This window comes from Rhizobium sp. RM (genome assembly GCF_013390595.1).
Taxonomy (GTDB): domain Bacteria; phylum Pseudomonadota; class Alphaproteobacteria; order Rhizobiales; family Rhizobiaceae; genus Agrobacterium.
Genome location: NZ_JACAWV010000022.1, coordinates 674538 through 731194 on the forward strand (window position 1 = coordinate 674538; position 56657 = coordinate 731194).

Here is a 56657-nt window from a genome sequence, read left to right on the forward strand (position 1 = left end):
GAGAGAATTCACCGAACTTGTGGCCGACCATGTCTTCGTTGACAGAGACGGGCACATGCTTGCTGCCGTTGTATACGCCGAAAGTCAGACCGACGAACTGCGGCAGGATCGTGGAGCGACGGCTCCAGATCTTGATTACTTCGTTACGTCCGCCTTCGCGCACCTTCTCAGCTTTCTTGAGAAGATAGCCGTCAACAAACGGACCTTTCCATACTGAACGAGCCATTAGTGACTTCCTCTCTTACTTCTTACGCTGATGGCGCGAGCGCATGATGAACTTGTCGGTCGACTTGTTCGAACGGGTGCGCTTGCCCTTCGTGGGCTTACCCCACGGAGTCACCGGGTGACGACCACCCGACGTGCGACCTTCACCACCACCGTGCGGGTGGTCGACCGGGTTCATGACGACGCCGCGAACATGCGGACGCTTGCCGCGCCAACGAGAACGACCGGCCTTGCCGTCGTTGATGTTGCCGTGATCGGCGTTCGAAACAGCACCGATCGATGCGAGGCAGGAGCCGTGCACCAGACGCTGTTCGCCAGAGTTGAGACGCAGGATCGCCATACCGGCGTCGCGACCAACGAGCTGAACGTACGTGCCGGCGGAGCGAGCGATCTGACCGCCCTTGCCTGGCTTCATCTCGACGTTGTGGATGATCGAACCGACCGGGATGTACTGAAGCGGCATGGTGTTGCCTGGCTTCACGTCCACTGCCTTGTCGGAGGCGATCACCTTGTCACCAGCAGCAAGACGCTGTGGCGCGAGAATGTAAGCCTGTTCGCCGTCTGCGTACGTAACCAGCGCGATGAACGCGGTGCGGTTAGGGTCGTATTCCAGACGTTCAACGGTGCCTTCAACGTCGAACTTACGACGCTTGAAGTCTACCAGACGGTAGGTCCGCTTGTGACCGCCACCCTGGAACCGGACGGTGATCCGGCCCTGGTTGTTACGGCCACCCTTGGAGCTGAGGCCCTCGGTAAGAGCCTTTACCGGCTTGCCCTTGTAGAGCGAAGCGCGGTCCACGATAACCAGCTGGCGCTGGCTTGGCGTGGTCGGATTGAAACTTTTCAATGCCATTTTATTGTTCCCTTTTGGGTCTTTGCCCGCTTGGGCCTAACCTTTAGAGTCCGGTGGACACGTCGATGGATTGACCTTCGGCGAGCGTAACGACGGCTTTCTTGACGTCCTTAAGCTTACCGGCGAACCCACGGAAACGACGGGTCTTACCCTTGCGGATAAGCGTGTTCACAGCCGTGACTTTGACGCCGAAGAGAGCTTCAACAGCAGCCTTGATTTCAGGCTTAGAAGCGTCCTTGGCGACATTGAATACGACCTGGTTCTGTTCGGATACCAGCGTCGACTTTTCCGTGATCGAAGGAGATACGATCACATCGTAGTGGCGAAGATCCGTCATTTGAACCGCTCCTCCAGAGCCTCTACAGCAGCCTTGGAAAGCACCAGCTTGCCACGGCGCAGGATGTCGTAAACATTGATGCCCTGTACCGGCAGAACGTCCACATTCGGGATGTTCTGAGCTGCGAGCTTGAAGTTGCCATCAAGTTCTGCGCCGCCGATAACGAGAGCGTTGGTCAGGCCAAGCGTAGCGAAGCTGCCGAGCAGGGCCTTGGTCTTTGCTTCAGATGCAACGAGCTGATCGATGATGATCAGTTCTTCTGCCTTCAGCTTTGCAGACAGGGCGTGACGCAGAGCAAGCGCACGAACCTTCTTCGGAAGGTCATGAGCGTGGCTACGAACGACCGGGCCGTGGGCCTTGCCGCCGCCGCGGAACTGCGGAGCGCGAGCCGAATGGTGACGAGCGCGGCCCGTACCCTTCTGCTTGTACATCTTCGCACCGGTGCGGGAAACTTCTGCACGGGTCTTGGACTTGTGGGTTCCCTGCTGCTTCTTAGCAAGCTGCCAGCGAACCATACGGGCCAGAATGTCCTGGCGTGGGTCGAGGCCGAAAATCTCGTCCGACAGGGAAACCTTGCCGGCGTCTTTTCCCTCGAGGGTTTTGACGTTCAATTCCATTGATAAGGCTCCCTTACTTCGCAGCCGACTTGACGGCGTCGCGGACGATGATCCAGGAACCCTTGGAACCGGGAACTGCACCCTTTACGAGGATGAGACCACGGTCTTCGTCGGTGGAAACGACTTCGAGGTTCTGGGTCGTAACGCGCGTCTGGCCCATGTGACCAGCCATGCGCTTGCCCTTCCAGACGCGGCCCGGATCCTGGTTGGAACCGGTCGAACCGTGTGCACGGTGCGAGATCGAGTTACCGTGCGAAGCGCGGCCACCACCGAAGTTGTGGCGCTTCATCGCACCGGCGAAACCCTTACCGATCGTCGTACCAGTGACGTCGACCAGCTGGCCGGCCTGAAAATGATTTGCGGTCAGTGATGCACCGATGTCGATCAGGTTCTCGGGGGAAACCCGGAACTCGACGAGCTTTGCTTTCGGCTCAACGTTGGCAGCAGCGAAATGGCCGCGGAGCGCCTTCGTTGTATTTTTGACCTTGGACTGGCCTGCACCGAGCTGAACTGCGGTATAGCCATTCTTGTCTTCCGTGCGCTGGGCAACGACTTGTACGTTATCCAGACGCAGAACTGTTACGGGAATATGCTCACCAGCGTCGTTATAGACGCGGGTCATTCCCACTTTCTGTGCAATCACACCTGAACGCATTGGTTCATCCTCTTGCGAGCCTTGAAGGGAAAACCCTCTCTGGCCTTTGTTAAGGAGTTCCCTTCGACATCTCACGACGTTTCCGGTCTCCGGTTTGGAAGCCGTTGGATTGCTCCACGTACCTTCCTTGTTATTTCGGCCCTCACTCGAGTGAGGTCAGGCCGGGTCTTAGAGCTTGATTTCCACGTCAACGCCAGCAGCGAGGTCGAGCTTCATCAAAGCATCAACAGTCTGCGGGGTGGGGTCAACGATATCGAGAAGACGCTTGTGCGTCCGCATTTCGAACTGTTCACGGCTCTTCTTATCAACGTGAGGAGAGCGGTTGACGGTAAACTTTTCGATGCGGGTTGGAAGCGGAACCGGGCCGCGAACGCTGGCGCCGGTGCGCTTTGCGGTCGACACGATTTCACGGGTAGAGGCATCGAGGATCCGGTGATCGAACGCCTTGAGGCGGATACGGATATTCTGGCCGTTCATTCGTCTTGTCCTTGTTCTTTGTTATTCGTTTCTGCACGCAGAAACACATGAACTTCTATTAATCGTGGCGCCGCAGATTTTCAAAAATCGAGAGGACTGCCCCAGGGGCCAGCCAATCATTTCGGTAGTCTGTATTGCTAAAATCACCGCGCTTCGCAATCGCTTGCGAATCCAGCGGTGAGTGTGAGTGCGCGTTTACGCGCTTTCACCGAATTTTTCAAGCACTAAAAGTGCTACGCCGTCACGCTTTTTACCAAAAGCCCGACGGCGGTGCTTATCGCACCGCCGTCGGCCAGTATTTTCAGATCGAGAAATTACTCGATGATCGAGGCAACGATGCCGGCGCCGACGGTACGGCCGCCTTCGCGGATAGCGAAGCGCAGCTTTTCTTCCATCGCGATCGGAACGATCAGCTCAACTTCAACCGTGACGTTGTCGCCAGGCATAACCATTTCCGTGCCTTCTGGAAGCGAAACGATACCGGTAACGTCAGTCGTACGGAAGTAGAACTGCGGACGGTAGTTCGTGAAGAACGGCGTATGACGGCCGCCTTCTTCCTTCGTCAGGATGTAGGCTTCAGCCATGAACTTCTTGTGCGGCTTGACAGAGCCCGGCTTGCACAGGATCTGACCACGCTCAACGCCATCACGCTGTACGCCGCGAACCAGTGCACCGATGTTGTCGCCAGCCTGGCCCTGATCGAGCAGCTTGCGGAACATTTCAACGCCGGTAACAGTCGTCTTCGACGTCGCGCGGATGCCGACGATCTCAACTTCTTCACCAACCTTGACGATACCACGCTCAACGCGGCCCGTAACAACCGTACCACGACCAGAGATCGAGAACACGTCTTCGATCGGCATCAGGAACGGCTGGTCGATCGGACGCTCAGGCGTCGGGATGTACGCGTCAACTTCGTCCATCAGCTTGCGGATTGCGTTCTCGCCGATTTCCTTGTTGGAATCTTCGAGAGCTGCAAGTGCAGAACCCTTGACGATCGGAATGTCGTCGCCCGGGAAGTCGTAGGACGACAGCAGTTCGCGAACTTCAAGCTCGACGAGCTCGAGAAGTTCTGCGTCGTCAACCTGGTCAACCTTGTTGAGGAACACAACGATCGCCGGAACGCCAACCTGACGAGCAAGCAGGATGTGCTCGCGGGTCTGCGGCATCGGGCCGTCAGCAGCCGAGCAAACCAGGATCGCGCCGTCCATCTGGGCAGCACCGGTGATCATGTTCTTCACGTAGTCGGCGTGGCCGGGGCAGTCAACGTGGGCGTAGTGACGGTTAGCCGTCTCGTACTCAACGTGCGCCGTCGAAATCGTGATACCACGAGCCTTTTCTTCAGGAGCTGCGTCGATCTGGTCGTACGCCTTGAACTCGCCGAAGAACTTCGTGATTGCTGCCGTCAGCGACGTCTTGCCATGGTCAACGTGACCGATCGTGCCAATGTTGACGTGCGGCTTATTGCGCTCAAACTTGCTCTTTGCCATTAGTGGCTCTCCATACTTATCCCTGAGGGGGAATAAACTTCAAATCTCGTTTGGGGAGTACCCCGGTCACTTCTGACCGGAGTACTTTGCCTGGATTTCAGCAGCAACGTTGCTTGGAACCGGCGAATAGTGATCGAACGTCATCGAGTACTGTGCACGACCCTGAGACATGGAACGCAGGTTGTCGACGTACTTGAACATGTTGGCCAGCGGAACGTGCGCGTTGATAACAACGGCAATACCACGGCTTTCCTGACCCTGGATCTGACCGCGACGCGAGTTCAGATCGCCGATCACGTCACCGACGTAATCTTCAGGGGTAACGACTTCAACCTTCATCATCGGCTCGAGAAGCTGTGCACCAGCCTTCTTTGCTGCTTCACGGAAGCAGGCACGCGATGCGATTTCGAACGCCAGAACCGACGAGTCGACATCGTGGAACGCGCCGTCGAACAGGGTTGCCTTGACGCCGAGCATCGGGAAGCCAGCCAGAGGACCGGAAGACAGAACGCTTTCGATACCCTTCTGAACGCCCGGGATGTATTCCTTCGGAACAGCACCACCAACGATCTTCGACTCGAACTTGAAGTCTTCGCCTTCTGGGTTCGGTTCGAACAGGATCTTCACGCGAGCGAACTGACCGGTACCACCGGACTGCTTCTTGTGCGTGTAGTCTTCTTCGTGCGCCTTGGTGATGGTTTCGCGGTAAGCGACCTGCGGAGCACCAACGGTAGCTTCAACCTTGAACTCGCGACGCATACGGTCAACGAGAATGTCGAGGTGAAGTTCGCCCATGCCGGCAATGATCGTCTGACCGGATTCATCGTCTGTCTTGACGCGGAACGAAGGATCTTCAGCAGCCAGGCGGTTAAGCGCGAGGCCCATCTTTTCCTGGTCGCCCTTGGTCTTCGGCTCGATAGCGATCTGGATGACCGGCTCAGGGAATTCCATGCGCTCGAGGATAACCGGCTTCAGCGGATCGCAGAGCGTATCGCCAGTGGTGGTTTCCTTGAGGCCGGCCAGAGCAACGATGTCGCCAGCGAAGGCTTCTTCGATGTCTTCACGCGAGTTGGAGTGCATCTGCAGCATGCGGCCGACGCGCTCGCGCTTGTCCTTGACCGTGTTGATGACAGACGTACCCTTTTCGAGCTTGCCTGAGTAGATACGTGCGAAGGTCAGCGAACCGACGAAGGGGTCGTTCATGATCTTGAACGCGAGCATGGAAAGCGGCTCGGAATCGTCAGCGTGACGCTCGATTTCGGCTTCCGTCTTGAAGTCGATACCCTTGATCGCCGGAATGTCCAGCGGAGAAGGCAGGTAGTCGACAACAGCGTCGAGAAGCGGCTGAACGCCCTTGTTCTTGAATGCGGTGCCGCAGAACATCGGGTGGAACTTCACGTCGATGGTACCGCGACGAACGAGTTCGCGAATCTTGTCGTTGTCCGGCATGTCGCCGTTCAGGTAGGCTTCCATCGCTTCTTCGTCGATCTCGACAACAGTCTCGATCAGCTTTTCGCGATATTCTTCAGCCTTGGCCTTCATGTCTTCCGGGATTTCAACGACATCCCACTGAGCGCCGAGCGATTCGTCGCGCCAGATGAGTGCGTTCATCTCGATCAGATCGATGACGCCCTTGAATTCAGATTCTGCACCGATCGGGAGCTGCATGACAACTGCAATAGCGCCGAGACGGGTCTTGATCATTTCTACCGAGCGGTAGAAATCAGCACCGGTCTTGTCCATCTTGTTGCAGAAGATCATACGCGGAACGTTGTACTTCTCAGCCTGACGCCAGACGGTTTCCGTCTGCGGCTCAACACCGGCGTTGGCGTCGAGAAGAGCGATCGCACCGTCGAGAACGCGCAGCGAACGTTCGACTTCAATCGTGAAGTCAACGTGGCCGGGGGTGTCGATGATGTTGAAACGGCGCATCTTGCCATCGCGACCCTTCCAGAAGGTCGTCGTAGCAGCGGAGGTGATGGTGATACCACGCTCCTGCTCCTGCTCCATCCAGTCCATCGTGGCTGCGCCATCGTGAACTTCGCCGATCTTGTGCGACTTACCGGTGTAATAAAGAATACGCTCGGTGGTCGTCGTCTTGCCGGCGTCGATATGCGCCATGATACCGAAATTGCGGTAGTCTTCGATTTTATATTCGCGAGCCATAAGGGACTGCCTTTCGATATTCGACCGGTGAGATTACCAGCGGTAATGCGAGAATGCGCGGTTGGCGTCAGCCATCTTGTGCGTGTCTTCGCGCTTCTTGACAGCGGAACCGCGGTTGTTCGCAGCGTCCATGAGTTCGCCGGAAAGGCGATCGACCATGGTCGTTTCGTTGCGCTTGCGCGCAGCAGCGATCAGCCAGCGGATAGCAAGAGCCTGGCGGCGCTCAGGACGAACGTCGACCGGAACCTGGTACGTTGCACCACCAACGCGGCGCGAACGGACTTCAACGTGCGGAGCAACGTTATCGAGCGCGGAGTGGAACACGCCAAGCGGCTCCTGCTTCGTCTTGCCCTGAACGACGTCGAACGCGCCGTAAACGATGCTTTCAGCAACGGACTTCTTGCCATGAAGCATGATGGCATTCATGAACTTGGTGACGACCAGATCGCCGAACTTCGGGTCCGGGTTGATCTCACGCTTTTCTGCACTATGGCGACGGGACATATTCTTTGTCTCTCAACTGTTATGGCGCTTTACCACGCGGAGAACCTCGCGCAGCGCCGGAATCTGTTTAAACCGAATTACTTCGGACGCTTCGCACCGTACTTCGAACGGCGCTGCTTGCGGTTCTTGACGCCCTGGGTATCGAGAACACCACGGATGATGTGGTAACGAACACCTGGCAAGTCCTTTACGCGGCCGCCGCGGATCATGACGACAGAGTGTTCCTGAAGGTTGTGACCTTCTCCAGGAATGTAGCCGATGACTTCGAAGCCGTTGGTGAGGCGGATCTTGGCAACCTTACGCAGAGCCGAGTTCGGCTTCTTCGGGGTCGTCGTGTAAACGCGGGTGCAAACGCCACGCTTCTGTGGGTTTTCCTGAAGAGCAGGAACCTTGTTGCGCTTTACCTGTGCCTGGCGAGGCTTGCGGATAAGCTGGTTTACGGTAGGCATATAACCATCCCTTGCAAAAACTACTTTAGCCACCCTTGCGGGTGGCGGTTATGCCGTTGCCGGCGACGAAGCACGCATATATCCTCATGCGCAAAACGTGGCCCGATCCGCTTTCACGGATGGACCACCAAGAGCAGAGGACAACCTCAAAGGTGTCGTGCGTGCAACATTCGTGTCTTCTACGTGCGATGAAGACCTGTTTGAGATGAACTTCAGGGAAAATATTCCCTGACGGCCAGCACAGACAGAGGCTCCGATGGCGGGCGTACTACTGTTTTAGCCAGCTTTCGTCAAGGGTGAATCCGCACATTGCCCTTTGGCATCGGGGCTTAACGCCAGCCATCAGGCCATTTCATCCCCGTTTTAACACATGTCGCCGCCGCTTGCTGTGAATTTCGCACGCGGCCTTTGGCTTTTCATAAAATCGGTCTATTGATTCCCCGTGCTCCGCTGGAAAAGCGGCAGCACGACAAGGGACCGATTCCCGATCGGTCGCACCATTTTACAACTTGAGATCAAGGAATCGCGTCATGAATACTTCTCCAGACAACGACAACGGACGCGATGAGCCCATGGTCTTCATCGTCATTGGCAAAGCCTACGAACAGGAAGGTTCCGAAGGGATCGACATCCATGTCATCCTGAAGGCTCCTGACGACGATACCGCCGTGCGCGAGACACTGAACGCGCTCTCCGAAGAAGGCTTCATCGAGGCTGACCTCGACCAGATCGGCATGCTGACCGAGATCCCGGACGAGGAGCCGCACGCCTCCGCCTATCAGGGCGCGCTGGAAGGCGAAGTTGCGATCATCCGCTTCGCGTGACCTTCCGCGGCGGCATCGCCGCAGCGATGACCGCTTGGCGCAACGCAAAGACCACTTGAGATCACCAGTCCAATAAAAAACGCCCGGATCGCTCCGGGCGTTTTTTGTATCTGAGATGACTAGGGCCTCTTTCGAGGCCCCCGCCCGGCTGCCTTATTCGGCTGCCGGAGCCTGATCGGTCATGTCCTGCAGCATCTGCGTCGCAGATCCTGCACCGGTACCCTTGCGGCGCTCCTCGAGAATGAGGTCGTCGCGCGAAGTCGCGATGCGGCGGATCTGCGTCATGGTGCCGCCGGTACCGGCCGGGATAAGGCGACCGACGATGACGTTTTCCTTGAGACCCTGCAACGTGTCCGTCTTGCCGGCGATCGCAGCTTCCGTGAGAACCTTTGTGGTCTCCTGGAACGATGCGGCCGAGATGAAGGACGGCGTCTGCAGCGATGCCTTGGTGATACCGAGAAGAACAGGATCGCCGTAAGCCGGCTTCTTGCCCTCTTCGATCAGACGATCGTTCATGTCGTCGAGCTCGATACGGTCGACATTGTCGCCAACGATGTACTGGCTGTCGCCAGCGTCGGTGATTTCCACCTTCTGCAGCATCTGGCGAACGATCACCTCGATGTGCTTGTCGTTGATGATAACGCCCTGCAGACGGTAGACTTCCTGGATTTCGTTCACGAGGTAGGAAGCGAGTGCTTCCACGCCCTTGATCGCCAGAATGTCGTGCGGCGCAGGATTGCCGTCGAGGATGTACTCACCCTTTTCGATGTAGTCGCCTTCCTGAAGATGGAAGGGCTTGCCCTTCGGGATCAGGTATTCAACGGCTTCAACACCGTCTTCAGCAGGCTCGATCATCACGCGGCGCTTGTTCTTGTAGTCGCGGCCGAGGCGGATCGTACCATCGATTTCAGCGATGATAGCGTGATCCTTCGGACGACGCGCTTCGAAGAGTTCGGCAACGCGCGGCAGACCACCGGTGATGTCCTTCGTCTTCGCGCTTTCGAGCGGCGAACGTGCAAGCACGTCACCCTGCGAAACCTTCGCACCCGGCTCGACCGACAGGATGGCGTCAACCGAGAGCTGGAAGCGGGCTTCACCACCACGGGAGAGCTTCGCAACAGCACCGGAAGCGTCCTTGATGACGATCGCAGGCTTGAGGTCCGAACCGCGCGGTGTCGAACGCCAGTCGATAACCTGACGCTTGGTGATACCGGTGGACTCGTCGGTCGCTTCCAGAACGGAAAGGCCGTCGACCAGGTCTTCGAAGTGAACAGTACCTTCCACTTCCGTCATCATTGGACGGGTGTAGGGGTCCCACTCTGCAAGACGCTGACCGCGCTTAACCTTGTCGCCGTCGTCAACGAAGATCTTCGAACCGTAGGCAACGCGCTGCGAGGAGCGCTCCTGACCACGCTCATCGAGAATGGTGACCGCCATGTTACGGCCCATTGCAATGAGGGTGCCTTCGGAGTTGCGCAGGATGTTGCGGTTCTTGATCGCAATCGTGCCCTCGTAAGAGGCTTCGAGGAATGACTGGTCAACAACGTTTGCCGTACCGCCAAGGTGGAAGGTACGCATGGTAAGCTGCGTGCCCGGTTCACCGATCGACTGTGCGGCGATAACGCCAACGGCTTCACCCATGTTGACAGGCGTACCACGTGCAAGGTCACGACCGTAGCAGACGCCGCAAACGCCAACCTGCACTTCGCAGGTCAGAGCCGAACGGATGCGAACGGACTGGATGCCCGCCTTCTCGATAACGGCCACATCGGCTTCATCGATAAGCGTACCCGCCTTGACGAGGTTTTCGCCGGAAACCGGATGATCGATATCGTCCAGAGCCGTACGGCCGAGGATACGTGCGCCAAGCGAAGCAACAACCTGACCAGCATCGACGATGGCAGTCATGGTGAGGCCCGTTTCGGTACCGCAATCCCTGGAGTTGACGATGCAGTCCTGTGCCACGTCGACGAGACGACGGGTCAGGTAACCGGAGTTCGCGGTCTTCAAGGCGGTGTCTGCCAGACCCTTACGGGCACCGTGAGTCGAGTTGAAGTACTCGTTAACGGTCAGGCCTTCCTTGAAGTTCGAGATGATCGGCGTCTCGATGATTTCACCCGACGGCTTGGCCATCAGGCCGCGCATACCGCCGAGCTGACGCATCTGGTTCGGAGAACCACGGGCACCCGAGTGGCTCATCATGTAGATGGCGTTCATCGGCTTCTGGCGACCGGTCTCGGCATCGAACTCGACAGCCTTAATACGGGCCATCATGTCTTCCGCGACCTTTTCGGTAGCCTTACCCCAGGCGTCAACGACCTTGTTGTACTTCTCGCCCTGAGTGATCAGGCCGTCGTTGTACTGCTGTTCGTATTCCTTCACCAGGGTTTCGGTATCACCGACGATCTTCGCCTTGGTTTCAGGAATGATCATGTCGTCCTTGCCGAACGAAATGCCGGCGCGGCAAGCATGAGCAAAACCGAGCTGCATGATACGGTCGCAGAAGATGACCGTGTCTTTCTGGCCGCAATGACGGTAGACCGTGTCGATCATCTTGGAGATGTTCTTCTTGGTCATTTCCTGGTTGCAGATGTCGAACGGAATGTTGCCGTTCTTCGGCAGCAGTTCGCCGATGATCATGCGACCTGGCGTCGTTTCGTAGATCTTCGAAACCGGGTTGCCGTCGAGATCGACAGACTTGAAGCGGCCGCGGATCTTGGCATGCAGCGTGACGACCTTGTTTTCCAGAGCATGGTGCAGTTCGCCCATGTCGGAGAAGGCCATGCCTTCGCCCGGCTCGTTCTGGTTCAGGATCGACAGGTAGTACAGGCCGAGAACCATGTCCTGCGAAGGAACGATGATCGGCTGACCGTTTGCCGGATGCAGAATGTTGTTGGTCGACATCATCAGCACGCGCGCTTCAAGCTGGGCTTCCAGCGAGAGCGGGACGTGAACAGCCATCTGGTCACCGTCGAAGTCGGCGTTGAAGGCCGTGCAGACGAGCGGGTGCAACTGGATTGCCTTGCCTTCGACCAGCGTGGGTTCGAAAGCCTGGATACCCAGACGGTGCAGCGTCGGTGCGCGGTTCAGAAGGACCGGATGCTCGCGGATAACCTCGTCGAGGATATCCCACACTTCCGGCTTTTCCTTTTCAACCAGCTTCTTGGCCTGCTTGACGGTCGAGGAGTAACCCTTCGCGTCGAGGCGGGCATAGATGAACGGCTTGAACAGCTCGAGCGCCATCTTCTTCGGCAGGCCGCACTGGTGCAGCTTCAGTTCCGGACCCGTCACGATAACCGAACGACCGGAATAGTCGACGCGCTTACCGAGAAGGTTCTGACGGAAGCGGCCCTGCTTGCCCTTGAGCATGTCGGAGAGCGACTTAAGCGGACGCTTGTTGGCACCCGTGATGACGCGACCGCGACGGCCGTTGTCAAACAGCGCGTCAACGGATTCCTGCAACATACGCTTTTCGTTGCGGATGATGATGCCAGGCGCGCGAAGCTCGATCAGACGCTTCAGACGGTTGTTACGGTTGATCACACGGCGGTACAGATCGTTCAGATCCGACGTCGCGAAACGGCCGCCGTCGAGCGGAACCAGCGGACGCAGGTCCGGAGGAATGACCGGAACGACCTTCATGATCATCCACTCGGGACGATTGCCCGATTCCATGAAGTTCTCGACGATCTTCAGGCGCTTCATCAGCTTCTTCTGCTTGAGGTCCGAGGTGGTCTCGGCAAGCTCGGAACGCAGATCGCCAGCGATCTTTTCGAGGTTCATCGACGCAAGCATTTCGTAGACAGCTTCAGCGCCGATCATGGCGGTGAACTGGTCTTCGCCGAACTCGTCAACGGCGATCATGTACTCTTCTTCAGACAGAAGCTGGTTCTGCTTGAGTGAGGTCAGGCCCGGTTCGGTGACGATGTAGTTTTCGAAATACAGAACGCGTTCGACATCCTTCAGCGTCATGTCGAGCAACGTCGAGATACGCGAAGGAAGCGACTTCAGGAACCAGATGTGGGCAACCGGCGCTGCGAGCTCGATATGGCCCATGCGCTCACGGCGAACGCGCGACAGCGTAACTTCAACGCCGCACTTTTCGCAGATGATGCCCTTGTACTTCATGCGCTTGTACTTGCCGCACAGGCACTCGTAGTCCTTGATCGGTCCGAAGATGCGTGCGCAGAACAAACCGTCACGTTCCGGCTTGAACGTACGGTAGTTGATGGTCTCCGGCTTTTTGATTTCGCCGTAGGACCAGGAGAGAATCTTCTCCGGGCTAGCGATCGAAATCCGAATGGAATCGAAATGCTGCGCGGGCATCTGAGGATTGAAAAGATTCATGACCTCTTGGTTCATGCCTTGTCTCCTTGAGAGGCTAGCTGCTGCCCCTGTTTGCATCTGGACCGGTATTTCCCGGTAACACCGTCCAGAGCCATAAATACGGTTTAACCGCAGAATGCGGCGAAAGTTTCCCATCGCGGTTCGGCCCCGCGGGGAAAACCGGCAGGCGCCATTTTCAGGCGCCCGCCGCTGTCATCTTTATTCCGCCGCGTCGGGGAGCTGATCGCCTGCCTGAGCCGCGTCGATCTTGGAGTTCTCCAATTCGACCGAAAGACCGAGCGAGCGCATTTCCTTGACGAGAACGTTGAAGCTCTCTGGAATACCGGCCTCGAAGGTGTCGTCGCCACGGACGATTGCTTCATAAACCTTGGTGCGGCCCGCCACGTCGTCCGACTTGACAGTGAGCATTTCCTGAAGCGTGTAGGCTGCGCCGTAAGCTTCCAGTGCCCAGACTTCCATTTCCCCGAAACGCTGTCCGCCGAACTGCGCCTTGCCGCCCAGCGGCTGCTGGGTAACGAGCGAGTAAGGACCGATCGAGCGAGCATGGATCTTGTCGTCGACAAGGTGGTTCAGCTTGATCATGTACATGTAGCCAACAGTGACCTTGCGGTCGAAGGGCTCACCCGTACGTCCGTCGTAAAGAACGGACTGACCAGACTCGTGCAGACCAGCCTTCTTCAGCATCGCAGCAACGTCAGGCTCATGCGCACCGTCGAAAACAGGCGTAGCGATCGAAACGCCACGCTTGGCTTCTTCGGCAAGCTTCACCAGGGACTCGTCGTCGAAACGCTGTACCTCATCATGCGATTCACTCGCATAGATCTCGGTCAGTTCCGAACGAAGTTCGCTGATGTCCATCGTCTTGCGATACTCTTCGAGCATCTCGCCGATCTTCTTGCCCATACCGGCGCAAGCCCATGCGAGGTGCGTCTCGAGAATCTGGCCGACGTTCATACGCGAAGGCACGCCGAGCGGGTTCAAGCAGATGTCGACGTGCGTACCGTCTTCGAGGAACGGCATGTCCTCGACCGGAACGATGCGCGATACGACACCCTTGTTACCGTGACGGCCGGCCATCTTGTCGCCTGGCTGGATCTTGCGCTTAACAGCAACGAAGACTTTGACCATCTTCATGACGCCCGGAGGCATTTCGTCGCCGCGCTGGACCTTCTCGACCTTGTCCATGAAGCGCTGTTCAAGGCGCGACTTGGATTCGTCGTACTGACCACGCAGAGCTTCGATCTCGGACTGAACCTTCTCGTCTTCGACTGCGAACATCCACCACTGCGAGCGGGGGTATTCGGAGACGACGGCGTTGGAAAGCTCAACACCCTTCTTGAAGCCCTTCGGACCGGCAATCGACACCTGACCACGCAGCATGTCGATCAGGCGACCGTAGACGTTGCGGTCCAGAATGGCCTGCTCGTCATCGCGGTCCTTTGCCAGACGTTCGATTTCCTCGCGCTCGATTGCCATCGCACGTTCGTCTTTTTCGACGCCGTGACGGTTGAACACGCGGACTTCAACGACCGTACCGAACGTGCCCGGAGGCATGCGCATGGACGTGTCGCGAACGTCGGAAGCCTTTTCACCGAAGATGGCACGCAGAAGCTTTTCTTCCGGCGTCATCGGGCTTTCGCCCTTCGGCGTGATCTTGCCGACGAGAATGTCGCCCGGCTGAACTTCCGCACCGATGTAAACGATACCGGCTTCGTCGAGGTTCTTCAGCGCTTCTTCCGAAACGTTCGGGATGTCGCGCGTGATTTCTTCTGGACCAAGCTTCGTGTCACGTGCCATCACTTCGAATTCTTCGATGTGGATGGAGGTGAACACGTCGTCGGAAACGATACGCTCCGACATCAGGATCGAGTCTTCGTAGTTGTAACCATTCCAGGGCATGAACGCGACGAGCGCGTTACGGCCGAGAGCCAGGTCACCGAGGTCGGTCGACGGACCGTCTGCGATGATATCACCCTTGGAGATGATGTCGCCGACGGACACCAGCGGACGCTGGTTGACGCAGGTGTTCTGGTTCGAACGCTGGAACTTCTGCAGACGGTAGATGTCAACGCCAGACTTGCCGGCATCAAGGTCTTCCGTCGCGCGGATAACGATACGGGTCGCATCCACCTGATCGACAACGCCGCCACGACGAGCTGCAATGGCAGCACCGGAGTCGCGGGCAACGATCGGCTCCATGCCGGTACCGACGAACGGTGCCTCGGCGCGAAGAAGCGGAACGGCCTGACGCTGCATGTTCGAGCCCATGAGAGCGCGGTTGGCGTCGTCGTTTTCCAGGAACGGAATGAGAGCCGCCGCGACCGAAACGAGCTGCTTCGGCGAAACGTCCATCAGGTTGATGTTGTCGCGCGGTGCGAGCATAACTTCGCCCGAGTGACGGCAAACAACGAACTCTTCCGAGAAGGAGCCATCTTCGTTAAGCGGCGCGTTAGCCTGCGCAACGTAATACTTCGCCTCTTCCATAGCGGAGAGGTAGATCACGTCGTTGGTGACCTTGCCGTCAACGATCTTGCGGTACGGGGATTCGATGAAGCCGTACTTATTGACGCGGGCAAAGGTTGCAAGGCTGTTGATCAGACCGATGTTCGGGCCTTCCGGCGTTTCGATCGGGCAAATACGGCCGTAGTGGGTCGGGTGAACGTCGCGGACTTCGAAGCCGGCGCGCTCGCGGGTCAGACCGCCCGGTCCAAGAGCCGAAAGACGACGCTTGTGGGTGATTTCCGAAAGCGGGTTCACCTGGTCCATGAACTGCGAAAGCTGCGAGGAACCGAAGAATTCGCGAACAGCGGCAGCAGCCGGCTTCGCGTTGATCAGGTCCTGCGGCATCACGGTGTCGATTTCGATCGAGGACATGCGTTCCTTGATCGCACGCTCCATGCGCAGAAGGCCGAGGCGGTACTGGTTTTCCATCAGCTCGCCGACAGAACGAACACGGCGGTTGCCGAGGTTGTCGATGTCGTCGATTTCGCCCTTGCCGTCACGCAGTTCGACCAGCATCTTGACGACAGCGAGGATGTCTTCCTTGCGCAGCGTGCGCACGGTGTCTTCCGCGTCGAGGTCGAGACGCATGTTCATCTTCACGCGGCCAACGGCCGACAGATCGTAACGCTCTGCGTCGAAGAACAGCGAGTTGAACATCGCTTCAGCCGAATCCATGGTCGGCGGTTCACCCGGACGCATGACGCGATAGATGTCGAACAGAGCTTCCTGGCGGTTCTCGTTCTTGTCTGCAGACAACGTGTTGCGGATGTACGCACCAACGTTGACGTGGTCGATGTTGAGAACAGGAATCTCGTCGAAGCCAGCAGCAAGAATGATGCCGAGCGTCTTCTCGTCGATTTCGTCGCCTGCTTCGAGATAGATCTCGCCCGTCGAGTAGTTGACGATGTCTTCGGCGAGGTAGTTGCCGTACAGATCGTCATCCGTCGCCTTCAGAGCCTTGAGGCCCTTTTCGGTGAGCTGGCGGATAAGGCGCGGGGTAAGCTTCTTGCCACCTTCGACAACGACTTCGCCGGTGTCGGCGTCGATCATGTCGGTGATGACCTTGGCGTTCTTCAGTGCTTCAGGCTGGAACGGAATGCGCCAGCCGTCACCGTCACGCTCGTAAGAAGCCTTGGTGTAGAAGGTCGACAGAATTTCTTCGCCGTCCATTCCAAGCGCCATCAGAAGCGACGTCGCAGGAATCTTGCGGCGGCGGTCGATACGCGCATAGACGATGTCCTTCGCGTCGAACTCGATGTCGAGCCACGAACCGCGGTAAGGAATGACGCGTGCAGCGAACAACAGCTTGCCGGACGAATGGCTCTTGCCCTTGTCGTGGTCGAAGAATACGCCCGGCGAACGGTGCATCTGCGAAACGATGACGCGCTCGGTGCCGTTGACGATGAACGTACCGTTGTTGGTCATGAGCGGCATATCGCCCATGTAAACGGACTGTTCCTTGATGTCCTTGATGGACTTCGCGCCTGTATCTTCATCGATATCGAATACGATGAGACGCAGCGTCACCTTGAGCGGCGCTGCATAGGTCAGGTCGCGCTGACGGCATTCCTCGACGTCGAACTTCGGCGCTTCGAATTCGTAGGATACGAATTCGAGCATCGAAGCACCGGAAAAGTCGGTGATCGGGAATACGGATTTGAAAACGGCATTCAATCCCTCGTCGGGACGGCCACCCTTGGGCTCGTCAACCATGAGAAACTGGTCGTACGAAGCCTTCTGAACCTCGATGAGGTTCGGCATTTCCGCTACTTCTGGAATTTTGCCGAAAAACTTGCGTACGCGCCTGCGACCGTTAAACGAAAGGGTCTGAGCCATCGTCGCTCCTTTAAAATTGCATCCGGGCCTGCAACGGACGGGAACCGATGGCCAGTCGACCCCGTCGATCAATGGGTATCATCAATCTCGTTCCACATCCCGGATCGATCAGGCCGGATTGCCTAGATGAGCCGGTTCGGAACCATTCTCTTGAAGAACCCATTACCCAAAAGCCGTTTTCACGCGGCTTTTGGGTAATCGGTTTTATTCTCAATGACGTACGGGAGAAGGCTTTCGCCCTCCCCCGCAGCAATCGCAAGATTACTTAACGTCGACCTTAGCGCCGGCGTCTTCAAGCTTCTTCTTGAGGTCAGCAGCTTCAGCCTTGGAAACAGCTTCCTTGACAGGCTTCGGAGCGCCTTCAACGAGGTCCTTAGCTTCCTTCAGGCCGAGGCCGGTGATGCCGCGAACTTCCTTGATGACGTTGATCTTGTTGGCGCCAGCGTCAACCAGGATAACGTCGAACTCGGTCTTTTCTTCTTCAGCAGCAGCAGCAGCGCCTGCACCGCCAGCAACAGCAGCAACAGCTACCGGAGCAGCAGCGGAAACGCCCCACTTTTCTTCGAGAAGCTTGGAAAGTTCTGCAGCTTCCAGAACGGTCAGCGAGGAGAGGTCTTCTACGATCTTTGCGAGATCAGCCATTTTTCAGTTCCTTTAATTCGGTTCGAACCGGTTTGAATATTTACAGCGAAAAACCGCCTTAAGCGGCTTCGTCCTTCTTGGAGTAAGCCGAGAACACGCGGGCAAGCTGGCTTGCCGGTGCTGCGACAACCGTAGCGACGCGAGTTGCCGGGGCATTGAGAAGGCCCAGCAGCTTTGCGCGCAGCTCGTCCAGCGAAGGCAGGGTCGCAAGCGACTTGACTGCTTCCGCGTTGAGCGCGGTTGCCCCCATGGCACCACCGAGAACAACGAGCTTGTCGTTGGTCTTGGCGAAATCCATGACGACTTTCGGAGCGGTCATCGGGTCAGTGCTGTATGCAATCAGCGTCTGTCCCTTGAAGAGATTGGTGATCTCTTCCGACTCCGTACCCTGAAGAGCGATCTTGGCCAGACGGTTCTTCGCGACTTTAACTGTGCCGCCCGCAGCGCGCATTTTCGAACGGAAGTCGTTCATCTGCGCAACGGTGACGCCAGCATAGTGGGCCACGACAACCGAACCAGAAGCCTTAAAGACTTCGTTCAGCTCCGTGACGAATTCGCGTTTTTCCGCTCTTTCCACTGTCTGTCTCCAGTAGACGGGACCGCAATCCTGCAGGCCCCATCGGGTTTGCCTTTGCCCCAAGGAACCTTGAAACCAAGGTCCCGAGTGACGCTCGAGGATCCTGTCCCCCTGCTCTCTCACCCGAAGGCTGAAGGCACAAGGCACACCAGGTTCGAACCGGATTATTAAGCACCACAAGTGATGCGAAAATCCGGGTCTTACCCGTCTCATGCAGGCAAAAAGTGATTAAGGATCAACCACCTGCAATCTCGGACAGGAATTCCGGGTTTCCCCGGAAACTTCCGGCCGGTGAGGGCCGGAAATCTGTTTTGCCGCGCCTTGCGAAAAGGCGCTGCGAATTCATTAGGCGGTGACCGACGACGGGTCGATGCGAACGCCCGGACCCATGGTCGAGGAGATCGCTACGCGCTTGACGTAGTTACCCTTGGCGCCTGCCGGCTTTGCCTTGATAACGGCGTCAGCAAAAGCCTTGATGTTCTCTTCAAGAGCCTTGGCGTCGAACGAAGCCTTGCCGATGCCAGCGTGAACGATACCAGCCTTTTCAACACGGAACTCGACAGCGCCGCCCTTGGAAGCCTTGACGGCACCAGCGACGTCCATCGTAACCGTACCGACCTTCGGGTTCGGCATCATGCCACGCGGGCCGAGAACCTTACCGAGACGGCCGACGAGCGGCATCATGTCCGGAGTGGCGATAACGCGGTCGAAATCGATCTTGCCGCCCTGAACCGTTTCCAGCAGGTCTTCGGCACCAACGATGTCTGCACCGGCAGCCTTGGCTTCGTCAGCCTTGGCGCCACGAGCGAACACAGCAACGCGAACATCGCGGCCCGTGCCGTTCGGCAGGTTAACAACGCCGCGAACCATCTGGTCAGCGTGACGCGGGTCAACACCGAGGTTCATAGCAACTTCAACGGTTTCGTCGAACTTGGCGACTGCACGTTCCTTAACCATGGAAATGGCATCGGTGAGAACGTAGAGCTTGTTCGGGTCAACGCCTTCGCGAGTCTTCTGTACGCGCTTTGCAAGCTTAGCCATGATCAACCTACCACTTCCAGGCCCATGGCGCGGGCAGAGCCCTCAACCATTGCCATTGCGCCTTCGATATCGGCGGCGTTCAGATCCTTCATCTTGGCTTCGGCGATCGTCTTGACCTGAGCCTTGGTGATGGAACCAGCCTTCGCGCCCTTGCCCGGAGTCTTCGAACCGGACTGGATCTTTGCTTCCTTCTTGAGGAAGTAAGTCACCGGAGGCTGCTTCATCACGAATGTGAAGGACTTGTCCTGGTAGTAGGTGATGACGACCGGAATCGGCATACCCTTTTCCATTTCCTGCGTGGCGGCATTGAACGCCTTGCAGAATTCCATGATGTTAATACCACGCTGACCAAGCGCAGGACCGATCGGCGGGGACGGGTTTGCCGATCCTGCCTTCACCTGCAGCTTGAGCTGGCCTGCAACTTTCTTAGCCATTTCTCTCTGCCTTTCAATTCGAACCAGTCACCCGGCTCATCTAATGCCGGAATATCCGGCGGCTGCGGTTGCGTGGTGCGGCGCCCTGCCCCGGCTTAAAGAGCCAGATTGCCTTCCACGCGGTTTGGAGCTTACTGCCCCAGCACTCAGACCTTTTCGACCTGAGCGTATTCCAGCTCGACCGGCGTAGCGCGGCCGAAAATCGAAACCTCCACCTTCAGGCGCGAACGCTCTTCATCGACATCCTGAACAACGCCGTTGAACGACGCGAACGGACCATCGGAGACGCGAACCTGCTCGCCGATCTCGAACGAAACCGAAGACTTCGGACGCTCGACACCTTCCTGAACCTGACCAAGGATACGCTCGGCCTCATAGTCCGGGATCGGAACAGGCTTGCTGTCCGAACCAAGGAAACCGGTAACCTTCGGCGTGTTCTTGATGAGGTGATACGCCTCATCCGTCAGGTTAGCGCGGACAAGCACGTAACCCGGGAAAAACTTGCGTTCGCTATCGACCTTGCGACCACGACGCACCTCGACGACCTTTTCGGTCGGCACGAGAATCTTTTCGAAAAGGTGATCAAGACCCTTCTGACGAGCCTTTTCTTCGATCGACTCAGCGACCTTCTTTTCGAAATTCGAATATGCGTGAACGATATACCAGCGCGCTGCCATCTTTACTCTCCGTTCAATCCGTTACCGGCCGACGTTCAGCACAAGGCTGAGAACCCAGCCGATGAGCTGGTCGGCAGCAAAGAAGAACAGCGCCGCGAAAATAACCATCACCAGCACCATTGCCGTGGAAATCATGGTCTCGCGGCGCGACGGCCATGTGATCTTCGACGCTTCGGCGCGAACCTGCTGCAGAAACGTAAACGGATTGGTTTTAGATGCCATTGACTGCCCACGCAATTACGGCGCGTAAAGCCGAACTAATCAGCCCCACGCACCGCGTGTCTGTTTTGACCCTACATAAACATCGATTCCCCTTTTAACAAGAGGAAATCGACATTCCGCGAAATTCACCGGATAACCGGCACCCCATCCGCCATGCAGCGAAGTTGCGCGCTTGCGATTGAGGAAGTGGCAGGGGCAGAGGGGCTCGAACCCCCGACCTGCGGTTTTGGAGACCGCCGCTCTACCAACTGAGCTATACCCCTTTAGTTCCGAATCCGGCTGCGCAATTCGCTTGGCCAATTCGGTATGGCGCTCCTTTAAGGTGATGCGGAAAGAATGGCAAGTGCGTTTTTCTTTTTTTCACACCAGCGCACGAAATACATCATATTGTCTCCCTCCCCTGAGACGATCTAGGGTCACCCTTAAACCCCGCAAGCGGTAGCCTTTCATGGAACACCTATGAGCATCTATCTGATCCGCCACGGCCAGACAGAATTCAATGCGGTCCAACGCTGGCAAGGCCAGGTCGATTCGCCGCTGACAGAACTGGGCCGCGCGCAAGCGCTCCGCATGGGACGGAAACTGGCTGAGCTCACCCGCAAGGACCAATTACACGTTTTCTGCAGCCCACTGGGACGTGCGCGACAGACCTGCGAAATCGTTGTGCGCGAACTTGGCATGATCGACGGCGTGACTCTCGATCCTGGCCTGATGGAGATCAGCATGGGCGCCTGGGACGGTATGACGGACTATGAGATCGATCAGGAATATCCGGGCGCTCGTAACGGCCATGACCGCTACGAATGGTTCTTTCATGCCCCGGGCGGCGAAACATTCGATCGGATGCGCTCACGCATCGCACACAGCCTGGAGGGCATCAGGAGAAGACAGGCGCGTGACGCCCTCATCATTTGTCATGGCATCACCAGCCGACTGTTACGGGGCGTCTACGCCGACCTGCCGAAAGATCAGGCGCTGCGTCTCGACGTACCGCAGGACGCGTTTTTTCGGCTCAACGAAGGCGCAATCGAGCGGATCGACTGCTAAGCCTTGAGGCGCCAGCACACCCGTACCTCACCGTGAGAGAAACGCAGGCAACAAAAAACCCCGCTGTCTCCAGCGGGGTTTTCTCAAATCCCTTGCGGGAAATGATTACTCGATGATCGAGGCAACGATGCCGGCGCCGACGGTACGGCCGCCTTCGCGGATAGCGAAGCGCAGCTTTTCTTCCATCGCGATCGGAACGATCAACTCGACTTCAACCGTGACGTTGTCGCCAGGCATAACCATTTCCGTGCCTTCTGGAAGCGAAACGATACCGGTAACGTCAGTCGTACGGAAGTAGAACTGCGGACGGTAGTTCGTGAAGAACGGCGTATGACGGCCGCCTTCTTCCTTCGTCAGGATGTAGGCTTCAGCCATGAACTTCTTGTGCGGCTTGACAGAGCCCGGCTTGCACAGGATCTGACCACGCTCAACGCCATCGCGCTGTACGCCACGAACCAGTGCACCGATGTTGTCGCCAGCCTGGCCCTGATCGAGCAGCTTGCGGAACATTTCAACGCCGGTAACAGTCGTCTTCGACGTCGCGCGGATGCCGACGATCTCAACTTCTTCACCAACCTTGACGATACCACGCTCAACGCGGCCCGTAACAACCGTACCACGACCAGAGATCGAGAACACGTCTTCGATCGGCATCAGGAACGGCTGGTCGATCGGACGCTCAGGCGTCGGGATGTACGCGTCAACTTCGTCCATCAGCTTGCGGATTGCGTTCTCGCCGATTTCCTTGTTGGAATCTTCGAGAGCTGCAAGTGCAGAACCCTTGACGATCGGAATGTCGTCGCCCGGGAAGTCGTAGGACGACAGCAGTTCGCGAACTTCAAGCTCGACGAGCTCGAGAAGTTCTGCGTCGTCAACCTGGTCAACCTTGTTGAGGAACACAACGATCGCCGGAACGCCAACCTGACGAGCAAGCAGGATGTGCTCGCGGGTCTGCGGCATCGGGCCGTCAGCAGCCGAGCAAACCAGGATCGCGCCGTCCATCTGGGCAGCACCGGTGATCATGTTCTTCACGTAGTCGGCGTGGCCGGGGCAGTCAACGTGGGCGTAGTGACGGTTAGCCGTCTCGTACTCAACGTGCGCCGTCGAAATCGTGATACCACGAGCCTTTTCTTCAGGAGCTGCGTCGATCTGGTCGTACGCCTTGAACTCGCCGAAGAACTTCGTGATTGCTGCCGTCAGCGACGTCTTGCCATGGTCAACGTGACCGATCGTGCCAATGTTGACGTGCGGCTTATTGCGCTCAAACTTGCTCTTTGCCATGTGAATTTTCTTCCTGTGAACATGAAGTAGTTTCCCCGGCGAACCGGTTTGGTGTCGCCGTTTAAGGCTTTGTAAGCGAATGCGCAAGACTTAATTGTTAAAGCGCCCTCGCACGCGCATGAAGCGCGGCATTGAAGCCCTCATATGGGGCCGCCGCTGCGAAAGTCAAACCCAATTGGGCAACCCGGCGTGCCAACCCCGCGTTGAATCAGCGTGTGTTTGTCATGCCCGTTGAACGCACGTCGGCGATAACGAACTCTTTACCGTTGATAACGAACTCTTTACCACGGCACAGTTCTTGGCTTATGGAAGCGAATACGTCCGGGGAGAGACGCCAACCGCCTTGTACCGAACGACATCACGACCGGCCGCGTCCTGCGGCCAGCTCTTTTCTATCCGTTTCAGGGCATCCACATGGAAATCTTCACCGCTGCCGGGTTTACGGCATTTCTACAGGTCATCGCGATCGATCTCGTTCTGGCGGGGGACAACGCCATTGTCATCGGCCTCGCCGCCGCCGGTCTCCCGGCCCACCTGCGCCGCAAGGCAATCCTCGTCGGCATCATCGCAGCGACGGTGCTGCGCATCGGCTTTGCAGCCATCACCGTCCAACTTCTGTCTGTGGTCGGCCTGCAGCTCTTCGGCGGCCTGCTTCTGGCCTGGGTCTGCTGGAAAATGTGGGCGGAACTTCGCGAACAGAACGGCTCGATGGAAGATGAGGTAACCGACGAAGAAGCTGACCTTACCAAAGGCCACAAGACATTCTTCCAGGCGGCAATCCAGATCGTCATCGCCGATGTATCGATGTCGCTGGACAACGTTTTGGCTGTCGCCGGCGCGGCTCAGGAACACGTCACCGTTCTGGTAATCGGCCTCATCGTTTCTATCGCCCTGATGGGCCTTGCCGCAAACTTCGTCGCGAAGCTGCTGCACCGCTACCGCTGGATTTCCTACCTAGGCCTGATGGTCATCATCTATGTGGCACTGAACATGCTCTATCACGGCACACTTGAAGTCCTGCCGCACATCCAGCCTTATTTCGGCTGATCACGCCGGACACTTACGCAAAACACAGGCCCGAAAACGCGATGTTTCCGGGCCTTTTTTGTTGCCTGCGTGGCAACGTGAATCACGCTTGCGTTGCGCTGCAACATTTTACTGCAATCGGAAAATCACCAATTTTCGCCCCTCCGTTTTGACAGTTGAGGTCAGCCCCGGGCAAGCATAGGGAGCTAAATATCAGGTTAAGAAAAACAAGAAGAAAGGCATAACGAACAATGGCTTATGACTGGGGTGGAGGCCGTACGCGCCGTCTTCGCTGGATGAAGCTCGGTTGCGTCGGAAGCTCGCTTGTCCTCGTTACCCTGCTGGTGATGTTCTTTCTCCATTAGGACACGCCAACTGGATTTTTTGACACTGACCGGCGGTACGAGATGGGCCTTAAACCCATATCATGCCGCCGGTTTCATTTGGGCGACACATGTGTGGCTCAGGGTTTGATCGCTGTGCAATGCACCGGCTTTTTCATCTCGGCATCCGCCATCAGATCGTAAAGATCGGCTTCATCGCCCTTTGACCACCAGACATAGACACCGCCCTGATATTTCGCACCCGAAGCAGCCATGACGCTCGAGGCGACAATGATTCTGTCTGCAAATGCGATTCGCACGAGACTGATATTTCCGGCATTCAGATAGGTCGCCCCCACCTTTTCCTGCCCACACTGATAAGCCGATTCTGTTTTTTCAACGCTCGTCGTTTCGGGCAACGGAATAATAATGTCCTCCGCCATCACGCTGGTGACAACGAGTGGAGACAGCATTGTCGTGATGAGAGCAATTGCAGCGGATCTTTTCATGACATGTCCTTCCCTTACCTGCGCACATAAACGCATCGCATAAGGGCAGGAATCAGGCGGACTGGCATCAGGTGAACAGCCAGTACCCGCCACCCAGAATGAAAGCCCACATCACCAGGGAAATGGCCAGCACGACGAGATAATTTCTAAGTCGCTTTGTCATTCGCATCCATTCGCTCGGCAGCGCGCAACACGTGCGATATGCCGCCTGGCTGGTGAAAGCGGCACTGCCGCCCATTCAAGTCCTGTATCAAGAGGGAAAAAAGCAAACTATTCGTATATTTTACCCGATGGAATGCGCAGTTGCACCCCTCTGAGCAAGGAAATGCACAGCGATGCAGTCGACTAAAAGACCAACAGGATTTGAAAAGTCGGGTTACCTCACCTTGATCCCGAGGCGCGTAGAGCACGGCAAGGTCGCGTCGCGCGCTAGACTCCCGGCATGAGAGCAGACATCTTCCCGCCATTGAAAATGGGAAGACATATTTCATGAAAATCAATAGCTTTATCGCTTTATTCTCATCTGCATTCATCCTTCTGGGATGCGCAACAGACGCAGACTACAATCGATTTCAGGAAGTGATGCACGGAAGCCCTGCGGCAAAGCAAGATGTCATTAACATGTGCTACAAAAATACGAGCCGGGCCTCGCAAAGCGAAGCCGTGCGCATGGCTAAAATCATGAATGTCAGCCCTAACAGCAACGTGCCCCGGACATTCTGCACGCGTGTACTTAATGCTTATGCCAGCAAACGCATAACACACCGTGACATCCGTGACGAAACCCCCGCTTTCATCCGCGTTATCCAAGGGCGGTGACATCCGGCCGCATGCTGCAGCGAACCCGAATCTACTACTGGCGGGCAAATCATTACGATTTCCGGCCAGTCTGCCATGCAAAACACGAAGTTTGTGCGCGGAAATAACAGCAAGGCGAATCGCAATACCGGAGCTATGGATGCTCTACGCGAGAGTTATGCAAACTGTGAGATGATTGGAGCGGGTAGCGGGAATCGAACCCGCGTATTCAGCTTGGAAGGCTGCTGCTCTACCATTGAGCTATACCCGCGGTGGTGATTTCGATCCGTGCAGAATGGTGGAGGGAGTTGGATTTGAACCAACGTAGGCTGAGCCAACGGATTTACAGTCCGTCCCCTTTAACCACTCGGGCATCCCTCCAGTATTCTGCGAGGATCAAGCGACCAAGCTTTGTCCAGATGTCCGTTCGGCGCTGCGCCGTTCGTCGTCTGTGGGGGCGTATATGACGGCCTCGTTCGCTTCTGTCAACACGGTGTCATACGAATTTTTTCGAAAAATTTCGTGCGCCTTCAAAGCCCTGTGGATAGTTTGTCGTGACCGGAGATAATTAGGCCCGACGTTGTAAGGGCTGGTGCGGGACACACGCCGGAGATATAAGGCGACATGAGCAACGACGCACCCAAAGACAAATCCACCCGCGATACGCACTACGCCAACCTTCGCCGCGCCGTGCGCGATGCAAAGCGTGAGCGTGGCGAAATCCCGACCCCTCCCCAACAGAAGCGCAAGCATAAAGGCGCGGATGACTGGAAGCCGCCGCAACTCGCAGCGGATCAGGTCTATCTTTATGGACTGCATACGGTGCGTGCCGCCCTTTCCAATAAAGAGCGGCAGATCATCAAGCTGTCGGTCACGCAGAACGCTTTTGCCCGTCTCGACATCGGCGAAGCGGAAGGTCAGTCCTTTCCAGTCGAGTTCGTTTCCCCCCAGGATATCGACAAGGTGCTTGGCCCCGAAGCAATCCACCAAGGTGTGATGCTGGAAACCAAGCCCCTGCCGGTAAAAAGACTGGGTGCGCTGAAAGACAGCCCCTTGATCCTCGTTCTGGATCAGGTCACCGATCCGCACAATGTCGGCGCCATCATGCGCTCGGCCGTCGCATTCAATGCTGGCGCGCTGATCACCACGATGCGCCACAGCCCGACCGAATCCGGCGTGCTGGCGAAATCGGCGTCCGGCGCACTGGAACTCATTCCCTATATCCAGATCACCAATCTCGCCGACGCGCTGGGTGAACTGCACAAGCTGGGTTTCACATCCATCGGACTGGATTCGGAAGGCCCTGCCCCGATCGAGCAGACATTCAGTGGTGACAAGATTGCCCTGGTGCTTGGCGCCGAAGGCAAGGGTCTGCGCCAGAAGACGCGCGAAACCGTTTCGGCACTGGCACGTCTCGACATGCCGGGCGAAATCAAATCGCTGAACGTTTCGAATGCGGCGGCGATCGCCCTCTACGCAACACAGCAATTCCTGGGAAAAGCCTCGTCGTAAGGCACGTCTTTCTTGCGAAAAAATAAGGCGCGACGCATGCTGCGCCTTATTTGCACGCATGGAGACCAGGATACGATGCCCGATATGATCAAACCGACCGGCGAACTGACGCTTAGAACGCTCGCCATGCCCGCAGACGCAAATCCGGCGGGCGACATTTTCGGTGGCTGGGTCATGTCGCAGATGGACTTGGCCAGCGGCATCCGCGCCGCCGAACGTGCTCGCTGTCGCGTCGTGACGGCAGCGGTAAAGGAAATGGCCTTCGAACTGCCGGTCAAGATCGGTGACACGCTGTCCATCTACACAGAGATCGTTCGCGTCGGCCGGACTTCCATCACCCTTTCCGTGGAAGCATGGGCGCAGCGCTCACGCTTCGACAAGCTGGAAAAGGTCACCGCCGGAACCTTCATCATGGTGGCGATGGACGAAGAAGGTAAGCCCACCCCCATTCCACCTGCGGAGTAAGACCATGGAGGCCGCCGTCAATGCTGCGGAAGCTTATTCGCACATTCGTGCCGTCATGGGCATGGTCGTCGGCCTCAGTCTCGCCCGCCTTCTGACTGGTCTCGCCGGTTTCGTACAGCATCCGAAGAAGGAACGTATCTATCTCGTCCATCTTGGCTGGGTGGCGTTTCTGTTTCTCATGCTCGTGCATTTCTGGTGGTGGGAACACCGCCTGGCGGCATCCGGCCACGTGCTGGGCTTCGGAGCATTCCTTTTTCTCATCCTGTTCTGCTCGCTGTTTTATTTTCTCTGCGTGCTCCTATTCCCGACGGAAATGAAGGAATACACCGGATACGAAGATTATTTCTTCTCGCGCAAAGGCTGGTTTTTTGCGTTTCTGGCCGCGCTCTTCGTCACCGATATTGCCGACACGCTGCTGAAAGGCCGCGATTATTTCGCCGCTCTTGGTCTGGAATATATCCTCCGCAACATCGTGTTCGTGGCTTTGTTCACGACAGCGGCTTTCGTTGCCAATCGCCGCTTCCACCAGGGCCTCGTCGCCTTCGCACTGATCTATCAAGTCGTCTGGATTTTCCGCACTTACGACCTGCTGACCTGAGCAGTCGTCAGAAATTATGGCCCGGCAGGGCCGCGGCCTGTTTCACCCAGTCCGCGAGCTGGGCTTCATCCAGAATATCGTCCTCGTAGATATTGAAGTATCGCACATTGGCCTGTTTCGAGGCCACCGGTGGAACGGGCATCAGCGCACTTCCTCGCATGAAAGCAAGCTGAACGTATTTTTTGTAGCAGTACATCGAGCAGAACCAGCCATCCTCTTTACCGTAAAGCGGCGTATTCCATTTCACGGCTTTTCGGACAGCCGGAAACACGTCCTCCACGATCCGGTCGACACGGCGGCCAATCCCGGATTTCCAGCCCGGCATCGCAGCAATGTAAGCCTGAACCGGCTCGTTGCCATGGCCCAAAGGGATCTGCGGGTTGCCGCTGGAGAGCAGCTTCGGTTGGCTTTTCTCGATCATGGGCACCCTTATAGCACGAATGCAGGGTGCCGACGATTGCGCCGCTTTGCGCCGGCATCCCGGTAGCACCTTTGTCGCAGTGACATCGGAAGAAGAATATGGCACCTCACAAGCCATGAGGTTTATTCGCAAGATCATGCAGGATCGCAGTTCGGCTGGCGCCATCGCCACGCTGGCGCTTTTGCTGTTCTTGTTGCAAGGCCTTGTAAATGGCGCTGCTAACGGCAGCATGGCGGCAGCGGCCCTCGCAGCGGGCGACGTTATCTGCTCCACCCATTCGCCTGATGGTGCGACTGGCAAGGAAAATCCAGCCTCCAAACTGGCCAACAATTGCTGCGGCGCGCTTTGCCGCCTTGCTTCCCTCTCTACGGCCGCCCTTCCCGTCACCCCTGATGACCTGCCCGCCGACATTATCCCGAAGGTGCAGATCGCCGTCCTGCCAGCCGACGCGGCCCTGCCGCCCTCTCCGCCCAACAGGGATTCGCGAGCCCGCGCCCCACCCCTTTCTCTGCATATCTGACGCATGAACCATCCGGCCGGGAAAGGCCGGACTATCCTTATCTTGCGGAGACACCCATGTCCGTCACCACTTCTGTCGAAGGGGAGCGCCCGCGTGCGCAATCTTCGTCTACCAGCCTTTACCGCGCCGTCTGGCGCTGGCACTTCTATGCCGGTCTTTTCGTCCTGCCATTCATGGTAACGCTTGCCGTCACCGGCGCGCTTTATCTGTTCAAGGATGAACTGGACAACATCATCCACGCCGATATCAAGCGTGTCGAAGCAGTACAAAACGCTCCGAGAGCGCTTCCGTCCGAGATCATCGCCGCCGCACTTGCATCTGTTCCCGGCACGGCAGTCAAATACACCACGCCAATCGATCCAGCCGCCTCGGCAGAGATCACCGTTAACACGACGGATGGCAGGCGCGCCGTTTATGTCGATCCTTATACACGCGAGGCTCTCGGCTCGCTTCCGGATCGCGGTACCGTCATGTGGACGATCCGTTATCTGCACAGCCTGAAATATTTCGGCACCTATGCACGTTACCTCATCGAGATCGCGGCGGGCTGGTCCATACTGCTGGTCGCAACCGGCATCTATCTCTGGTGGCCGCGCAAACAGACCGGTGGCGTGCTGTCTGTGCGCGGCACGCCAACGAAGCGCGTCTTCTGGCGCGACACGCATGCCGTCACCGGAATTTTCGCTGGTATCTTCATCGTTTTTCTCGCCCTTACCGGCATGCCCTGGTCGGGTGTCTGGGGCGGCAAGGTCAACGAATGGGCCAATGGCAACAACTTCGGATATCCCTCCGGCGTGCGTATCAACATCCCCATGTCCACCCAGAAACTGGATGAGATTTCCAAAACGTCCTGGTCACTGGAGCAGGCCAGAATTCCGATCTCGCAAGGGCATGACCACGGTCAGCACGGCGCAGAAGACATGACGCGGCACAGCGCTGAAAGCGTCCTGCCTGCTACCTCTATCGGCGTTGATCAGGCCGTTGCCCGCTTCGATCAGCTCGGGCTTTTACCGGGTTATGTGGTCGCACTGCCGACAACACCGCGAGGCGTCTATAGCGGTTCTGTTTATCCTGACGACCTTCAGAAACAGCGTGTCGTCCATCTCGATCAATATAGCGGCGAGCCATTGATCGACATGAGCTACGCCGACTACGGACCGCTCGGCAAGGCGCTGGAATTCGGCATCAACACGCATATGGGACAGCAATTTGGCCTTACAAACCAGATCGTGCTGACCCTGGCCTGCCTCGGCATCATCTTGCTCGCCACCTCCGGCGGCATCATGTGGTGGAAACGTCGCCCAACGGGCTCTCTCGGTGTTCCACCCATGCCGCAAGACAGACGCGTGCTCTGTGGGCTCATTGCCATCCTTGCCATGGGAGGCATCGTCTTCCCATTGGTCGGAATGAGCCTGCTTGTCATGTTGCTGCTCGATCTCTTGATGCAGTCACGCCAGAAGCGCCGTGGCGTCTAAAAACATCTGATAACTGTGGCCGGGAGCAATCCCGGCCGTCGCTTCGACCATCAGGATCTGAAGATGAACGACGCACCCAGCGCAATGAGTGCAAAACCGATGACATGATTGATGGTGATGCTTTCCTTCAGCCAGAAAACCGAAAACAGCGCGAACACCGCCAGCGTAATGACTTCCTGAATGGTCTTGAGCTGCGCCGTCGAATAGACCTCCGATCCCAGCCTGTTGGCCGGTACTGCAAGGCAATATTCGAAGAAAGCGATACCCCAGCTCGCCAGAATGGCCAGAAACAGGGCGCTGCCCTTGTGCTTGAGGTGCCCGTACCAGGCAAAGGTCATGAAAACATTGGAGGCAACGAGCATCAGGACAGGCCAGATGTGAGCAGGGCTGATTGCGGGCATGACAAATCCTTGGGAAACGAAGATAGAAAACGGCTTAGAGCATCGGACCGAAAAGTGTAACGCCGATTTCCGAAAATCCCGGCGTTGCAGCCAAAAATTTCGAGCGACTGCGAATGCTGAGCGCAGTTTTCGGCAAGCAGAAACGAAGATCCAGCCATTCGGTTCCCAGGCAGACGACGTTTCCCTTTTGTACTCATTTTTTCATCGTCGCCCCTTCCTTTCTCCGCTGACTCCCTCCATATTCTCGCCATGGCCAGATCACCGAAAAATTCCACATCCTCAAACTCCGGGTTCGAGGAAATGCCGCAGGCGCCGTTTGAAGGCGCACCGCTTTCCGGCAGCGTTGCCGACTGGGTGAAGCAGCTCGAGGCAGAGGCAGAAGCCTCCTCCGTTGAAACACAGCGCGAGATCGCCTCCAAGGCCGGCAAACACCGCAAAAAAATCGAGATCGAGGCCCGCAAGGAAGCCGAAAAGGCTGCGCCTGCGAAGACAGCCAAGAAAACGACTGCCTCCAAAACCGCGCGTGGCGTGTCGATAGGCGGATCGTCCGACCCCAAAACACGTGCGGCAGCTGGCCTTAATCCGGTCGCCGGTCTGGATGTGTCACTGGAAGATGCCGGCGCCCTTGCTCCCGGCGCCGTGACGGCGACGGTCGACGCACTCTCCAAACTGATTGAAAGCGGCAATCCGCTATTCAAGGACGGCAAGCTGTGGACACCGCACCGCCCTGCCCGCCCGCCGAAATCCGAAGGCGGCATCGCTATCGAGATGGTTACGGAATACAAACCGTCCGGCGACCAGCCGACCGCAATTGCCGATCTGGTCGAAGGTATCAATTCCGGTGATCGTTCCCAGGTGCTGCTCGGCGTCACCGGCTCTGGCAAGACCTTCACCATGGCAAAGGTGATCGAGGCGACACAGCGTCCGGCTGTCATCCTTGCGCCGAACAAGACGCTCGCCGCGCAGCTCTACTCCGAATTCAAGAACTTCTTCCCGAACAACGCGGTCGAATACTTCGTTTCCTACTACGACTATTACCAGCCGGAAGCCTATGTGCCGCGCTCGGATACATATATCGAAAAGGAATCGTCGATCAACGAGCAGATCGACCGGATGCGCCACGCCGCCACCCGCGCCATTCTGGAACGCGACGACTGTATCATCGTCGCCTCGGTCTCCTGCATCTACGGTATCGGCTCGGTCGAAACCTATACGGCCATGACATTCCAGATGCAGGTCGGTGACCGGCTGGATCAGCGGCAGCTTCTGGCCGACCTCGTGGCCCAGCAGTACAAGCGGCAGGACATCAATTTCGTGCGCGGCTCCTTCCGGGTGCGTGGCGATACCATCGAAATCTTCCCCGCCCACTTGGAAGATGCCGCCTGGCGCATTTCCATGTGGGGCGACGAGATCGAATCCATCACTGAATTCGATCCGCTGACAGGCCAGAAAACCGGTGACCTGCAATCGGTCAAGATATATGCCAACTCGCACTATGTGACGCCACGCCCGACCCTGAACGGTGCCATCAAGTCGATCAAGGAAGAGCTGAAAATGCGCCTTGCCGAACTGGAAAAGGCCGGCCGTCTTCTGGAAGCGCAACGTCTGGAACAACGCACCCGTTACGATATCGAGATGCTTGAGGCGACAGGTTCCTGTGCCGGCATCGAGAACTATTCGCGTTATCTCACCGGTCGCAATCCCGGCGAGCCGCCACCGACCCTGTTCGAATATATTCCCGACGACGCCCTGATCTTTATCGATGAAAGCCACGTCACCATTCCGCAGATCGGTGGCATGTATCGCGGCGACTTTCGCCGCAAGGCGACACTGGCGGAATATGGCTTCCGCCTTCCATCCTGCATGGACAACCGCCCACTGCGCTTCGAGGAATGGGACGCCATGCGCCCGCAGACCGTTTCAGTTTCCGCCACGCCAGGTGGCTGGGAAATGGAGATGGCCGGCGGCGTGTTCGCCGAACAGGTTATCCGTCCGACCGGTCTGATCGATCCACCGGTGGAAGTTCGCTCGGCACGTACGCAGGTGGACGACGTCCTTGGTGAAATCCGCGAAACCGCCGCCAAGGGATATCGCACCCTCTGCACCGTGCTGACCAAACGAATGGCGGAAGACCTCACCGAATATCTGCACGAACAGGGCGTTCGCGTGCGCTACATGCACTCGGATATCGACACGCTGGAGCGTATCGAGATCATCCGCGATCTTCGTCTCGGCGCCTTTGATGTGCTGGTGGGTATCAACCTGCTGCGCGAGGGTCTGGACATTCCCGAATGCGGCTTCGTCGCCATTCTCGATGCCGACAAGGAAGGCTTCCTGCGGTCCGAAACATCGCTCATCCAGACCATTGGCCGTGCGGCGCGTAACGTCGACGGCAAGGTCATCCTTTACGCCGACAACGTCACAGGCTCGATGAAGCGAGCGATGGAAGAGACCAGCCGTCGTCGCGAAAAGCAGATGGCTTATAACGAAGAGAACGGCATCACGCCGGAATCGGTCAAGGCCAAAATCTCCGATATTCTTGATTCTGTTTATGAGAAGGATCACGTAAGAGCCGATATTTCCGGCGTTTCCGGTAAGGGCTTTGCCGATGGCGGCCACCTCGTTGGCAACAACCTGCAGGCCCATCTCAACGCGCTGGAAAAGTCCATGCGCGATGCCGCGGCCGATCTCGACTTCGAAAAGGCCGCCCGACTGCGCGACGAAATCAAGCGCCTCAAGGCCGCCGAACTCGCCGCCATGGACGACCCGATTGCCAGAGAAGAGGCTTCGAGCGCCGAAGGCGGGAGAGGCAGAGCAAAAGCGGCTTCCAAAGGCGCTGGCAGTGAATCGCTCTTCACCAAACCGTCACTCGATGACATGGGACCAGGCACAGACACCGCCAGACCGCTGTTCCGCAAGAACACCCTCGATGAGATGACAGTGGGCCGCACCGAAAAACCTGTTCGTGGTGCAGTCCCCGACAAACCGGATGAGCCGGGCAAACGGTTCTCACCACTGCTGGAAGGCCAACCGGAAAAACGCACCGACGACCCGCGCCCGATCGTGCGCGGCAAGGTCGGCGCGGGCTCTTACGAAGACCCGGTCGATGAAAAGCGCAAGGGCCGCACCAAGGGCAAGACGGGAAGGCCGGGACGTTGACAGACTAGCGCTCCGGAACCCGGCACTCCCACAAACGTTGGTTGTGTTTAGGGACCCGCAAGGGAGATTGGCATGCTTCGAAAAAATCTGGCGAGACTTTGTTTGTTTCTCGCTTCAGGGCCGGCGTTCGCCGGACAAATCGAAGACGCCACTTTCAAAAGCAAAGCGCTGGGGAGTGATCTTTCCGTCAACATTTACCGGCCGGATGGCGACCCGCCGGACAACGGCTGGCCGGTGCTCTATCTGCTGCATGGCCATGACGGCGATCAGAACAGTTGGCGCGATCTCGGCAATATCGAAAACACGCTGGACGGCATGATCGCATCGGGCACGATCCGTCCGCTTGTGGTGGTAATGCCGGGCGCTAAAAATAGCTGGTATGTCGATTCGAGTTCTATCGAGGGACCGGGTGACTACGAAACGGCCATCACCCGCGATCTTCGGTTCCACGTCGAAACGACGATGCCCGTACGCAAGGACAAGCAGGGACGCGCGATCGCCGGCCTGTCTATGGGTGGGTTCGGTGCGCTCCGCCTCGCCTACGGCCACGAAGATTTATACACTGCGGTCGCAAGCCTGTCGGGCGCGATCTGGCAAAATGTTCCGGCCGGAGACGTGGACAAGACGCCGGCCGAACTCAGGCTCATTCAGGATAGCGCATTCTTTCACCGTATCGACCGCGCCACCATCACCAGCGGCATCGTGCTGCCTTCCACCGGCGATCATTTTTCCGGCGCCTTCGGTACGCCCTTCGATGCACGACTGTTCAACGACAAGAACATTTTCACACTCATAGCCAGACACGTTGTTCAAAGCCAGGATTTACCGGCAACCTATCTGACGGTCGGCGACGACGATGGCTTCAACCTGTGGCGCGGCGCCGTGGCCCTGCATGAGACATTGCAGGCCGATAACCGTAAATCCGAGTTACGGATCACCGATGGCGATCACCTCTGGTCCGTATGGAAAATATCGATCATCGACGCACTGAAATTCATCGATAGCCAGTGGGACAAAGACATGAATGTTGCTCAGGACTAGCGATCCAGGTCTCTATCAATCCCTCTGGCGAGCTTACTTCCGCTTCTTCGCGGCTTTCCCCACAGCGTTTAACGCGGCAGCAGCGCGGATCAAGGCTGCCAGTGCCTCCTCGTCAACCTTATCGCCCTCGTGAAGATCGATGGCGCGCCGGGTATTGCCTTCGAGGCTGGAATTGAACAGACGACCTGGGTCGTCCAGCGACGCCCCTTTGGCGAAGGTCAATTTCACGGCGCTCTTGTAGGTCTCGCCCGTACAGATGATACCGTCATGCGACCAGACGGGCACCCCACGCCATTTGACCTCCTCCACGACGTCTGGATCGGCCTTTTTGATAATGGCCCGTACACGCGCCAGCATATCGCCTCGCCAATCGCCAAGGTCGGCGATCTTCTGATCGATGAAATCTGACGCTGCAGTCTCCTCGATATCATTTTCCGACGCTTTTTTGACCACGCCATCCTCCCTCTATTCCCGCTGCTTTAACCATTTCGTGCTGCGCACGAACGGTCACGGATCATCATAAACACGATTTTTCATTTCGTCTCACAGGAACCAATTCCGCCTCCCTTCGTTACTTCCCCGAACGCAACGTTCAGCATACAAAGGGAAGAAACATCATGAAAAACAAGGTTTTCGCACTGGCTGCCGTCGCAGCCCTGACCTCTTCTGTTGCCTTCGCGCAGACCGCCACCACGGCACCGGCCGAGACGGCTCCTGCAGCAGTTGGTGCGGATGCGGCACTTTCTGGCCCTGGCTTCACCATGGGCACGAAGGCCAGTGGTCCGCTGAAATTCGTCAACGTGCAGAAGACCGACCTGACCGCCTCGCAGCTCGATGGCATGGATATCTACAATGCCAAGGGCGAGGACATCGGCGAAATCGAAGATGTGGTCATTGGCGAAGGCAAGGCCGTGATCGGTCTCGTTGCCAGCGTCGGCGGTTTCCTGGGCATCGACAAGAGCTACGTGGTTCTCGACCCGGCATCCGTTGCGATCAACAACGACAATGGCACCTGGAAAGCCTATGTCGACACTACCAAGGATGCGCTGCAAAACGCGCCCAAGCTCGATTACGACAAGCTTGATGACTGACACCCCTACAGTCACAAGCGGCCCCTGCGATCCGTCGCAGGGGCTTTTTGTATAGAGATGGCCGCAGCGATAAATGCCGTCGCGGGGCCGATGCAACGCTTGCCTTGCCGCCCACCCCTCGCCTATCTTCGGCCCGCAAAACCATCCAAGGATCGATGCGTGCCCGCCTCAAAATACTCTTCGCTCACTTTCACCGTAGCGTCTTTAGTGTCGGCGTTGCTGGCGCCTTCGTCTCAGGCTGCAGACTGGAAACCAGCCGAGCAGATCAAGACCTATGCCGTCACGGGCAACTCAGGCGCAGCGCTTTACGATTCCATCGGCGAGCGCGGTCCCATGGCGGGTGTGCAGGCTATTGCCCACACCACGTTCAAGCTGACATGGCGGCGTGACTATCGCCCGCAGTCTGATGGCGCCTGCGTACTGGCAACCGCGCGTCCCAACCTCACCATCATCTACACCTGGCCAAAGGCACCGGCGAAGCTGCCGACCGCCGTCGCGGCGAGCTGGAAAACCTTCATCAGCGGAGTGGAAACCCACGAGCGGGTGCATGGCGAGCACATTGTCGACATGGTGAAGAAAATCGAAGCCTATAGCGTCGGCTTGCGGGCCGAAAGCGATCCGGGATGTCAGAAAGTCCGTGCGGTGCTGCAACAGCGGCTGGGCGAATTGTCCAACGAACAGCGACAACGCGGCAGAGACTTTGACCGAGACGAACTCTCACCTGGCGGTCGCGTTCATCAGCTCATTCTGGCACTGGTCAACGGCCCCTGATCGATCGGTGGCCTGCGCAGATAAGCATTGCCGTACTCGGCAGCCTCGCCTTTCAGCACCGGTTCCGGCCCTAGCAGGCCGCGCAAAAGTGTAAGCGGTTTTGCGATCATGGCCTGCGCAGAAAAAGCCTTGCCTTACTCGGCAGCCTCGCCTTTCAGCACGGGTTCCGGCAAGGACATGGCTTCCAGTTCGTAAGAATATCCTTCAAGCATCGTATAGGCTTGTTCGATTGCTTCGATCTGCGCCTCGGCATTGCGGATCGCCTCGGCAATCGACTGGCTGCGGGCACGTAGCATGGAGCCGAGAACATCGGTTTCCGGTTTTTTGCCCAACCGGTCCATATGTTTACGGACACGGGTGCGGTGCCGCTCCAGTTCCAGAATGTGAAAGCGACTCTTCAGGATATCGTCGGTCAGTTTGCGGCGCATCGCCGCCACGGGATCGAAGCTGCCCGGCTCGCGTTCATCGAGAATGAACTCGTTGACGAGCGTTTCCAGCATCAGCAGTCCCTTGAGATCCTTGGCATCGGCCAGTTGCGGATCGTAACCGGTATCGTCGAACACCTTGCGGCGCACCGGGTCCTTCAACAGTTCATAGGCTGTCTGAAGTTTCGCGAATTGCTCGGCGTCGCCGCCGCTGTCGGGATGAGCAGCCTTGGCCACCTTCCGATAGGCGGATTTGATCGCAGCCTCGTCGGCATCGCGCTCCACGCCTAGCAATACATAAGGATCGATCACGAAAACACCTTCAAACGCAACTCTTCACCAGCATGCCGAACATATCCTGACGGCAGCGGACTGATCATAGGCGAAAAGCGCGCCACGAGCACCCCTGCTGCACCAGTCAAAGCGGTAAAACCCAAAAAGGATGCACCGCCATAGCGATATAAAACCGGGCGAAAAGCCCTTGGTCCCGAAATTTGTCGAGGCCAAGGCCACTATAGAGGCAGGCCGGACAAAATTGTGGACAGCCGTGACGAAAGAGATTTCTAGGCAAACTGCTCGACAGGATCGAGACAAAGTTACGGCTGACGCGCGGGCGCAAAAACACTGCGTGGCAAGGGGTTATGGCGAAATACCATCAACGGGTGTACTCTTGATCATCGATCTGAAGGGAGGGTCAGTCCGGTGCCGCAAACGATCACACAGACCGTCACAGACTATGTTCATGCCATGGCCTACGCGGATGAAGGGCTGATGCGCGATGTTTTCGATCCGCGTGCCTCAATCGTCGGGAATTATCTGGGAGAAACCGAATGGCTTTCGCTCGATGATTTCGTTGGCCAGATCAGGGAGAACGAGCGCGGTCTCCCCGACCACGATCCGTCCTTCGAGATATTGGGGATAGACAAGGAAGGCGACAGCGCCTCCGTCAAACTGACCACCAGCTTCGACGGCACCGACTTCTGCGAATACCTTTCGCTGCTGGAACGCGATGGAAACTGGTTCATCGTCCACAAGCTCTATCACGTGAAGCCGTAGAACACAGGCAACACATGCCGGAACGCAGCGGTCGAACCACGACCGCTGTCAGCGCCGTAGCGTCACAGCCACTTCGGAATATCAACCCGTTGATAGGTCTGCAGTTTTCCGATCAAGACTTCCGCATTGGCGTCAACAGAGGTCGAATGTCGGTGCGCGGCCGGCAGAAATTTCTCGACAACCATGTGGTCGATGAAGCCCAGGAAGCTGTCGAAAAATCCCCGTGTATTCAAAAGACCGATCGGCTTGTCGATTTCGGAAAGCTGGTTCATCGTCCAGACTTCCATGAACTCCTCCATCGTCCCGATGCCGCCGGGCAAAGCAATGAAGGCATCCGCCAGTTCCGCCATGCGTTGCTTGCGTTCGCGAAGCGTCTGCGTCACCTCACACAAGGTCAGCCCCTCGTGCGAGTGACCCTTTTCGTGAAGGCGAGCGGTGATGATGCCGTGCACCTCCCCACCGCATGACAGTGCGGCGTCGGCCACAACGCCCATCAAACCCTTGGTCGTGCCACCATAGATGAGTTTGATGCCGGCGTTACCGAGCGCGTGTCCCAGCGCCCTCGCCCCTTCTGCAAATTCTTCCGATGCACCGTAGTTGGAGCCGCAAAACACGGCAATCGATTTGATATGACGGGTCGTCATGGCATTTCCTGATCAGACATGGTGGGCGACAGCGCCGATTTGGGGATCATCACATGTGCCCCCTTTTTGATGTTGACGAGCTGGGTGATCCGAACGTCCGCCGCAACGCTGCAGAAGGTATAGGCATCCTCCGCGCTCATGCCCGTTCGCTTCCGGACAAGCGTGATGGCGTGACGCAAAGCCTCGCGCACGGCTCTCTCCAGCTCCTCGTCGAAACCCATAGCGATCAGGTGAGTCGATGTCTCGGCAAAAGGAGCGGAAATGTCGGTATTTTTGATCACCGTGATCCGAACACGACCAGACAATCCGGTCTCCACAGCGGTGAGACACGCCTCGCCATCACCCTGGGCCGCGTGTCCGTCTCCGATCGAGACAAGAGCACCTTCGACGGATACAGGCAGGTAAAGCGTCGAGCCTGACGACAGCTCCTTATTGTCGATATTCCCGCCGAAATAACCGGGCACGACAGATGAACGTCGGCCATCCTCACACCGTGGGGCAGTTGCAATAACGCCAAAGAAAGGACGCGCCGAAAGCGTACCGCCCCAAGGCGCAGCAATCATGCCCGTCGTCATGTCGATACCGAAATGCACCGTCCTTGGCGCATCGAAATCGTCGGGCAACGCGCCCTTTCCTGGACGGATGATGTTGAAACCCCAATCATCGCGCAGGCTGACATCGAGAATGTCGATTTTGAGCATGTCGCCGGGCACCGCGCCATTCACGCGGATCGGCCCGGTGAGGATGTGCGGGCCAAGTTCTGGCGCAAGTGTCTGGTGGATGACGCCAAGTTCCGGGCGAACGCGATACCGGCCGACAGGGGCCTCTTCCGCAGACCCGCTGACCGAATGAACGGTCACGATGTCACCGCTGTCGATGCTGAGAACCGGCGAGAGGGTCCCGTCGAGGTAACCCCAGTGTACCGTCTCCACGCCCGGAAAAAGCTCATGCTCGGCCATCGGTTCAGGCCAGTTCGAAACGGATGGGCTGTGCGCCTTCCCAGAGCGTCTTCTTGCCAAGTGCCGCCAAGTTCTCCAGCCCCGATGTCAGTGTGATGAAATGGTTTCCGGCAAGCTGCCCCATTTTCGAGGAGAAGTCGACGCCACCATAGGCAAGCAGAATTTCCGTTTCGCTGATACCTCCGGGATAGAGGATGATGTGGCCCGGTGCGGGATGGCTGGTGTGGTTCTCGTAACCCACGCCAAAATCCTCATCCCCCAACGGCACCCAGACGCCCTCACCGCTCCACCGGACATGGACGATCTGACTGTCATAAGGGAGGCGCTCCAGGAAGGCCGCTTAGGTTTTCGGTGCATCCTGCATTTCAAGGCGAGCGGTGAAGGTGAACGGGCCGGCGGTGATCGTGAGTTCGGTCATGAAAATTGTCCTGTAAATCCTGCATGAATGCCTTGGCGGAAGCGGTCAGCCGTTGGTGGCGAAACTGTCGCTGCGAACGGCCCAGCCTGTCACTCGCGCCTCGATAATCGAGAAGATGATGTAGAGAGTGACACCGAGCGCAGCGAGAATGAACAATCCGGCAAAGACCAGCGGCACATCGAAGCTGGAGCTTGCGATCATCATCAGATTGCCGATGCCACGGTTCGATGCCACGGTTTCGGCAATGACGGTGCCGACAAACGCCAGCGTCGCAGCAACTTTCAGTGAGGCGAAGAAATACGGCATTGTGCGCGGCAGGCCGATATTCCAGAGGATTTCGAGTTTCGTCGCCTTCAGCGTGCGCATGACGTCCTGCAACTCCGGTTCGGTAGAGGCGAGCCCGGTCGCGACATTAACGACGATGGGGAATATGCACATGACCATTGCGGTCAAGATGGCTGGCACGGTTCCAGCCCCGAACCACAAGACCAGGATCGGCACGATCGCCACTTTTGGGATTGACGAAAAGCCGACCAGCATCGGATAGGCCACATCGTAAGCAAGCTTCGAAGAGCCGATGAGCATGCCGAGAAGCACACCAAGAAGAATGCCAAGTCCGAGCCCGACCAGCGTCGTGTAGATGGTCTGAAAGGCATGCGGCCAGATTGCCGGGAACTGGGTGACGAGCGTTGAAATCGCCTGCGTCGGTCTCGGCAGGACCATTTCAGATATGCCGAACATGAGGCAGATCAACTCCCAAGCGACGAAGGCCCCGAGAATGCAACAGGCTGACAGAACGCGACGTTTGGTGTCCGGCTTCATGGCTGATGCTCCTTGACGGCCCGGGCCGCGACGATGCGCTCGCGAAGCCTCTGTGTGAGGGATACGAACTCTGGTTCGAACGAAATGTCGATGGTCCGCGGCCGGGCAAAGGGCACTGCACGATCCTCAATGATCCGCCCCGGTCGGGCCTGCATGATGCAGATGCGCGACGCCAGATACGCGGCCTCCTTAAGGTCATGGGTCACGAGCAGAACCGTCGGCTTCTTCTCGATCCAGAGGTTCTGCATGATCTCCCAGAGTTCCTCGCGGGTGAACTGGTCGAGCGCGCCGAACGGCTCGTCGAGCAACAGCAGCGTCGGGTCATGGATCAGCGCGCGGCAGAGCGAGGCGCGCTGTTGCATTCCCCCTGAAAGCTGCCAGGGAAACTTGTCGCCGAAACCGGATAACCCCACCTGCTCCAGCAAAGCCTCGGCCCGATCTCGATATTCGCCTTTCTTTTTCTTCGCATAGGCATGTTTGAATGGCGCAACGATTTTCAGCGGCATCATGACGTTGTCGCGCACATTGAGCCATGGCAGCAGTGTCGGGTTCTGGAAGGCCATGCCGATACGCACATCATTTGCGCCGATCTCACGGCCGGCCACGAAGATGTGGCCCTCCGACGGCGAGAGTGTTCCCGCAACGAGTTTGAGGATTGTCGACTTGCCGCAACCGGAGGGTCCGACCAATGCGATGAACTCGCCATTCTCGATCCGCAGCGATGTTTCGGCCAGAGCGACGGTTTTGTTCTTTTCGCCACCGAAGGTGACGTTCACCTTTTCCAGATCGATGATTGCGTTGCGGACTGCAATTTCGGGAGCGAAAGCGATGGTCATGCCGCCGCACTCCCCGTGTGAGATGGCGCCTGAGAGGTAACGGCCGCCATCGTCTGATTCTCGTTTCGCACGTGCGGCACCGGCATAGACTGGATGTCATGCACTGACTGTCCCCAACCGCGGGCATCTGCCTGAAGTTGGCGATCCTTCATGGCAAAGCGGCCACGAACGATTGTGTGGATCGGCAGAGCAGTTGCGTGCATCCCGTGCCAGGGAGAGATTTTCGCCGTCGACTGGATCAGCGCATCATCGATCGTCCAGGCACGATTGGTATCGACAATGGCGATGTCGGCATCCGAACCAACCATCAGCGCGCCCTTCCTCGGGAAAAGTCCGAAGGATTTTGCCGGGTTCTCCGCACTCCAGCGCACATAATCCGACAGACTGGCCCCGCGGCGGGCTATTTCCGTCAGCATCAGCGGCATCTGGGTTTCCACACCGGGAAAACCGCAATCGACCGTCCAGATATCGGCCCGCGTCTTTTCTTCAGGCGCGTGCGGAGCGTGATCCGTGGCAATCATGTCGATGGTGCCATCAACAAGTGCCTGCCAGATCGGGTCCTGGTTTTCAACTTCACGGACCGGCGGATTGACGCGGATAACCCCGCGCTTGGCTTCATAATCATCCGCAGACAACAGGAGATATTGCGGGCATGTCTCACCGGTGATGTCGACGCCGCGTGCCTTTGCATCCGCCAGCGGCCGAAGCTCTGCGGCGGAGGATATGTGCAGAATATGGATGCGCGCCCCAGTCCATTCGGCAAGGATCGCAGCGCGGGCAACCGCTTCCGTTGCCACTACCGCCGGACGAGCGGCAAGATGGGCAAGTGGATCGCTGCGCCCCATCTGGCGAAGACGCGCTTCGCGACGCTCCATGATGGAGTTCGTTTCGGCATGCAGCGAAATGCGTTTGCCGGTCGGAGCGACGATCTCGAACAGTTCCAGCATCGCACCGGTTGTCGGCGACGGGATGCGACCGAAGGTATTGCCCATGTAGCATTTGAAGCCGATCACGCCGCCTTCGATCAATTCACCGATATTCGGCAGGCTGTCCTCGCCAAGCACGGCATAAAGGCCGTAATCGACATGCGCCTTGGCACTGGCAATCGCGTGCTTTTCCTTCAGCGATGCCGCGTCGGAAATTGCCGGCAAGGTGTTGGGCATGTCAAAGACAGTGGTGACACCGCCGAAGGCTGCCGCTGCCGTACCCGAGGCAAAGTCCTCCTTCTGCGCATAACCGGGATCCCGGAAATGCACGTGAACGTCGATGGCACCTGGAAGAATGTGCAGACCGGTCGCGTCAAGTTCCTCTTTCGCCTTCGGCATGGCGCTCTGCTCGCCAATCGCCAGGATCGCACCGTCCTTGATTGCGATACTGGCCTTGTATTCGGTGTCCGGTGACACGATCGTGCCGCCGTGGATGACGAGATCGGCGATGATATCTGTAGTCATGACTTCCATCCTTCCTAGAGCGCGGCCCAACCGCCATCGACGGGCATATCGACGCCGGTGATCTGGCGGGACACATCGCTGGCGAGAAACAGGCAGGCATTGGCAACGTCTTCATCGACGGTGATGCGCTTCAGCGCATAGTCCTCGGCGTGACGAATGGCGGCCTCTTCTTCCGTGATGCCGAGCTTTTGGGCCATCGTCTTGCAAACCTTGTCGCGGAAGCGCGGGCCATCCACCATACCGGGGGCAACACAGTTGACGTTGACATTGTGCTGACCAACCTCAAGCGCGAAGCTCTTGGTAATGCCGCGCAGACCCCATTTGGAAGCGGAATAGGCAAGACGCCCGGCACGCCCCTTCATGCCGAAGGTGCCGCCGACATTCACGACCTTGCCGTAACGCTGGTCGATCATTGCCGGCAGAACGCTGCGGATCGTGTGGAAGCAGCCATTCATGTTCAAGGTGACGATCTCATCGAACTCCTCCGGCGTCGTCTCGGCGCCTGTCTTGCCCATCGGGCCGGAGCCGCCGGCGACATTGACCAGCACATCGATACGGCCGAACGTCTCGAGTGTTTTCGCAGCCGCCGCATCGCACTGCGCCGCATCGGTAAGATCGCAGCCAATGACGATAGCCTCGCAGCCCTTTGCTTCAAGCTCTTCGGCAATAGGCTCAATGGCTGCGGTGTCTCGGCCGATGAGTGCCAGTTTGCTGCCTTCGGCGGCGAATGCCCGCGTAATGGCTGCGCCCATGCCCTTTGCCGGGCCGGTGATGACCACGACTTTATCCGTGAGCTTCAGGTCCATGATGTATTCCGTTCTCAGTATCTGGAGGATGAAAGGGAAACGGCGCCTGACGCGCCGCCCTTTTAGTTGACCACAGTCAACAGATCGGTCTTGGCCGGAAGGAAGCTGCGGTCGAAGACTTCGCCGACGGCAGGCGTGCGCGGCAGGCCATTGGCGTTGACCAGAATGTCGATCGACTTGGCAAGACGCGCTTCATCGACATCCCCGAGGCCAACTTTGGCGACTTCGGGATGCGCCATTTCGTCGGCAATGGTCGCATCGAAACGTTCACGCTCAACGTCGGTCTTGAGCAGCGATTCGCGTGTCTTAACCGAAGCGACGGCGGCTTCGGGGTCCTTGATGGCATCCTTGATGCTTCTGTTGAGCGCACGCAGGAACCCCTTGATCGCTTCGGGATTCTCCTTGAGGAAGGACTTCGAAACGATGATGGCGTTGGAATAGAGATCCATGCCGTAGTCGCCGTATTTGATGAAGCGGATTTCCTTGTCAGGGTCGACACCGATCAGCTTGGCGCTGAAGCGGATGGTGTTGACGTAACCAAAAACGCCGTCGACCTGTCCTTTCATCAGCATCTGCTCGCGCAGGTTGGGCTGCATGTTGGTGACTTCCACCTTCGAGCAATCCGTCTTGCTGATCGAGCAGAAAGCCGGGAACAGCTTGAGCGCGCCGTCATTGGCAGCCCCACCCAAAGTATGGCCTGCAAAATCTGCAGGTGATTTGATCGGGCTGTCAGCTTTGACGGCAATCGTGAAAGGCGGCTGATTGTACATCATGAAGACGCCAACCGGTGCATCCTCGGGCTTCTTCGCGGCGAACTCGATCAAGGCGTTGATGTCGCCAAAACCCATGTCATAGGCACCATTGGCAACCAGCGGAACCGCAGCGCCCGAACCGTTTCCCTGGTCCATGGTGACGTTCAGCCCCTCCTCCTTGAAGTAACCCTTGTCCTCGGCAAGGAACAGCAAACCCTGTGGCCCCTGATATTTCCAGTTCAGAACAAGCTTGATGTTGGTCTCTGCCTGCGCAACCGCAGCCGTGGCGAATGTTGCAAGCGCAGTCATAGCGGCAAGTGCTGCCATACGGGCACGCGTTTTCATCTGGTGGTGAGCCATTGCTTGTTCCCTTTATCTTGTTGGTTGGGGCCGCCGTGTCCGGCTGCTCGTTATGTTGCAACGCGACAATGCCACTGTTCAGTGAATACATCTACCGCTATTCTTGTGTTTCAGCGGTGCCAAAAAGGCCTCACTCGGAGATGACGATGCGCCACCTCAAGCTGTTGCAGCAGATATCTGAAATCGCACGCGTCGGCTCGATCCGCCTGGCGGCGGAAAAGATGAACATCACTGCCTCGGCAATGAACCGGAAAATCCAGGATCTCGAAGTTGAACTTGATACGCCGATCTTCGAACGACATGCGCGCGGTGTGAAATTGACGGCAGCGGGCGAAATGTTCGTGCGTTACGCCCGCAGCCAGATCGCCGATGCGGAGCGCCTGAGTTCTCAGGTTGAAGACCTGCGTGGCCTCCGGCGCGGTCCGGTCAAGATTGCCTGCAGTCAGGCACTGGCGCTTGACTTCCTGCCTTCACAGATCGGCGAATTTCGCAAGGCAAACCCTCGCCTCGTCTTCAACATCAAGGTCATGGACCACAATGCGGCAATCAACGCGCTGATCGACTACGACGTTGACCTTGCCATCGTCTACCGGGCAGTGATGCGACCCGCCGTGCGAATTCTGGCCTCAGTGCCTCAGCGGCTTGTCGCGATCATGCGCGACGACCACCCTCTCACGGCCAAGCAGACCTTGCGACTGTCCGACTGTGTCGGGTATCCGCTCGCATTGCCCGATCAAAGCCTCGGTGGCAGACAGGTTCTCGATGAAGTCATCGCCAGACGCGATTTTCGCTTCGATGTCATGGCCGAGTCCAACTCCTTCGAAATGCTTCGCGGCCTGGTGCTGCGCGGGAACATGATCTCGTTCCAGATTGATGTCGGTGCGCCGCGCCAGGAGTTCGGCATGGGCGTCGTCGGGCGCCCCATCGACGAACGGGACATCCCGCGCTCCGATCTTGTCATGTGCCAACTCAGAGGACGCATCCTGCCACTGGCGGCCGCAAGCTTCGCCGATCAGATCGTGCGGGCAACTGCGTAAGATCGCGATCGCCACTCTGTTCTCAAGGCAAGCTCGAAAACTTTTGATCGCCGGTCTGGAAAATGAAGGAATATTCTGCGCGAGTCGAAAGGCCGTCCAACGCGCAACCGGTCCGTTGCGTCGGCAACAAACCATAAAACGCGCGACACCTTGTAAAACGACATTCTAGGTCGATTTTCTTAATGCGCTGAATTTCAAGAGAAAACTGGTGCCCCCGACAAGGTTCGAACTCGTGACCCCCTGATTACAAATCAGGTGCTCTACCAACTGAGCTACAAGGGCAATCCAGTAAGATGCCAAGTAACAGATTCTCGTCGTGTGTAAAGCGAAAACTGGCGAGATCGCATCCAGATGTTCGTTTTCCACACCCGTTTAAGAACACGATGAGGTCATGAACGCTGTGCGTATCGCGGTATAAGCGAAGTGTTTACATGAAACAGCTATAATGGTGATGAAATACAACCAAGCGAAGAGAATGATCCGCGTATGCGCACCAGCATCCAGAAGACACAGCTCAAAGGCACCATTCTTATTGCCGTGAGCTCCATGTTGCTGGCGACGCTTGCCGCCGCTCCAAGCGTCAACAACTATCTCAGATCCAGCAGAAATGCCGAACAACTCAGTCGTTTCGAAATCGCGCTGCGTTCCGTTTGGCTCGTGTCTGCCGAACGCGGACCGTCCAATAATCTTATGGGTGCAGATGTGCCCGATGAAGCGCTTGTTATCGCACTGGCCTCGGCAAGAAAGGCAACGGACGAGAAACTGGCACAGCTACGCGTCGCGTTCGAGCCGGAGTTGCGCCAGCAACCGCAATTGGCCAATGTCTTCGCCGACATCAAGCAGCAACTCTCACAGTCGCGTACGGCCGTTGACGATTTTGTCGATCTGCCGGTCGCAACGCGCGACCGAAGGCAGATGGCTGACGCCATACAATTGATGTTCCAGAGCGCAGACAGCATCAACACGCTTCGCGGCAGACTGGCAGCAGCCATCATCAAGGAAACACCCGATGTCGCAATGGATATTGCCACAACGGCGACAGCCGGCGTCATGCGCGACCGCATCGGTCGCCTGGGCTCCTATGTAGTCATGAGCCTTTCAGCGAGCCCATCTGAACGACAGGCCTATCGTGCAAAGTTCGATGCGGATCTGCAAAGCCTCGCGCTGCTCAAAGCATCACTGAACAACTACACGGCCGCCTATCTCGGCGTTCCGAAAATCGACATGGCGCTGAAAGACCTTGAAAGTTCCTACTTCGGTCAAGCGCTTGCATATGCGCAAAATACGATTGCGATGGCCGTGCCGGATGCGAGGCCAAGCGTGACCGACTTTTCACAGACCTACATTCGAGGCATGCAGTCTGCCGACATACTGCGCGATCTCGTCCTTGCCGAAACACGTTCGAAAACCGAGGCCATGAAGGACAAGGCCCTGTCCTATGGGATTGCCTCCGTTCTGCTGGCGGCGATTGCCATGTATGTGCTGCTGAGACTGGTCGCGGTCTACAAGACGGCGCTGTTCCAGCCGATGCAATCGGTCCGGTCACAGATTGCCGCAATCGCTGAAGGTAATCTTGCCGACGTCGAGCATCAGAGCCGCGTCGCGCCGGAAGTGCGCAAGATGTTTCAGGAACTCGATTTCCTGCGTGAGCAGTTGCGGCAGAAGCGCGATATGGAAGAGCAGCAACATGCCTTGGCCGAGCAATTAAGGCGGCTTTCCGAAACCGATGCTCTGACGGGTGTCTTCAATCGTCGTGCACTCGAAAAATCCGTGCGCAAGGTTCTTGATGAGAGAGAACTGTCCGAGACGCTGACCGTGATGATCGTCGACATCGATCATTTCAAATCGATCAACGATAAATTCGGTCACGCGATGGGAGATCTTGCTCTGCAGAAAACCGCAGATCTGCTCAAGGGCGCCCTGAGGAAAAGTGATATCCTGGCACGTTACGGCGGAGAAGAATTTGTCATCGTCCTGCACGATGTCAGCCACGCCACGGCAACTGCGACTGCGGATCGTCTGCGACGCGCCATACAGGCCAATGTCATCGATGACGAGCACGGGATTTCGCTGACCGCCAGCTTCGGTGTTGTCTGGCAGGAAACGCGCACCGTCAGTAACTGGGAAAATCTGATCGCGGTTGCGGATGAGCGGCTCTATCAGGCCAAGAGAGCCGGACGAAACCGTGTCTGGGCAACCTATTATCAAAAGATCGCCTCTGCATAGAGCGGGAGAGAGACGTCAGATCAAGTCCAGCGTCATCACCACGGCACAATGGTCGGAGGCCTTGGGTCGATCCCATCCCGTTCGGGGATAACGTTCCACCTCCTGCCCCGGCGGAAAGATCGTGCGGTAAGGTTGGCCAGCCCGAACAATTTCGGGAATGCGCGTCGCGTTGGTTTCAGCCAGATGCGGAGAAAGCCAGATATAATCGAGTTGGCACAGATGCTGCTCCAGCGGGCCACGCGAATGATAGAGCGTCCAGCGATCCATGACATCCCGACGCAACATCGGGTTCACGGCAAAACCGTCTTTTGAGAAGATGTCGAGCGCGCTGCGCTCTTCACTCACTGGTGTGAAGGTGTAGCCGTTACGCCTGTCGCCGGCGATCATGACACGTTCCTGATAGTCGTTCATGTCACCGCAGATGGCGAAGTTCATTCGCCGTGCCTTGTCTGCACCCCAACGCCCCTCGATGATACGCCGAACAGCCATCGCCTCCGCCTCACGGATCGGCATGGTGCTGTAACGGGCATCGGTTGCCTCGCGGGAATTTGTCATGGATTTCAGATGCGTGACGTAAAGTGTCAGCGGCTTTCCACCAATCCTGAGATCGATTTCGAGACAATCCCGCTTGAAGATCTTGTCATCGATATGGTTTGTCAGGGCGATTTCTTCATTGAAGAGGCCAAGATTACGATAGGTTACCGCAGCGTGGCTCTTGATATCCACTACCTCGATCCGTTCGCCATCGCGCGTCTCCTCGCGCATGACAACGGCCACATCGATACCGCGACTATCATTGCCTTCGACCAGATATTTCTGACGATAACCATTACCGACCATACGGTAGAGATAACCGTATTCGAAGGCCTGCAGGGCAGCCATGTTGTCCACTTCCTGAAGGCAGAGGATATCGGCGTCCGTATCGGCGATGGCGAGAGCGGAAAGCTGGCGCGTATCATCCGTGGAGGCAACAAGCCGGGCACTCTCCAGTGCCTGATATGTTGCCTCGTCGCGGATGTCGTAAAGCTGAATTGCCCTGTCGCGCCGCGTCTGGTTACGAAAGCCGGTAAAATCGAAACGGGTCAGCAGGTTCTCGATATTGAAGGTAGCAAGCCGAAGCGACATGATTCATTCCTGTTTTACAGGAAAGCTTAGCCGCTGCCGGTGCTGCTTGCCAACCGTCTAAAGATGCCATGCCTCGCGAATGGCAACCGGCAACCGTTCTCCAGCAACAACAGGAAAGCGCGAGTATGCTCTGAGCGACTGGCCGTCGGAGAGTTCAAGACGCACGGCGTAACGCTCGCCCTCATACAGAACCGAAGTGACGGTCGTCATCACCCCGCCGTCCTCGAAAGCGACATCCTGCGGCCGCACCAGAACATCCGCAAGCGGCGCATCCCCCGAACCGCCATTCAATGCGATCTGCAATGCGGGCCAGTCGAGTTGGCGTTGTCCACCGGTAGCGAGTTTCAGCGAAAGGATCGCTCCCTGCCCTACCAACGAACCGACGAGTTTGCCTTCCGGTCTTGCATAAAGCTCGGCTGGCGGCGCAACCTGCAGCAGTTTGCCATGCGACATGACGGCGACATCGGTTGCCAGCGCCATCGCCTCGGCCTGATCGTGGGTGACATACACCATCGTCGCGCCTGAGCGGGCATGAAACTCCCGGAAGGTTTCCTCCATTTCCTGTCGCAGATGGCGATCAAGATTGGCGAGCGGTTCATCGAGCAGCACGACATCCGGTTCGGTCACCAGGCAGCGGGCGAGCGCCACACGCTGCCGTTGGCCACCGGAAAGCTCAGCCGGACGTCGGTCGGCAAACGCTTCCAGCCTGACGGCAGAAAGCGCGGAGCGGACCTTCTCGCGATATTTCTCGCCGGAAATGCCCCGCACTTTCAGCGGATAACCGGCATTGTCCGCGACCGTCATATGCGGCCAGAGAGCATAGGACTGGAACACCATCGCCATGTTGCGCCGCTCCGGCGACACCATGGTTGCAGCATCGGCCAGAACCCTTTCACCCAGCAGAATGGAACCATCGGATGGTTGCTCGAAGCCCGCGATCATGCGCAGCACGGTCGTCTTGCCGCAGCCCGAAGGGCCAAGCAGGGCCAGAAAACCACCTTCACGGACGGTCAGCGAGACATCGTCGACCGCGGGTTTCGCATTCGCTGCGAACTGCTTGGAAAGACGGTTGAGGATCAGTTTCGCCAAGGCACGACTCCTTTCGGCAGATAGCGCCCCAGAATTTCCAGCAGCAACATCAGCAAGACAACCATGATGACAACCAGTACCGAAAGCGCCGAGGCGAGATCGAAACTGCCGCTGTCATCCAGATTGTAGATCAATACGCCAAGCGTCTGTGTTCCCGCCGACCAGAGAAGCGCAGAAACGGTCAGTTCATTGCAGGCGATCAGGAACACCAGAATGACGGATGCGCCCGCTGCTGGTCCCACCAGTGGCAGAATGATGTCCTTCATCCGTTGCCAGAACCCCGCCCCCGACAATCGCGCCGCCTCTTCCAGCGACGGGTCGAACTGCAGGAAGGCGCTGACCATCGGCTTCAGACTGACAGCAAAGAAGGACGAGAAATAGGCCAGCATGATGATCCAGATCGTGCCGTAAAGCGTCACGCCAAGAAGCGGAATAGGAGCTGCAAACAGCAAAACGAAGGATACCGAAATCACCACACCCGGCAGGGCATAGGGAATGTCGACCAGGGCCGACAAGACGAACATGAAACGGCTCTTGCCACGCACCAGGAAATAGGCCGTCAAGATCGTCACTGCCAGGAGACATATCGATGTCGCGGAGGCGAGAAACAGAGAATTGCGGAATGCGGTGCGCGTCACCGTCTGCCGGTAAAGCAGTTCCTCATAAGCGTGCAACGTCGCCGTCTTGAGTGTCAACGGCACACCGTAAGCCGGCGCAAGAGAGCTGGCAACCAAGGCTGCCAGCGGTGCGACCAGCATGAAAAACAACATCAGCCAAAGCGCGGCTTCGACAACCGGGCGCCAGTACGACAGCCGAAACGTTGCGGCCTTTCCTGAAAGACCGATGATGCGATAGTCCCGCCCCTTCAACGCCCGCTCCTGCAGGGCGAGACCGGCCACGGAGATGATGGCGATCATCGTCGACAGAATGGCGATATCGCCAAAGGTGCTGGAGCCGAAACTGGCGAAACGGCTGTAGATCAGCGTTGGCAAAGTGAAGATCGAAGCAGGAATGCCGAGAATGGCCGGAATGCCGAAGTTTCCGATACCGGAAACGAAGGAAATGGCTGCACCAGCGATCAGTCCCGGGGTCGAAAGCGGCAGGATGATGTCGAACAGTACGCGGCGTGGCGATGCACCCGAAAGCTTGGCTGCCTCGATACCATCCTGCGGCAAGGCCATCAGCCCGGATCGCAGCGACAGAAACACCAGTGGCGCGTGCTGCACACCGAGCAGCAGGGCGATACCTGCAATGGAATAGAGCGGTTGCGGCGAGCCGATGGGCGGCGCCAGACCAAGTGCCTTCAAAAGCGTGCTCGAGGGGCCAGTCATGCCGATCCACGACAGCGCAGTCACCTGCGGCGGGATCATCATCGGCAGCATGAACAGGAAGCTCAGGATCGACTTGCCGCGCACATCGCAAAGCGTCAGCGCAAGCGCAAAGGCGCCGCCGATAGCAAGTGAAATCAGCATGCCAAAGAACGAGGTGGACAAGGTGTTGAACACCGCGTCCCACAAGGCAGGATCAGCAAGCAGACGCCATATATTGCCATTCAGTGCCGAGATGACGCCCGTATAGGCCAAACGGCCGAGCGGCAATGCACTCAGAACAAAGACGGTCGAGACCACAAAAGGAAACAGCCAGCGTGGCTGGCTGCCTCCATAAGCATTGGATTGCGACATGTCGCTTTATCAGCCCTTGGAGCCGAAGATATCCGAGAACGTCTTCAGATCCTGTTCGGAGTTCTTCAGAGCATCCGCAGCGTTGAGCGGCAGAACCTTGATTGTGTCGCGGGCCGGGAAACCTTCCGGCATACCCGCATCGGCACGAGCCGGGATGTAACCGAGCTTCACGAAGCCCTGCTGGCCCTTTTCGGAGAGCACATAGTCAACGAACTTCTTGGCCGCTTCTTCGTGCTTGGTGCCCTTGAGGATTGCAACCGGCTCGGTCACGGCGGACACGCCCTCTTCCGGGAACACGAACTCAACCGGAGCACCCTTGGCCTTTTCACGGATCGGCATGTAGTCAACGACAACGCCGTAAGCCTTTTCGCCGGAGGCGACAGACTTCAGGATGGCGCCATTGCCGCCGGCTGCAACTGCCTCATTGGCCTTGAGCGCCTTGTAATAATCCCAGCCGAGATCCTTGGAAGCGGCAAGCGTCTGCGCATGGATAAGGGCAGCACCCGAGGTCAGCGGGCTCGGCATGGTGACCAGACCCTTGGCTTCAGCCTTGGCAAGATCCTTCCAGCTCTTCGGCTTCATGGCTGCCGAAGTGTTGTACATGATGCCGGTGGTGATGAGCTTGGTGGAATAATAATAGCCATCCGCATCGTAGAGCGACGCGTCGATATTCTTGGCTTCCGCAGACTTGTGAGCGAGAAGCTGGCCGGCCTGCTTCATGCGCTCCAGCGTCACCGTGTCAGCAATCAGCAGCACATCGGCGACCGGATTGCCGGCGTCGATTTCGGCCATCAGCTTGGCCATGATTTTCGGTGTTCCGTCACGAACCCACTCGACCTCGAGGCCGGGGTTTGCGGCCTTGAAGCCGTCAACGGTCGCCTGTGCATCCTCGTTTGGCTGGCTGGTGTAAAGCACCAGGTCGGCCGCGTTGGCAGCGGTTGCAATAAAGCCGAGTGAGACGATCGCAGTGAAAGCGGAAAGCAGCGTCTTCATGGGTCCATTCCCTGTTGAAATTCGGGACCGCTAAAACACGCTTGCATAACACGTATGTGACAGAGAAGACGTCTTGCCACCGTAAATGAAAAACCCTCCCGCCTTTCTGGCGGAAGGGTCGGCATATTGGACCATGAAAGGCTCAGATCGCAGCGATCGTCTCATTGGTCAGTTCATTGACCTGCGCTGCAGCGATCAAACGGCCAAGACGCTTCATGCCTTCTTCGATCATTGCTTCGTTGGCGCAGGAGAAACTGATGCGCAACGTGTTCGCGCCCGAACCATCCGCATAGAAGGCGCGACCCGGAACGAAAGCAACCTTCTCGGTGGCGATGGATTTCGCCAGCAAAGCGGCGCCGTCCATTCCTTCAGGCAACGTCAGCCAGATGAACATGCCGCCTTCCGGCTTTGTCCAGCGCGTGCCCTCAGGCATGTATTTCGCAAGCGCTGCCAACATCGCATCGCGACGGGCGCTGTAAGCTGCCTTGACCTTGGCGACCTGCTTGTCGAAACCACGCGAGGCAACGTGTTCGATCGCGATCTGGTTGATGGTCGACGAATGCAGATCTGCTGCCTGCTTCATCAGCACCAGCTTGCGGATGACAGGCGTGGACGCAACAATCCAGCCAACGCGAAGACCGGGTGCCAGCGTCTTCGAGAAGCTGCCGCAATAAATGGTGCGGGTCTTCTCGATGCCGCCGGAACGGGCAATATCGAGCGACATGATCGGCGGGACAGGCTCGCCGTCGTAACGCAACGACTGATAGGCGGCATCCTCGATGACGGCAATATCCAGTTCGTCCGCAAGCTCCAGCAGTTTCCTGCGCCCTTCCAGATCAACCGTCTCGCCGGTCGGATTGGAGAAGTCTGCAGATAGGTAAGTAAACTTGACCGAGCCACCGAGCTTGGCGGCATTGTCGCGATAGGTCGCCGGTGTGCGGTTGCCACCAGGATTGAGCTGATCGTAATTCGGCTCATAGGCGTTGAATGCCGAGAGTGCGCCGAGATAGGTCGGCCATGTCACGAGGGCGGTGTCCTTCGGCGACAGGAACAACTTGCCGAGATAATCGAGACCCTGCTGCGAACCCGACACGATGAAGACGTTTTCGGCCGTGCACTCGATACCGATCTTGCCCATCTCGCCGGCCAGCCAGTCGCGCAGCGGCTTGTAACCCTCACTGACGGAATACTGCAGCGCGGCATTGACCTGTGGACCGGAAAATATGTCGGAATAGGCCTGCTTGAATTCCTCGTCCGGGAACAGCGCCGGGTCGGGAATACCGCCCGCAAAAGAGATGATATCGGGCTGTTCAAGCAGCTTCAGCAGCTCGCGGATTTCGGACGCCTTCATGCGCGACGAGCGCGTGGCGAAAATATGTTCCCAATCAAGCATGGGCACGTTTCCTCTTGTGTCGTTTTTTATGCGTGAATGTTTACAGATATTTCGATACGTCAGCAATACTGACTTATCAGTTTTTCGAATTATTTCTGCCCACTTGCCTGCATTGTCTCAGTTGCAGGCAACGCCAGATATACCCTCGCACGAAGCTTAACAATCATCCGATTGCGATTGACGCGACGGCGTTTTCCGGCTGGATTGCAATCCGGAAGTCGTGGGACGGCTCAGGCATGAATGGGAGGTTATGGCATGCTCAAGAATATTGATCCGGCACTCAACGCGGATGTGCTGCACGCACTTCGCGCCATGGGTCATGGCGACACGCTGGTCGTGACGGACACCAATTTTCCGTCAGACAGCGTCGCGCAATATACCAGCGTCGGTCAGGTTTTGCGCATGGAAAACATCTCGGCGGCCCGCGCGATAAAGGCGATTCTTTCCGTGCTGCCGCTGGACACCCCTCTCCAGCCCTCCGTGGGTCGCATGGAAGTGATGGGCGCTCCGAACCAGATCGAAGCGGTTCAAGCGGAAGTGCAAAAAGAGATCGATGCAGCGGAAGGCAAATCAGCGCCGATGTACGGCATCGAGCGCTTCGCATTTTATGAGAAGGCCAAGGAAGCCTATTGCGTCATCACCACCGGCGAAACGCGCTTCTACGGGTGTTTTCTGTTGACGAAGGGCGTGATCCCGCCACAGGGATCATAAACACAAACAGAAAGGCCGGAGCTTTCACTCCGGCCTTCTTCATTTCAGTCCAGACGTCAAAGCTTAGTTGACAGCCTTGTCGACCAGCTTGTTCTTGCCGATCCACGGCATCATGCCACGCAGCTTCGCGCCAACTTCTTCGATCTGGTGCGAGTCGTTGTTGCGACGAATGCCCTTGAAGCGTGCGCCGCCAGCCTTCCATTCCTGCATCCACTCGGAGGTGAACTTGCCGGTCTGGATGTCGTGCAGAACGCGCTTCATTTCAGCCTTGGTCTCAGCCGTGATGATGCGCGGACCGGTGACGTATTCGCCCCACTCGGCCGTGTTGGAGATCGAGTAGTTCATGTTGGCGATGCCGCCTTCATAGATCAGGTCGACGATCAGCTTCACTTCGTGCAAGCACTCGAAATAAGCCATTTCCGGTGCGTAACCGGCTTCAACCAGGGTTTCGAAACCAGCGCGGATCAGTTCGACGAGACCGCCGCAGAGAACAACCTGTTCGCCGAAGAGGTCGGTTTCGCACTCTTCCTTGAAGTTGGTTTCGATGATGCCCGAACGA

Annotated in this window: 54 protein-coding genes, 4 tRNA genes and 1 pseudogene (2 of these 59 cut by a window edge); 17 read left to right on the forward strand and 42 right to left on the reverse strand. The window is 57.4% G+C overall.

The genetic code is table 11. The annotated features are described in order from the left end of the window. From rpsS to rpsL, 10 genes are all read right to left on the reverse strand, one after another. Window positions 1–226: the 5' portion of a 30S ribosomal protein S19 gene (gene rpsS / locus HWX89_RS19865; RefSeq protein ID WP_075627127.1), read on the reverse strand. Its footprint begins 53 nt before the window's first position; only the first 226 of its 279 coding nucleotides appear in the window; it begins with the start codon at window positions 224–226; its stop codon lies off the left edge, out of view. 15 nt (window positions 227–241) lie between these two features. Further along, window positions 242–1078, reverse strand: a complete 837-nt coding sequence (rplB, locus tag HWX89_RS19870; protein ID WP_138790876.1) for a 50S ribosomal protein L2 — start codon at window positions 1076–1078, stop codon at window positions 242–244. A 43-nt stretch (window positions 1079–1121) separates the two neighbouring features. Beyond that, complete coding sequence (locus HWX89_RS19875) at window positions 1122–1415, reverse strand: 50S ribosomal protein L23 (protein WP_063948592.1); 294 nt, start codon at window positions 1413–1415, stop codon at window positions 1122–1124. Beyond that, on the reverse strand, window positions 1412–2032 hold the full coding sequence (gene rplD / locus HWX89_RS19880; RefSeq protein WP_138790877.1) for a 50S ribosomal protein L4: 621 nt from the start codon (window positions 2030–2032) through the stop codon (window positions 1412–1414). The genes HWX89_RS19875 and rplD overlap by 4 nt, the downstream gene beginning before the upstream one ends. Before the next feature lie 13 nt (window positions 2033–2045). Further along, entirely contained in the window at window positions 2046–2687 is a 642-nt protein-coding gene (gene rplC, locus HWX89_RS19885; RefSeq protein WP_138790878.1) for a 50S ribosomal protein L3, read from the reverse strand. 168 nt (window positions 2688–2855) lie between these two features. Continuing rightward, on the reverse strand, window positions 2856–3164 hold the full coding sequence (rpsJ, locus tag HWX89_RS19890; protein ID WP_003507767.1) for a 30S ribosomal protein S10: 309 nt from the start codon (window positions 3162–3164) through the stop codon (window positions 2856–2858). A gap of 314 nt (window positions 3165–3478) precedes the next feature. After that, window positions 3479–4654: an elongation factor Tu gene (gene tuf, locus HWX89_RS19895; RefSeq protein WP_138790879.1), complete on the reverse strand. Its 1176-nt coding sequence runs from the start codon at window positions 4652–4654 to the stop codon at window positions 3479–3481. Between the two features lie 66 nt (window positions 4655–4720). After that, window positions 4721–6820 carry an elongation factor G gene (fusA, locus tag HWX89_RS19900; RefSeq protein ID WP_138790880.1) on the reverse strand — a complete coding sequence of 700 codons (2100 nt, stop codon included), beginning with the start codon at window positions 6818–6820 and terminating at the stop codon, window positions 4721–4723. 33 nt (window positions 6821–6853) lie between these two features. Next, the gene (gene rpsG / locus HWX89_RS19905) at window positions 6854–7324 is read right to left on the reverse strand and encodes a 30S ribosomal protein S7 (RefSeq protein ID WP_138790881.1); all 471 of its coding nucleotides are present in this window, start codon (window positions 7322–7324) and stop codon (window positions 6854–6856) included. A 77-nt stretch (window positions 7325–7401) separates the two neighbouring features. Next, window positions 7402–7773, reverse strand: coding sequence for a 30S ribosomal protein S12 (gene rpsL, locus HWX89_RS19910; RefSeq protein WP_003507760.1), 372 nt, complete (start codon window positions 7771–7773; stop codon window positions 7402–7404). Between the two features lie 530 nt (window positions 7774–8303). Here rpsL and HWX89_RS19915 point away from each other — a divergent pair. Continuing rightward, window positions 8304–8597, forward strand: a complete 294-nt coding sequence (locus HWX89_RS19915; protein WP_138790882.1) for a transcriptional regulator — start codon at window positions 8304–8306, stop codon at window positions 8595–8597. A 153-nt stretch (window positions 8598–8750) separates the two neighbouring features. Here the strand turns inward: HWX89_RS19915 and rpoC are convergent, their stop codons facing one another. From rpoC to HWX89_RS19960, 9 genes are all read right to left on the reverse strand, one after another. Continuing rightward, window positions 8751–12959, reverse strand: coding sequence for a DNA-directed RNA polymerase subunit beta' (gene rpoC / locus HWX89_RS19920; RefSeq protein ID WP_138790883.1), 4209 nt, complete (start codon window positions 12957–12959; stop codon window positions 8751–8753). A gap of 183 nt (window positions 12960–13142) precedes the next feature. Then, window positions 13143–17282, reverse strand: a complete 4140-nt coding sequence (gene rpoB / locus HWX89_RS19925; RefSeq protein WP_138790884.1) for a DNA-directed RNA polymerase subunit beta — start codon at window positions 17280–17282, stop codon at window positions 13143–13145. A gap of 261 nt (window positions 17283–17543) precedes the next feature. Continuing rightward, window positions 17544–17924 carry a 50S ribosomal protein L7/L12 gene (gene rplL / locus HWX89_RS19930; RefSeq protein WP_065113667.1) on the reverse strand — a complete coding sequence of 127 codons (381 nt, stop codon included), beginning with the start codon at window positions 17922–17924 and terminating at the stop codon, window positions 17544–17546. Window positions 17925–17982: 58 nt separating this feature from the next. Then, the gene (rplJ, locus tag HWX89_RS19935; protein ID WP_138790885.1) at window positions 17983–18501 is read right to left on the reverse strand and encodes a 50S ribosomal protein L10; all 519 of its coding nucleotides are present in this window, start codon (window positions 18499–18501) and stop codon (window positions 17983–17985) included. 345 nt (window positions 18502–18846) lie between these two features. Beyond that, a complete protein-coding gene (gene rplA, locus HWX89_RS19940) occupies window positions 18847–19542 on the reverse strand; it encodes a 50S ribosomal protein L1 (protein ID WP_138790886.1) in 696 nt (231 codons plus the stop codon). Between the two features lie 2 nt (window positions 19543–19544). Further along, complete coding sequence (gene rplK / locus HWX89_RS19945) at window positions 19545–19976, reverse strand: 50S ribosomal protein L11 (protein WP_138790887.1); 432 nt, start codon at window positions 19974–19976, stop codon at window positions 19545–19547. 146 nt (window positions 19977–20122) lie between these two features. Then, a complete protein-coding gene (nusG, locus tag HWX89_RS19950; RefSeq protein ID WP_138790888.1) occupies window positions 20123–20653 on the reverse strand; it encodes a transcription termination/antitermination protein NusG in 531 nt (176 codons plus the stop codon). A 21-nt stretch (window positions 20654–20674) separates the two neighbouring features. Then, the gene (secE, locus tag HWX89_RS19955) at window positions 20675–20875 is read right to left on the reverse strand and encodes a preprotein translocase subunit SecE (protein ID WP_003507689.1); all 201 of its coding nucleotides are present in this window, start codon (window positions 20873–20875) and stop codon (window positions 20675–20677) included. Between the two features lie 187 nt (window positions 20876–21062). Further along, window positions 21063–21138, reverse strand: a tRNA-Trp gene (locus tag HWX89_RS19960). A 196-nt stretch (window positions 21139–21334) separates the two neighbouring features. Between HWX89_RS19960 and HWX89_RS19965 the strand changes: the two genes are divergently transcribed. Beyond that, a complete protein-coding gene (locus HWX89_RS19965; protein WP_138790889.1) occupies window positions 21335–21922 on the forward strand; it encodes a histidine phosphatase family protein in 588 nt (195 codons plus the stop codon). Between the two features lie 105 nt (window positions 21923–22027). Here HWX89_RS19965 and tuf (HWX89_RS19970) read toward each other — a convergent pair whose 3' ends face one another. Beyond that, window positions 22028–23203 (reverse strand): elongation factor Tu, encoded by a 1176-nt coding sequence (gene tuf, locus HWX89_RS19970; RefSeq protein ID WP_138790879.1) that lies wholly within the window; start codon window positions 23201–23203, stop codon window positions 22028–22030. Window positions 23204–23617: 414 nt separating this feature from the next. On the opposite strand from tuf (HWX89_RS19970), the gene HWX89_RS19975 reads away from it, so the two are divergent. After that, on the forward strand, window positions 23618–24250 hold the full coding sequence (locus tag HWX89_RS19975; protein ID WP_138790890.1) for a TerC family protein: 633 nt from the start codon (window positions 23618–23620) through the stop codon (window positions 24248–24250). A 442-nt stretch (window positions 24251–24692) separates the two neighbouring features. On the opposite strand, the gene HWX89_RS19980 is transcribed toward HWX89_RS19975, so the two are convergent. Next, window positions 24693–25061: an MliC family protein gene (locus tag HWX89_RS19980; RefSeq protein WP_138790892.1), complete on the reverse strand. Its 369-nt coding sequence runs from the start codon at window positions 25059–25061 to the stop codon at window positions 24693–24695. Window positions 25062–25550: 489 nt separating this feature from the next. Here HWX89_RS19980 and HWX89_RS19985 point away from each other — a divergent pair, with 489 nt between their 5' ends. Beyond that, window positions 25551–25880, forward strand: a complete 330-nt coding sequence (locus HWX89_RS19985) for a hypothetical protein (RefSeq protein ID WP_138790893.1) — start codon at window positions 25551–25553, stop codon at window positions 25878–25880. A 176-nt stretch (window positions 25881–26056) separates the two neighbouring features. On the opposite strand, the gene HWX89_RS19990 is transcribed toward HWX89_RS19985, so the two are convergent. Next, a tRNA-Gly gene (locus HWX89_RS19990) sits at window positions 26057–26130 on the reverse strand. Window positions 26131–26155: 25 nt separating this feature from the next. Beyond that, window positions 26156–26240: transfer RNA gene (locus HWX89_RS19995), tRNA-Tyr, on the reverse strand. Between the two features lie 243 nt (window positions 26241–26483). Between HWX89_RS19995 and rlmB the strand changes: the two genes are divergently transcribed. The 3 genes from rlmB to HWX89_RS20010 all read left to right on the forward strand — a co-directional run bounded on the left by rlmB (window position 26484) and on the right by HWX89_RS20010 (window position 28434). Then, window positions 26484–27371, forward strand: a complete 888-nt coding sequence (gene rlmB / locus HWX89_RS20000; RefSeq protein WP_138790894.1) for a 23S rRNA (guanosine(2251)-2'-O)-methyltransferase RlmB — start codon at window positions 26484–26486, stop codon at window positions 27369–27371. A 75-nt stretch (window positions 27372–27446) separates the two neighbouring features. After that, window positions 27447–27836 (forward strand): acyl-CoA thioesterase, encoded by a 390-nt coding sequence (locus HWX89_RS20005; RefSeq protein WP_138790895.1) that lies wholly within the window; start codon window positions 27447–27449, stop codon window positions 27834–27836. A gap of 4 nt (window positions 27837–27840) precedes the next feature. Further along, window positions 27841–28434 carry a hypothetical protein gene (locus HWX89_RS20010; RefSeq protein ID WP_138790896.1) on the forward strand — a complete coding sequence of 198 codons (594 nt, stop codon included), beginning with the start codon at window positions 27841–27843 and terminating at the stop codon, window positions 28432–28434. Window positions 28435–28441: 7 nt separating this feature from the next. Here the strand turns inward: HWX89_RS20010 and HWX89_RS20015 are convergent, their stop codons facing one another. Next, the gene (locus HWX89_RS20015; protein WP_138790897.1) at window positions 28442–28855 is read right to left on the reverse strand and encodes a DUF1801 domain-containing protein; all 414 of its coding nucleotides are present in this window, start codon (window positions 28853–28855) and stop codon (window positions 28442–28444) included. Here HWX89_RS20015 and HWX89_RS20020 point away from each other — a divergent pair. Further along, window positions 28854–29375 carry a DUF2946 domain-containing protein gene (locus HWX89_RS20020; RefSeq protein WP_246705219.1) on the forward strand — a complete coding sequence of 174 codons (522 nt, stop codon included), beginning with the start codon at window positions 28854–28856 and terminating at the stop codon, window positions 29373–29375. The genes HWX89_RS20015 and HWX89_RS20020 overlap by 2 nt on opposite strands. Before the next feature lie 56 nt (window positions 29376–29431). Continuing rightward, on the forward strand, window positions 29432–30850 hold the full coding sequence (locus HWX89_RS20025; protein ID WP_138790898.1) for a PepSY-associated TM helix domain-containing protein: 1419 nt from the start codon (window positions 29432–29434) through the stop codon (window positions 30848–30850). A gap of 50 nt (window positions 30851–30900) precedes the next feature. Here the strand turns inward: HWX89_RS20025 and HWX89_RS20030 are convergent, their stop codons facing one another. Beyond that, window positions 30901–31251: a DMT family protein gene (locus HWX89_RS20030; protein WP_138790899.1), complete on the reverse strand. Its 351-nt coding sequence runs from the start codon at window positions 31249–31251 to the stop codon at window positions 30901–30903. Window positions 31252–31500: 249 nt separating this feature from the next. Between HWX89_RS20030 and uvrB the strand changes: the two genes are divergently transcribed. Both uvrB and HWX89_RS20040 read left to right on the forward strand, forming a co-directional pair. Next, window positions 31501–34410, forward strand: a complete 2910-nt coding sequence (uvrB, locus tag HWX89_RS20035; protein ID WP_138790900.1) for an excinuclease ABC subunit UvrB — start codon at window positions 31501–31503, stop codon at window positions 34408–34410. A gap of 72 nt (window positions 34411–34482) precedes the next feature. Next, window positions 34483–35451, forward strand: a complete 969-nt coding sequence (locus tag HWX89_RS20040; RefSeq protein ID WP_138790901.1) for an alpha/beta hydrolase — start codon at window positions 34483–34485, stop codon at window positions 35449–35451. Window positions 35452–35484: 33 nt separating this feature from the next. Here the strand turns inward: HWX89_RS20040 and HWX89_RS20045 are convergent, their stop codons facing one another. Further along, window positions 35485–35904, reverse strand: coding sequence for a DUF1801 domain-containing protein (locus HWX89_RS20045; RefSeq protein WP_138790902.1), 420 nt, complete (start codon window positions 35902–35904; stop codon window positions 35485–35487). Window positions 35905–36068: 164 nt separating this feature from the next. On the opposite strand from HWX89_RS20045, the gene HWX89_RS20050 reads away from it, so the two are divergent. Further along, window positions 36069–36542 (forward strand): PRC-barrel domain-containing protein, encoded by a 474-nt coding sequence (locus tag HWX89_RS20050; protein ID WP_138790903.1) that lies wholly within the window; start codon window positions 36069–36071, stop codon window positions 36540–36542. A 159-nt stretch (window positions 36543–36701) separates the two neighbouring features. Continuing rightward, window positions 36702–37313, forward strand: coding sequence for a DUF922 domain-containing Zn-dependent protease (locus tag HWX89_RS20055; protein WP_353505708.1), 612 nt, complete (start codon window positions 36702–36704; stop codon window positions 37311–37313). Window positions 37314–37447: 134 nt separating this feature from the next. Here HWX89_RS20055 and HWX89_RS20060 read toward each other — a convergent pair whose 3' ends face one another. Next, window positions 37448–38050 (reverse strand): J domain-containing protein, encoded by a 603-nt coding sequence (locus tag HWX89_RS20060; RefSeq protein ID WP_138790905.1) that lies wholly within the window; start codon window positions 38048–38050, stop codon window positions 37448–37450. Window positions 38051–38440: 390 nt separating this feature from the next. Between HWX89_RS20060 and HWX89_RS20065 the strand changes: the two genes are divergently transcribed. Then, window positions 38441–38794, forward strand: coding sequence for a nuclear transport factor 2 family protein (locus tag HWX89_RS20065; protein WP_138790906.1), 354 nt, complete (start codon window positions 38441–38443; stop codon window positions 38792–38794). Window positions 38795–38856: 62 nt separating this feature from the next. Here the strand turns inward: HWX89_RS20065 and HWX89_RS20070 are convergent, their stop codons facing one another. The 8 genes and pseudogenes from HWX89_RS20070 to HWX89_RS20105 all read right to left on the reverse strand — a co-directional run bounded on the left by HWX89_RS20070 (window position 38857) and on the right by HWX89_RS20105 (window position 45842). Next, complete coding sequence (locus HWX89_RS20070) at window positions 38857–39438, reverse strand: LOG family protein (protein WP_138790907.1); 582 nt, start codon at window positions 39436–39438, stop codon at window positions 38857–38859. Then, window positions 39435–40397 (reverse strand): acetamidase/formamidase family protein, encoded by a 963-nt coding sequence (locus HWX89_RS20075; protein ID WP_138790908.1) that lies wholly within the window; start codon window positions 40395–40397, stop codon window positions 39435–39437. Before HWX89_RS20075 ends, HWX89_RS20070 begins: the two co-directional genes overlap by 4 nt. A 4-nt stretch (window positions 40398–40401) precedes the next feature. Next, window positions 40402–40815: pseudogene (locus tag HWX89_RS20080) on the reverse strand (DUF3830 family protein). Window positions 40816–40860: 45 nt separating this feature from the next. Next, a complete protein-coding gene (locus HWX89_RS20085) occupies window positions 40861–41637 on the reverse strand; it encodes an ABC transporter permease (RefSeq protein WP_138790909.1) in 777 nt (258 codons plus the stop codon). Continuing rightward, the gene (locus HWX89_RS20090) at window positions 41634–42473 is read right to left on the reverse strand and encodes an ABC transporter ATP-binding protein (protein WP_138790910.1); all 840 of its coding nucleotides are present in this window, start codon (window positions 42471–42473) and stop codon (window positions 41634–41636) included. Before HWX89_RS20090 ends, HWX89_RS20085 begins: the two co-directional genes overlap by 4 nt. Then, entirely contained in the window at window positions 42470–43924 is a 1455-nt protein-coding gene (gene allB, locus HWX89_RS20095) for an allantoinase AllB (protein WP_138790911.1), read from the reverse strand. The genes HWX89_RS20090 and allB overlap by 4 nt, the downstream gene beginning before the upstream one ends. Before the next feature lie 14 nt (window positions 43925–43938). Next, the gene (locus HWX89_RS20100) at window positions 43939–44730 is read right to left on the reverse strand and encodes an SDR family NAD(P)-dependent oxidoreductase (protein WP_138790912.1); all 792 of its coding nucleotides are present in this window, start codon (window positions 44728–44730) and stop codon (window positions 43939–43941) included. Window positions 44731–44792: 62 nt separating this feature from the next. Further along, a complete protein-coding gene (locus tag HWX89_RS20105; RefSeq protein ID WP_246705220.1) occupies window positions 44793–45842 on the reverse strand; it encodes an ABC transporter substrate-binding protein in 1050 nt (349 codons plus the stop codon). Between the two features lie 146 nt (window positions 45843–45988). On the opposite strand from HWX89_RS20105, the gene HWX89_RS20110 reads away from it, so the two are divergent. Continuing rightward, complete coding sequence (locus HWX89_RS20110) at window positions 45989–46879, forward strand: LysR family transcriptional regulator (protein WP_138790913.1); 891 nt, start codon at window positions 45989–45991, stop codon at window positions 46877–46879. A gap of 206 nt (window positions 46880–47085) precedes the next feature. Here HWX89_RS20110 and HWX89_RS20115 read toward each other — a convergent pair. Continuing rightward, a tRNA-Thr gene (locus tag HWX89_RS20115) sits at window positions 47086–47161 on the reverse strand. 204 nt (window positions 47162–47365) lie between these two features. Here HWX89_RS20115 and HWX89_RS20120 point away from each other — a divergent pair. Next, the gene (locus HWX89_RS20120) at window positions 47366–49105 is read left to right on the forward strand and encodes a GGDEF domain-containing protein (RefSeq protein WP_138790914.1); all 1740 of its coding nucleotides are present in this window, start codon (window positions 47366–47368) and stop codon (window positions 49103–49105) included. Between the two features lie 15 nt (window positions 49106–49120). Here HWX89_RS20120 and HWX89_RS20125 read toward each other — a convergent pair whose 3' ends face one another. From HWX89_RS20125 to HWX89_RS20145, 5 genes are all read right to left on the reverse strand, one after another. Continuing rightward, window positions 49121–50230, reverse strand: a complete 1110-nt coding sequence (locus tag HWX89_RS20125) for an endonuclease/exonuclease/phosphatase family protein (RefSeq protein WP_138790915.1) — start codon at window positions 50228–50230, stop codon at window positions 49121–49123. Between the two features lie 57 nt (window positions 50231–50287). After that, window positions 50288–51319 carry an ABC transporter ATP-binding protein gene (locus tag HWX89_RS20130; protein WP_138790916.1) on the reverse strand — a complete coding sequence of 344 codons (1032 nt, stop codon included), beginning with the start codon at window positions 51317–51319 and terminating at the stop codon, window positions 50288–50290. Beyond that, complete coding sequence (locus HWX89_RS20135) at window positions 51307–53001, reverse strand: ABC transporter permease (RefSeq protein WP_138790917.1); 1695 nt, start codon at window positions 52999–53001, stop codon at window positions 51307–51309. The genes HWX89_RS20130 and HWX89_RS20135 overlap by 13 nt, the downstream gene beginning before the upstream one ends. Before the next feature lie 9 nt (window positions 53002–53010). Continuing rightward, window positions 53011–53994 carry an ABC transporter substrate-binding protein gene (locus HWX89_RS20140; RefSeq protein ID WP_138790918.1) on the reverse strand — a complete coding sequence of 328 codons (984 nt, stop codon included), beginning with the start codon at window positions 53992–53994 and terminating at the stop codon, window positions 53011–53013. Window positions 53995–54136: 142 nt separating this feature from the next. Continuing rightward, complete coding sequence (locus HWX89_RS20145) at window positions 54137–55387, reverse strand: aminotransferase-like domain-containing protein (protein WP_138790919.1); 1251 nt, start codon at window positions 55385–55387, stop codon at window positions 54137–54139. A gap of 255 nt (window positions 55388–55642) precedes the next feature. On the opposite strand from HWX89_RS20145, the gene HWX89_RS20150 reads away from it, so the two are divergent. Further along, on the forward strand, window positions 55643–56098 hold the full coding sequence (locus HWX89_RS20150; protein ID WP_138790920.1) for an RbsD/FucU family protein: 456 nt from the start codon (window positions 55643–55645) through the stop codon (window positions 56096–56098). Window positions 56099–56161: 63 nt separating this feature from the next. Here HWX89_RS20150 and ilvC read toward each other — a convergent pair whose 3' ends face one another. Then, window positions 56162–56657, reverse strand: partial view of a ketol-acid reductoisomerase gene (gene ilvC, locus HWX89_RS20155; protein WP_138790921.1) — the end only. It continues 524 nt past the right edge of the window; the window shows 496 of its 1020 coding nt (coding positions 525–1020); its start codon lies beyond the right edge, outside the window; it ends in the stop codon at window positions 56162–56164.

Bases quoted from the DNA above. Each gene is read 5' to 3' on its own strand.
- rpsG (WP_138790881.1), bottom strand. From the start codon at position 7,324: ATGTCCCGTCGCCATAGTGCAGAAAAGCGTGAGATCAACCCGGACCCG.
- HWX89_RS19965 (WP_138790889.1), top strand. From the start codon at position 21,335: ATGAGCATCTATCTGATCCGCCACGGCCAGACAGAATTCAATGCGGTC.
- HWX89_RS20090 (WP_138790910.1), bottom strand. From the start codon at position 42,473: ATGACCATCGCTTTCGCTCCCGAAATTGCAGTCCGCAACGCAATCATC.
- HWX89_RS20075 (WP_138790908.1), bottom strand. From the start codon at position 40,397: ATGGCCGAGCATGAGCTTTTTCCGGGCGTGGAGACGGTACACTGGGGT.
- tuf (WP_138790879.1), bottom strand. From the start codon at position 23,203: ATGGCAAAGAGCAAGTTTGAGCGCAATAAGCCGCACGTCAACATTGGC.
- secE (WP_003507689.1), bottom strand. From the start codon at position 20,875: ATGGCATCTAAAACCAATCCGTTTACGTTTCTGCAGCAGGTTCGCGCC.
- HWX89_RS20020 (WP_246705219.1), top strand. From the start codon at position 28,854: ATGGGCACCCTTATAGCACGAATGCAGGGTGCCGACGATTGCGCCGCT.
- rpsJ (WP_003507767.1), bottom strand. From the start codon at position 3,164: ATGAACGGCCAGAATATCCGTATCCGCCTCAAGGCGTTCGATCACCGG.
- HWX89_RS20040 (WP_138790901.1), top strand. From the start codon at position 34,483: ATGCTTCGAAAAAATCTGGCGAGACTTTGTTTGTTTCTCGCTTCAGGG.
- HWX89_RS20005 (WP_138790895.1), top strand. From the start codon at position 27,447: ATGCCCGATATGATCAAACCGACCGGCGAACTGACGCTTAGAACGCTC.
- rplL (WP_065113667.1), bottom strand. From the start codon at position 17,924: ATGGCTGATCTCGCAAAGATCGTAGAAGACCTCTCCTCGCTGACCGTT.
- HWX89_RS20025 (WP_138790898.1), top strand. From the start codon at position 29,432: ATGTCCGTCACCACTTCTGTCGAAGGGGAGCGCCCGCGTGCGCAATCT.
- rpoC (WP_138790883.1), bottom strand. From the start codon at position 12,959: ATGAACCAAGAGGTCATGAATCTTTTCAATCCTCAGATGCCCGCGCAG.
- rpoB (WP_138790884.1), bottom strand. From the start codon at position 17,282: ATGGCTCAGACCCTTTCGTTTAACGGTCGCAGGCGCGTACGCAAGTTT.
- HWX89_RS20125 (WP_138790915.1), bottom strand. From the start codon at position 50,230: ATGTCGCTTCGGCTTGCTACCTTCAATATCGAGAACCTGCTGACCCGT.
- HWX89_RS20140 (WP_138790918.1), bottom strand. From the start codon at position 53,994: ATGAAGACGCTGCTTTCCGCTTTCACTGCGATCGTCTCACTCGGCTTT.
- tuf (WP_138790879.1), bottom strand. From the start codon at position 4,654: ATGGCAAAGAGCAAGTTTGAGCGCAATAAGCCGCACGTCAACATTGGC.
- HWX89_RS20145 (WP_138790919.1), bottom strand. From the start codon at position 55,387: ATGCTTGATTGGGAACATATTTTCGCCACGCGCTCGTCGCGCATGAAG.
- HWX89_RS19975 (WP_138790890.1), top strand. From the start codon at position 23,618: ATGGAAATCTTCACCGCTGCCGGGTTTACGGCATTTCTACAGGTCATC.
- rplC (WP_138790878.1), bottom strand. From the start codon at position 2,687: ATGCGTTCAGGTGTGATTGCACAGAAAGTGGGAATGACCCGCGTCTAT.
- fusA (WP_138790880.1), bottom strand. From the start codon at position 6,820: ATGGCTCGCGAATATAAAATCGAAGACTACCGCAATTTCGGTATCATG.
- rplA (WP_138790886.1), bottom strand. From the start codon at position 19,542: ATGGCTAAGCTTGCAAAGCGCGTACAGAAGACTCGCGAAGGCGTTGAC.
- HWX89_RS19915 (WP_138790882.1), top strand. From the start codon at position 8,304: ATGAATACTTCTCCAGACAACGACAACGGACGCGATGAGCCCATGGTC.
- HWX89_RS20030 (WP_138790899.1), bottom strand. From the start codon at position 31,251: ATGCCCGCAATCAGCCCTGCTCACATCTGGCCTGTCCTGATGCTCGTT.
- HWX89_RS19985 (WP_138790893.1), top strand. From the start codon at position 25,551: ATGAAAATCAATAGCTTTATCGCTTTATTCTCATCTGCATTCATCCTT.
- HWX89_RS20010 (WP_138790896.1), top strand. From the start codon at position 27,841: ATGGAGGCCGCCGTCAATGCTGCGGAAGCTTATTCGCACATTCGTGCC.
- HWX89_RS20135 (WP_138790917.1), bottom strand. From the start codon at position 53,001: ATGTCGCAATCCAATGCTTATGGAGGCAGCCAGCCACGCTGGCTGTTT.
- HWX89_RS20015 (WP_138790897.1), bottom strand. From the start codon at position 28,855: ATGATCGAGAAAAGCCAACCGAAGCTGCTCTCCAGCGGCAACCCGCAG.
- HWX89_RS20105 (WP_246705220.1), bottom strand. From the start codon at position 45,842: ATGGCTCACCACCAGATGAAAACGCGTGCCCGTATGGCAGCACTTGCC.
- rplB (WP_138790876.1), bottom strand. From the start codon at position 1,078: ATGGCATTGAAAAGTTTCAATCCGACCACGCCAAGCCAGCGCCAGCTG.
- HWX89_RS20110 (WP_138790913.1), top strand. From the start codon at position 45,989: ATGCGCCACCTCAAGCTGTTGCAGCAGATATCTGAAATCGCACGCGTC.
- nusG (WP_138790888.1), bottom strand. From the start codon at position 20,653: ATGGCAGCGCGCTGGTATATCGTTCACGCATATTCGAATTTCGAAAAG.
- HWX89_RS20050 (WP_138790903.1), top strand. From the start codon at position 36,069: ATGAAAAACAAGGTTTTCGCACTGGCTGCCGTCGCAGCCCTGACCTCT.
- HWX89_RS19875 (WP_063948592.1), bottom strand. From the start codon at position 1,415: ATGACGGATCTTCGCCACTACGATGTGATCGTATCTCCTTCGATCACG.
- HWX89_RS20150 (WP_138790920.1), top strand. From the start codon at position 55,643: ATGCTCAAGAATATTGATCCGGCACTCAACGCGGATGTGCTGCACGCA.
- allB (WP_138790911.1), bottom strand. From the start codon at position 43,924: ATGACTACAGATATCATCGCCGATCTCGTCATCCACGGCGGCACGATC.
- HWX89_RS19980 (WP_138790892.1), bottom strand. From the start codon at position 25,061: ATGAAAAGATCCGCTGCAATTGCTCTCATCACGACAATGCTGTCTCCA.
- HWX89_RS20085 (WP_138790909.1), bottom strand. From the start codon at position 41,637: ATGAAGCCGGACACCAAACGTCGCGTTCTGTCAGCCTGTTGCATTCTC.
- rpsL (WP_003507760.1), bottom strand. From the start codon at position 7,773: ATGCCTACCGTAAACCAGCTTATCCGCAAGCCTCGCCAGGCACAGGTA.
- uvrB (WP_138790900.1), top strand. From the start codon at position 31,501: ATGGCCAGATCACCGAAAAATTCCACATCCTCAAACTCCGGGTTCGAG.
- rlmB (WP_138790894.1), top strand. From the start codon at position 26,484: ATGAGCAACGACGCACCCAAAGACAAATCCACCCGCGATACGCACTAC.
- rplK (WP_138790887.1), bottom strand. From the start codon at position 19,976: ATGGCTAAGAAAGTTGCAGGCCAGCTCAAGCTGCAGGTGAAGGCAGGA.
- rplD (WP_138790877.1), bottom strand. From the start codon at position 2,032: ATGGAATTGAACGTCAAAACCCTCGAGGGAAAAGACGCCGGCAAGGTT.
- HWX89_RS20070 (WP_138790907.1), bottom strand. From the start codon at position 39,438: ATGACGACCCGTCATATCAAATCGATTGCCGTGTTTTGCGGCTCCAAC.
- HWX89_RS20100 (WP_138790912.1), bottom strand. From the start codon at position 44,730: ATGGACCTGAAGCTCACGGATAAAGTCGTGGTCATCACCGGCCCGGCA.
- HWX89_RS20120 (WP_138790914.1), top strand. From the start codon at position 47,366: ATGCGCACCAGCATCCAGAAGACACAGCTCAAAGGCACCATTCTTATT.